Annotated in this window: 58 protein-coding genes (2 of these 58 cut by a window edge); 33 read left to right on the forward strand and 25 right to left on the reverse strand. The window is 64.6% G+C overall.

Annotated elements, in window-relative coordinates; translation table 11 throughout:
- The 12 genes from ACM9HJ_RS16360 to ACM9HJ_RS16415 all read right to left on the reverse strand — a co-directional run.
- A protein-coding gene (locus ACM9HJ_RS16360) for a twin-arginine translocase TatA/TatE family subunit (protein ID WP_416572817.1) crosses the window boundary here: on the reverse strand, window positions 1-199 show its 5' portion. The gene continues 5 nt to the left of window position 1, outside the view; 199 of the gene's 204 nt are visible here — the first part of the coding sequence; its start codon is at window positions 197-199; its stop codon lies off the left edge, out of view.
- Window positions 200-297: 98 nt separating this feature from the next.
- Window positions 298-594: an energy transducer TonB gene (locus ACM9HJ_RS16365; protein ID WP_416572818.1), complete on the reverse strand. Its 297-nt coding sequence runs from the start codon at window positions 592-594 to the stop codon at window positions 298-300.
- Window positions 595-717: 123 nt separating this feature from the next.
- Complete coding sequence (locus tag ACM9HJ_RS16370; protein ID WP_416572819.1) at window positions 718-1986, reverse strand: hypothetical protein; 1269 nt, start codon at window positions 1984-1986, stop codon at window positions 718-720.
- A gap of 175 nt (window positions 1987-2161) precedes the next feature.
- Window positions 2162-2593, reverse strand: a complete 432-nt coding sequence (locus ACM9HJ_RS16375) for an ExbD/TolR family protein (RefSeq protein ID WP_416572820.1) — start codon at window positions 2591-2593, stop codon at window positions 2162-2164.
- 41 nt (window positions 2594-2634) lie between these two features.
- Window positions 2635-3072 carry an ExbD/TolR family protein gene (locus ACM9HJ_RS16380; RefSeq protein ID WP_416572821.1) on the reverse strand — a complete coding sequence of 146 codons (438 nt, stop codon included), beginning with the start codon at window positions 3070-3072 and terminating at the stop codon, window positions 2635-2637.
- A 2-nt stretch (window positions 3073-3074) separates the two neighbouring features.
- Entirely contained in the window at window positions 3075-3965 is an 891-nt protein-coding gene (locus tag ACM9HJ_RS16385; protein WP_416572822.1) for a MotA/TolQ/ExbB proton channel family protein, read from the reverse strand.
- Window positions 3966-4019: 54 nt separating this feature from the next.
- Window positions 4020-4703: an energy transducer TonB gene (locus ACM9HJ_RS16390; protein WP_416572823.1), complete on the reverse strand. Its 684-nt coding sequence runs from the start codon at window positions 4701-4703 to the stop codon at window positions 4020-4022.
- A 298-nt stretch (window positions 4704-5001) separates the two neighbouring features.
- On the reverse strand, window positions 5002-5364 hold the full coding sequence (locus tag ACM9HJ_RS16395) for a hypothetical protein (RefSeq protein WP_416572824.1): 363 nt from the start codon (window positions 5362-5364) through the stop codon (window positions 5002-5004).
- A gap of 147 nt (window positions 5365-5511) precedes the next feature.
- Window positions 5512-5955 (reverse strand): TIGR01244 family sulfur transferase, encoded by a 444-nt coding sequence (locus tag ACM9HJ_RS16400; RefSeq protein ID WP_416572825.1) that lies wholly within the window; start codon window positions 5953-5955, stop codon window positions 5512-5514.
- 218 nt (window positions 5956-6173) lie between these two features.
- Window positions 6174-6686, reverse strand: a complete 513-nt coding sequence (locus ACM9HJ_RS16405; protein ID WP_416572826.1) for a MarR family winged helix-turn-helix transcriptional regulator — start codon at window positions 6684-6686, stop codon at window positions 6174-6176.
- Window positions 6687-6927: 241 nt separating this feature from the next.
- Entirely contained in the window at window positions 6928-7677 is a 750-nt protein-coding gene (locus ACM9HJ_RS16410; protein ID WP_416572827.1) for an NTP transferase domain-containing protein, read from the reverse strand.
- Window positions 7678-7833: 156 nt separating this feature from the next.
- Window positions 7834-8496, reverse strand: coding sequence for a Fe2+-dependent dioxygenase (locus ACM9HJ_RS16415; RefSeq protein ID WP_416572828.1), 663 nt, complete (start codon window positions 8494-8496; stop codon window positions 7834-7836).
- A gap of 122 nt (window positions 8497-8618) precedes the next feature.
- On the opposite strand from ACM9HJ_RS16415, the gene ACM9HJ_RS16420 reads away from it, so the two are divergent.
- Complete coding sequence (locus ACM9HJ_RS16420) at window positions 8619-9431, forward strand: hypothetical protein (protein WP_416572829.1); 813 nt, start codon at window positions 8619-8621, stop codon at window positions 9429-9431.
- Window positions 9432-9472: 41 nt separating this feature from the next.
- Here ACM9HJ_RS16420 and ACM9HJ_RS16425 read toward each other — a convergent pair whose 3' ends face one another.
- Window positions 9473-10234 (reverse strand): SDR family NAD(P)-dependent oxidoreductase, encoded by a 762-nt coding sequence (locus tag ACM9HJ_RS16425; protein ID WP_416572830.1) that lies wholly within the window; start codon window positions 10232-10234, stop codon window positions 9473-9475.
- Window positions 10235-10304: 70 nt separating this feature from the next.
- Here ACM9HJ_RS16425 and ACM9HJ_RS16430 point away from each other — a divergent pair, with 70 nt between their 5' ends.
- The 3 genes from ACM9HJ_RS16430 (at window position 10305) to ACM9HJ_RS16440 (ending at window position 13899) form a co-directional block, all read left to right on the forward strand.
- Complete coding sequence (locus ACM9HJ_RS16430; protein ID WP_416572831.1) at window positions 10305-11249, forward strand: YicC/YloC family endoribonuclease; 945 nt, start codon at window positions 10305-10307, stop codon at window positions 11247-11249.
- A gap of 56 nt (window positions 11250-11305) precedes the next feature.
- A complete protein-coding gene (gmk, locus tag ACM9HJ_RS16435) occupies window positions 11306-11944 on the forward strand; it encodes a guanylate kinase (protein ID WP_416572832.1) in 639 nt (212 codons plus the stop codon).
- A 140-nt stretch (window positions 11945-12084) separates the two neighbouring features.
- On the forward strand, window positions 12085-13899 hold the full coding sequence (locus tag ACM9HJ_RS16440) for an ABC-F family ATP-binding cassette domain-containing protein (RefSeq protein WP_416572833.1): 1815 nt from the start codon (window positions 12085-12087) through the stop codon (window positions 13897-13899).
- Window positions 13900-13962: 63 nt separating this feature from the next.
- Here the strand turns inward: ACM9HJ_RS16440 and ACM9HJ_RS16445 are convergent, their stop codons facing one another.
- Entirely contained in the window at window positions 13963-14826 is an 864-nt protein-coding gene (locus tag ACM9HJ_RS16445; RefSeq protein WP_416572834.1) for an HpcH/HpaI aldolase/citrate lyase family protein, read from the reverse strand.
- Window positions 14827-14901: 75 nt separating this feature from the next.
- A complete protein-coding gene (locus tag ACM9HJ_RS16450; protein WP_416572835.1) occupies window positions 14902-15543 on the reverse strand; it encodes a beta/gamma crystallin-related protein in 642 nt (213 codons plus the stop codon).
- A 216-nt stretch (window positions 15544-15759) separates the two neighbouring features.
- On the opposite strand from ACM9HJ_RS16450, the gene ACM9HJ_RS16455 reads away from it, so the two are divergent.
- Window positions 15760-17346, forward strand: coding sequence for a peptide ABC transporter substrate-binding protein (locus tag ACM9HJ_RS16455; protein WP_416572836.1), 1587 nt, complete (start codon window positions 15760-15762; stop codon window positions 17344-17346).
- Window positions 17347-17999: 653 nt separating this feature from the next.
- Here ACM9HJ_RS16455 and ppdK read toward each other — a convergent pair.
- The 3 genes from ppdK to ACM9HJ_RS16470 all read right to left on the reverse strand — a co-directional run bounded on the left by ppdK (window position 18000) and on the right by ACM9HJ_RS16470 (window position 24250).
- Window positions 18000-20681 carry a pyruvate, phosphate dikinase gene (ppdK, locus tag ACM9HJ_RS16460; protein WP_416572837.1) on the reverse strand — a complete coding sequence of 894 codons (2682 nt, stop codon included), beginning with the start codon at window positions 20679-20681 and terminating at the stop codon, window positions 18000-18002.
- 388 nt (window positions 20682-21069) lie between these two features.
- On the reverse strand, window positions 21070-23301 hold the full coding sequence (gene glyS, locus ACM9HJ_RS16465; protein WP_416572838.1) for a glycine--tRNA ligase subunit beta: 2232 nt from the start codon (window positions 23299-23301) through the stop codon (window positions 21070-21072).
- Between the two features lie 52 nt (window positions 23302-23353).
- A complete protein-coding gene (locus tag ACM9HJ_RS16470; RefSeq protein WP_416572839.1) occupies window positions 23354-24250 on the reverse strand; it encodes a glycine--tRNA ligase subunit alpha in 897 nt (298 codons plus the stop codon).
- A 187-nt stretch (window positions 24251-24437) separates the two neighbouring features.
- On the opposite strand from ACM9HJ_RS16470, the gene ACM9HJ_RS16475 reads away from it, so the two are divergent.
- From ACM9HJ_RS16475 to ACM9HJ_RS16485, 3 genes are all read left to right on the forward strand, one after another.
- A complete protein-coding gene (locus ACM9HJ_RS16475) occupies window positions 24438-25220 on the forward strand; it encodes a 16S rRNA (uracil(1498)-N(3))-methyltransferase (protein ID WP_416572840.1) in 783 nt (260 codons plus the stop codon).
- A 55-nt stretch (window positions 25221-25275) separates the two neighbouring features.
- Window positions 25276-26643 (forward strand): glutamate--cysteine ligase, encoded by a 1368-nt coding sequence (locus tag ACM9HJ_RS16480; protein ID WP_416572841.1) that lies wholly within the window; start codon window positions 25276-25278, stop codon window positions 26641-26643.
- A 148-nt stretch (window positions 26644-26791) separates the two neighbouring features.
- Window positions 26792-28324, forward strand: coding sequence for a sensor histidine kinase (locus tag ACM9HJ_RS16485; RefSeq protein ID WP_416572842.1), 1533 nt, complete (start codon window positions 26792-26794; stop codon window positions 28322-28324).
- A gap of 202 nt (window positions 28325-28526) precedes the next feature.
- Here the strand turns inward: ACM9HJ_RS16485 and rpoH are convergent, their stop codons facing one another.
- Together rpoH and ACM9HJ_RS16495 are read right to left on the reverse strand one after the other, a co-directional pair.
- Window positions 28527-29411, reverse strand: a complete 885-nt coding sequence (gene rpoH, locus ACM9HJ_RS16490) for an RNA polymerase sigma factor RpoH (RefSeq protein ID WP_416572843.1) — start codon at window positions 29409-29411, stop codon at window positions 28527-28529.
- A 141-nt stretch (window positions 29412-29552) separates the two neighbouring features.
- Window positions 29553-30659 (reverse strand): RluA family pseudouridine synthase, encoded by a 1107-nt coding sequence (locus ACM9HJ_RS16495; protein WP_416572844.1) that lies wholly within the window; start codon window positions 30657-30659, stop codon window positions 29553-29555.
- Between ACM9HJ_RS16495 and ACM9HJ_RS16500 the strand changes: the two genes are divergently transcribed.
- The 4 genes from ACM9HJ_RS16500 (at window position 30650) to ACM9HJ_RS16515 (ending at window position 32826) form a co-directional block, all read left to right on the forward strand.
- Window positions 30650-31030, forward strand: a complete 381-nt coding sequence (locus ACM9HJ_RS16500; RefSeq protein WP_416572845.1) for a hypothetical protein — start codon at window positions 30650-30652, stop codon at window positions 31028-31030. The two genes, ACM9HJ_RS16495 and ACM9HJ_RS16500, sit on opposite strands and share 10 nt — an antisense overlap.
- A gap of 44 nt (window positions 31031-31074) precedes the next feature.
- Entirely contained in the window at window positions 31075-32103 is a 1029-nt protein-coding gene (locus ACM9HJ_RS16505; protein ID WP_416572846.1) for a threonine aldolase family protein, read from the forward strand.
- Window positions 32104-32167: 64 nt separating this feature from the next.
- Complete coding sequence (locus ACM9HJ_RS16510) at window positions 32168-32407, forward strand: ribbon-helix-helix domain-containing protein (protein ID WP_416572847.1); 240 nt, start codon at window positions 32168-32170, stop codon at window positions 32405-32407.
- Window positions 32407-32826 (forward strand): putative toxin-antitoxin system toxin component, PIN family, encoded by a 420-nt coding sequence (locus ACM9HJ_RS16515; RefSeq protein ID WP_416572848.1) that lies wholly within the window; start codon window positions 32407-32409, stop codon window positions 32824-32826. The genes ACM9HJ_RS16510 and ACM9HJ_RS16515 overlap by 1 nt, the downstream gene beginning before the upstream one ends.
- Window positions 32827-32829: 3 nt before the next feature.
- Here the strand turns inward: ACM9HJ_RS16515 and thpR are convergent, their stop codons facing one another.
- Window positions 32830-33378 carry an RNA 2',3'-cyclic phosphodiesterase gene (gene thpR / locus ACM9HJ_RS16520; protein ID WP_416572849.1) on the reverse strand — a complete coding sequence of 183 codons (549 nt, stop codon included), beginning with the start codon at window positions 33376-33378 and terminating at the stop codon, window positions 32830-32832.
- A 7-nt stretch (window positions 33379-33385) separates the two neighbouring features.
- Window positions 33386-34426, reverse strand: coding sequence for an aldo/keto reductase (locus ACM9HJ_RS16525; protein ID WP_416572850.1), 1041 nt, complete (start codon window positions 34424-34426; stop codon window positions 33386-33388).
- Between the two features lie 130 nt (window positions 34427-34556).
- Here ACM9HJ_RS16525 and ACM9HJ_RS16530 point away from each other — a divergent pair, with 130 nt between their 5' ends.
- Window positions 34557-34976, forward strand: coding sequence for a putative quinol monooxygenase (locus ACM9HJ_RS16530; RefSeq protein ID WP_416572851.1), 420 nt, complete (start codon window positions 34557-34559; stop codon window positions 34974-34976).
- A 164-nt stretch (window positions 34977-35140) separates the two neighbouring features.
- On the opposite strand, the gene ACM9HJ_RS16535 is transcribed toward ACM9HJ_RS16530, so the two are convergent.
- The 3 genes from ACM9HJ_RS16535 to ACM9HJ_RS16545 form a co-directional block, all read right to left on the reverse strand.
- Complete coding sequence (locus tag ACM9HJ_RS16535; protein ID WP_416572852.1) at window positions 35141-36463, reverse strand: TRAP transporter large permease; 1323 nt, start codon at window positions 36461-36463, stop codon at window positions 35141-35143.
- Entirely contained in the window at window positions 36460-37035 is a 576-nt protein-coding gene (locus ACM9HJ_RS16540) for a TRAP transporter small permease subunit (protein WP_416572853.1), read from the reverse strand. Before ACM9HJ_RS16540 ends, ACM9HJ_RS16535 begins: the two co-directional genes overlap by 4 nt.
- 63 nt (window positions 37036-37098) lie before the next feature.
- Window positions 37099-38235 (reverse strand): TRAP transporter substrate-binding protein, encoded by a 1137-nt coding sequence (locus ACM9HJ_RS16545; RefSeq protein WP_416572854.1) that lies wholly within the window; start codon window positions 38233-38235, stop codon window positions 37099-37101.
- Window positions 38236-38527: 292 nt separating this feature from the next.
- Here ACM9HJ_RS16545 and ACM9HJ_RS16550 point away from each other — a divergent pair, with 292 nt between their 5' ends.
- The 20 genes from ACM9HJ_RS16550 to ACM9HJ_RS16645 all read left to right on the forward strand — a co-directional run.
- On the forward strand, window positions 38528-39739 hold the full coding sequence (locus ACM9HJ_RS16550; RefSeq protein WP_416572855.1) for an acyl-CoA desaturase: 1212 nt from the start codon (window positions 38528-38530) through the stop codon (window positions 39737-39739).
- A 304-nt stretch (window positions 39740-40043) separates the two neighbouring features.
- On the forward strand, window positions 40044-40352 hold the full coding sequence (locus ACM9HJ_RS16555; protein ID WP_416572856.1) for a hypothetical protein: 309 nt from the start codon (window positions 40044-40046) through the stop codon (window positions 40350-40352).
- 305 nt (window positions 40353-40657) lie between these two features.
- On the forward strand, window positions 40658-41284 hold the full coding sequence (locus ACM9HJ_RS16560) for a hypothetical protein (RefSeq protein ID WP_416572857.1): 627 nt from the start codon (window positions 40658-40660) through the stop codon (window positions 41282-41284).
- A 27-nt stretch (window positions 41285-41311) separates the two neighbouring features.
- A complete protein-coding gene (locus ACM9HJ_RS16565) occupies window positions 41312-42679 on the forward strand; it encodes a methyl-accepting chemotaxis protein (RefSeq protein ID WP_416572858.1) in 1368 nt (455 codons plus the stop codon).
- A 126-nt stretch (window positions 42680-42805) separates the two neighbouring features.
- Window positions 42806-43927, forward strand: coding sequence for a THUMP domain-containing class I SAM-dependent RNA methyltransferase (locus ACM9HJ_RS16570; protein ID WP_416572859.1), 1122 nt, complete (start codon window positions 42806-42808; stop codon window positions 43925-43927).
- Between the two features lie 697 nt (window positions 43928-44624).
- Window positions 44625-44987, forward strand: a complete 363-nt coding sequence (locus ACM9HJ_RS16575; protein ID WP_416572860.1) for a hypothetical protein — start codon at window positions 44625-44627, stop codon at window positions 44985-44987.
- 510 nt (window positions 44988-45497) lie between these two features.
- Window positions 45498-46709, forward strand: coding sequence for a tyrosine-type recombinase/integrase (locus tag ACM9HJ_RS16580; protein WP_416572861.1), 1212 nt, complete (start codon window positions 45498-45500; stop codon window positions 46707-46709).
- A gap of 35 nt (window positions 46710-46744) precedes the next feature.
- Window positions 46745-47368 carry a hypothetical protein gene (locus ACM9HJ_RS16585; protein ID WP_416572862.1) on the forward strand — a complete coding sequence of 208 codons (624 nt, stop codon included), beginning with the start codon at window positions 46745-46747 and terminating at the stop codon, window positions 47366-47368.
- A 76-nt stretch (window positions 47369-47444) separates the two neighbouring features.
- Complete coding sequence (locus ACM9HJ_RS16590) at window positions 47445-47669, forward strand: hypothetical protein (RefSeq protein WP_416572863.1); 225 nt, start codon at window positions 47445-47447, stop codon at window positions 47667-47669.
- On the forward strand, window positions 47669-47860 hold the full coding sequence (locus ACM9HJ_RS16595) for a hypothetical protein (RefSeq protein ID WP_416572864.1): 192 nt from the start codon (window positions 47669-47671) through the stop codon (window positions 47858-47860). Before ACM9HJ_RS16590 ends, ACM9HJ_RS16595 begins: the two co-directional genes overlap by 1 nt.
- Complete coding sequence (locus ACM9HJ_RS16600; RefSeq protein ID WP_416572865.1) at window positions 47857-48447, forward strand: hypothetical protein; 591 nt, start codon at window positions 47857-47859, stop codon at window positions 48445-48447. Before ACM9HJ_RS16595 ends, ACM9HJ_RS16600 begins: the two co-directional genes overlap by 4 nt.
- A complete protein-coding gene (locus ACM9HJ_RS16605; RefSeq protein ID WP_416572866.1) occupies window positions 48444-49589 on the forward strand; it encodes an AAA family ATPase in 1146 nt (381 codons plus the stop codon). Before ACM9HJ_RS16600 ends, ACM9HJ_RS16605 begins: the two co-directional genes overlap by 4 nt.
- 210 nt (window positions 49590-49799) lie before the next feature.
- Window positions 49800-50015 (forward strand): hypothetical protein, encoded by a 216-nt coding sequence (locus ACM9HJ_RS16610; protein WP_416572867.1) that lies wholly within the window; start codon window positions 49800-49802, stop codon window positions 50013-50015.
- Between the two features lie 216 nt (window positions 50016-50231).
- Window positions 50232-50597, forward strand: coding sequence for a hypothetical protein (locus ACM9HJ_RS16615; RefSeq protein ID WP_416572868.1), 366 nt, complete (start codon window positions 50232-50234; stop codon window positions 50595-50597).
- Window positions 50594-50905, forward strand: a complete 312-nt coding sequence (locus ACM9HJ_RS16620; RefSeq protein WP_416572869.1) for a hypothetical protein — start codon at window positions 50594-50596, stop codon at window positions 50903-50905. Before ACM9HJ_RS16615 ends, ACM9HJ_RS16620 begins: the two co-directional genes overlap by 4 nt.
- Window positions 50905-51693, forward strand: a complete 789-nt coding sequence (locus tag ACM9HJ_RS16625; protein ID WP_416572870.1) for a hypothetical protein — start codon at window positions 50905-50907, stop codon at window positions 51691-51693. The genes ACM9HJ_RS16620 and ACM9HJ_RS16625 overlap by 1 nt, the downstream gene beginning before the upstream one ends.
- Before the next feature lie 2 nt (window positions 51694-51695).
- Entirely contained in the window at window positions 51696-53834 is a 2139-nt protein-coding gene (locus tag ACM9HJ_RS16630; RefSeq protein ID WP_416572871.1) for a hypothetical protein, read from the forward strand.
- A complete protein-coding gene (locus tag ACM9HJ_RS16635; protein ID WP_416572872.1) occupies window positions 53831-54502 on the forward strand; it encodes a hypothetical protein in 672 nt (223 codons plus the stop codon). Before ACM9HJ_RS16630 ends, ACM9HJ_RS16635 begins: the two co-directional genes overlap by 4 nt.
- On the forward strand, window positions 54499-54891 hold the full coding sequence (locus ACM9HJ_RS16640) for a hypothetical protein (protein ID WP_416572873.1): 393 nt from the start codon (window positions 54499-54501) through the stop codon (window positions 54889-54891). Before ACM9HJ_RS16635 ends, ACM9HJ_RS16640 begins: the two co-directional genes overlap by 4 nt.
- Window positions 54888-54933: the 5' portion of a hypothetical protein gene (locus ACM9HJ_RS16645; protein WP_416572874.1), read on the forward strand. It continues 842 nt past the right edge of the window; 46 of the gene's 888 nt are visible here — the first part of the coding sequence; it begins with the start codon at window positions 54888-54890; its stop codon lies beyond the right edge, outside the window. The genes ACM9HJ_RS16640 and ACM9HJ_RS16645 overlap by 4 nt, the downstream gene beginning before the upstream one ends.

Below are 54933 nucleotides of genomic sequence, written 5' to 3' on the forward strand. Positions count from 1 at the left end.
GCGGGGCGTTTTCGCCCGGCTTGTTTTCCGTCAGCTTGGGATCGGCGGCAGCGGTCTCATCCTCTTCCTTCATGCCCTTCTTGAAGGCCTTCACGCCCTTGGCCATGTCACCCATGACATTGGGCAACTTACCGGCGCCGAAAACCAGCAGCACGACGACAAGAACAATGATCCAGTGCCAGAGGCTCATGGCGCCCATGGAAATTCTCCAGTTTCACGGCCCGCTTCAACGCGACGCCATAGAGATAGGGAATGTGTCGTCGGTTTGAAAGATATATCCGTGTGACGCTGTGTGGATCAGGCCTGCCCACGCATCTCGAAGCGCACTTCCAGACGCTGGCGCTCCCGCTCCTTGGCCATGGTTTCGGACGGGTGCGGCGGCTTCTCCCCCGCCTGATAGCGCAGGCCGGCCGCATAGCGCAGGGCCGACTGTTCGAACAGCCCGGGGGGAACCGCCTCCACGACCCGCACATCCTGTGGTGCGCCGTCATTGCCGATACGAAACTCGACAATAACACGCCCCTCGCGCCGCAGACGCAGGGCGCGTTCGGGATATTGCAGTCGGGGGCGGAAGAGAGGTTCCAAATCCGACATGGTATGTCCGACGGGACCCGGCGGGCGCGACCGGGAGACGGGGGAAACAGGCTGCTTCCCCGCGTACGGATGGCAGGATGGCAATACGGGACGGGCGGCCGGAGGGCCGCCCGTCCCCTTCTGTCACTTCTTCGCGGCCAGCAGGTTCAGGCGGGCCAGATCGGCCGGACCGTCCGTGGCCTTGATGGCCTTGGCGGTGGCTTCGGCCTTGGACTTCTGACCCAGCGCCAGGTAATAGGTCACCAGACGCAGGCGGGCATCGTCGGGGTTCTTCAGATTGCCCTTGGCGATGGCGGCCTCGGCCAGGGTGACGGCCTTGTCATACTGGCCATAACCGGCATAGGCCTCGGCGACGCGCAGGATCGGGCCGGCATTGGCCCCGCCCAGGGCCTCGGCCTCCGTCTGCGGCAGCGCCTTCTTGTCGTCGGCGACCTGCTTCAGGGCCATGTCCTTCAGGCGCTTGTGACGCTCGCCCTCGGCGCCGTTGCCCAGCAGGCCGGCGGCATAGCCCTTGTCGATGATGGCCTGGGCCTCGCCGGGATTGCCGGCCTGGAGCGACAGCTGCGCCATTTCCATCAGCTCGCCGCCGCTGTCCAGCATGCCCAGATTGTAGCGCAGACGATAAACGTCCAGCGTGAGGCGATCACGGTTGAAGCCCGGCTTGCGCTGCGCACGGTTCAGCAGGTCTTCCCAGTACTTCTTTTCCGGGTACAGGGTGACGATGCGCTCCAGCGTGGAGACATAGCCGGCTTCGTTGTTGTTGGACAGATGCAGGCTGCCTAGGATCTCCAGGTCGCGCTGGGTCGGCTTCTGGCCGGCGCGCTCGCCCGCGGCGATCTTGGCGCTGTATTCCTTGACGGCGTTGGCGTAGTCCTTGCTCTCGAAATAGGCTGCCAGCAGCATGGCGCGGGCCTGGGTCTCGTTGGCCCCCAGCGTGATGGCCTTCTGCGCCCAGCCGATCGTCTTGGGATAGTTCTTGTCGCTCAGATACATCTGCGCCAGCACCAGCGCGTACTGCGACTGCTGTGCGGGCTGCAGGGCGCCGGCCGCGATCAGGCCATCCATGCCCTTCTCCAGTTCCTCGGCATCGCCACCCTGCTGGGCGACCGCAACACGGAACTGAAGGATCATCTGGTTTTCAAACGGCGTGCGGTTGGCAACGGCTTCGGCTTCCTTGATCTTAGCCATCGCCTCCTTGAACTTCTTCTGCTTGACCAGGTCCTGGGCGGCGGTCAGCGGGGTGCCCACTTCGGGGCGGACAGTGTCGCCGGAGCCCTTCTTATCACCGGCCTTCTGCGCAAAGGCTTCAGACGGTGCCATGACGGCGGCGAAGGAGCCGAAGGCCAGGGCCGATCCCAGCAGGGCAACGGTAAAAAGACGGGTGCGGGTCATTGTCTCTATCTCGGTATCGGTCGAACGGGTCGCTTGTCTCTTCAGCGACGGGTCCCATCCGACGGGTTGTCTCACCGGCCAGCCATCTGGCCGCCTGTCGAATGCAATCAGGTCAAGTGGGCAGGTTTAAGGCGGACCTGTGAAGATCCGCCTCGCCCCTTGCCGCTGGTACCGATCAGTCCATGAACTGTTCGTTACCAACCATACCGATCTTGTTCAGGCCGAGCCGCTGAGCGGACGCCAGAACAGCCGCCACATACTTGTACTTAACCAACCGGTTCGGATGCAGATGCACCTCCGGCTGCGGGTCTTGCGCAGCCTTCTGGGTCATCCGCTGCTCCATCTCCTCGCGGCCGCTCAAAACGGCGCCGTTCCAGTACACCGTGCCATCGAAGTCGACTTCGATGGTGATGACCTCTGGCTCGACAACGTTTTCACGCGGCGGGGGCGGACCCGCCGGCATGTCCAGCTTCACCGCGTGGGTCTGCACCGGAATGGTGATGATAAGCATCACCAGCAACACCAGCATCACGTCGATAAGCGGCGTGGTGTTCATTTCCGGAACGACGCCACCATCCTCGGCGCCAGGTCCCACACTCATGCCCATGAGGGCCTCCTATCCTTCTGTCCCGTCGAGGGGACTGAACATCAACGGGTGATGTTCAGCGCCCCGGCAGGAGGCTCGGTGATAAAGCCGATCTTGAGGATGCCGGCCCGCTGGCAGGTCACGACGACCTTGCCAACGAACTCGTACCGCCCTTCCTTGTCACCACGGATGTGGATCTCAGGCTGCGGAACCAGCACCGCCACTTCCTTCATACGCTCGAACAGCGCGTTGTAATCCGGGAGCAGAGTGGCATTCCAATAGATGTTGCCGTCCGGATCGACACCGATCGTCACGTTTTCCGGCTTCGTCACAGTCACCACGTTCACTTCGTTGGGAAGCTGCACGGGGATGGTCTGGATAGCCACCGGAATGGTCAGCAGGAAGATGATCAGCAGAACGAGCATCACGTCCACCAGCGGTGTCGTATTGATTTCCGACACTACTGAATCTTCGTCTTTGGCGCCGACGCTCATTCCCATGATTAGGCGCTCCGAGCGGTCTTGGCCTTCTGGCCAGCGATCAGCAGGGCATGCAGATCGGAGGAGAAGTTGCGCAGACGGTCCATTACCAGCTTGTTGCGACGGGTCAGCCAGTTATAGGCCAGCACGGCGGGCACGGCGACGATCAGACCGATGGCGGTCATGATCAGTGCTTCACCGACGGGACCGGCGACCTTGTCGATCGAGGCCTGACCGGACAGACCGATATTCACCAGCGCGTTCAGAATGCCCCACACCGTACCGAACAGACCGATGAAGGGAGCGGTCGAACCCACCGAAGCCAGGAAGGCCAGGCCGCCCTGCAGACGGGCGTTCACGCCGTCGACCGAACGCTGCAGGGACATCGTCACCCACTCGTGCAGGTCGATATGGTCGGTCAGGGCGCCGTCATGATGCTCGGCGGCGCGCAGGCCGTCTTCCACGATGCCGCGGAAAGCCGAGGTTTCCTTCAGGCGGGTGGCGCCCTCGGCGACCGAGCCGGCCGTCCAGAAGTTCTTCTCGGCAGCCGTGGCCTGGGCCATCAGACGCGACTGCTCGATCAGCTTGACGATCAGGATGTACCAGGTGCCGGCCGACATGATGATCATGAGCACCAGGGTGCTCTTGGCCACGAAGTCACCGTGGGACACGATGGCCTGCAGGCCGTACGGGTTCACGGGCGCTTCGGCATGGGCGTCGGCGGCCGGGGCCTCGGCGGCGGTGGCCGCTTCCGGAGCCGGAGCGGTGGTCGCTTCCGGGGCCGGGGTCGTGGCGGCCGGGGCCGGCTCGGCCGGGGTCGTGGACTGGGCGAAGACCGGGGCCGACAGCGTGGCGGCAACGGCGGCGGCGGCGGCGAGGCGGCTGATGCCCGCCAGGGTGAACAGCTTGTTCATCGTAGCTCTGCTTTCAGACTTACGTGTTTCGATTAAGAGTCGATGCGATGATGATCAGCGCGCATCTTCAAGGCGGAAGGTGAGCGGGACCATACTCGGGATCCAGGCGCCCTGGGGCTTGCCATCGACGGTCGGCGGTTCGCACCTCCACCGGCCACGCTTGGCTTCCTTCATCCAAGCACCATCAAGGCGCTCAAAACCGCTCGACTTCTCGATCGTTCCATCGGTGATGCGGCCGTCGGCGTTGCAGAACAAGCGCATGACGGTCGTACCGGCTTCTTCAAGGCGGATCGACTGAGCCGGATATTCGGGCCGGTTTTTCCCGATGCTCTTGCCATCGATCTTGCCACCCGTCGGCGGGGCCGGCGGGGCTGCCGCCACCTGACGCGGCGGCGGCTGGACCGTCGGCGGCCGTTCGGACGTTGCCGTCGAGATGGCGGACTGCACCGGCGGAGGATTGGCGATCACAACCTCGGGCGGCGGAATGTACGGCGGCGGCGGCGTTTCGAACTTGGGCGGCGGCGGCGGCGGCGGCGTATCCTCGGGCGGCGGGGTGATTTCCTCGACGATTTCCGCCTGGATCGGATCAGCGATCACTTGGACCACTGTCCGAGCCAAGCCGGACATCAACGCGTAAATCACCCCGACATGCAGGAGAACAACTACCGCGACGCCAACCAACCGTCCTGAACTCTGCGGCTCTTGCCGCCGATAAGACGATTGCGACAGGTTGGACATCGGTCGGTCACTCGATCCACAGGGGGATGGGGTTTCCGCCATAGCACACATTAAAGGGCGTGACACCCGCCGGTCTTGGTTAAAGCCGGCTTTTTTTGGTGACAGCCACTCGCCGCGTGCCATGGGCCGGGCCCCGGCGGCACCCCTTTTCCAAACTGGAACAGGAGCATGCCGGGGACATCGGCGTTCGGAGGCGAAGACTTGGGCCTGACCCCTCTCGGGGCGACGGCCGAAGCCATTGTGGGATTGGGCAAAAGCGGATTAGACAGGCGAACCTGGCCGTGCCCAACCGCCAGGTTTATCCGGCGAAAGCCGGCGGGCCGGTCGGGCAACGCCCGGCCTCCCGATGGCGCCCTTCCGGCGTCAAGCCGATGCGAAGGGCGCGGGCCACGTCGCTGCCACGCAGGGGCAGCGCGTAGAACAGGGCGATGGCGACAACGAGCAGGGTGGGCAGGCTGACAGGATCGTCGCCGCCGGCTTCCCGGTCGCGTTTGCCATGGCCGACGGGGCGCGACATGGTGGCCGCCATCTCGACACCGCGATCGGGTGTCTGGCTGGCGGGCAGCGCTTGCCCGGTCAGGAAATTCAGGGTCGGCAGCAGGGGAAGGTTGACGGAAGCAGAACGGTCGCCCCGGAGCAGCAAGCCGCCCTGGACCGTCATGACCAAGAACAAAAGTGCGAGGAGCCCACAGGCCCTTCCGCGCATCATTCGTGCGTCGCCTCCACCAATCGGCCCCAGGGCCGAAACCGGAAGCGACACTCTCACAGCGATGCGGTCAACACAATGCCCTAAAGCGGGATTCCCCCACTATTCTGACCGCGATTGTGTGTAACGGGCGATAAGAGGGGCGTGCGCGGACAGATCGTAACCGGCGGAAGCTGCCGTGCGCAATATTGCGTCGCCGTCCAGCGTCCCGGCTTTCGCTTCTGCGAGCGCCCACAGAATCGTGCAGCGCGTGCCGGATCGGCAATGTGCCAGGACGGGCCCTGGAACGGTGGCCAGGGCGCGACCGAAATCAACCGACAGGGCGTCCAGCGTCGGCCCCGTCGCCGGCATATAGATATAGGTGAGGCCCAGGTCGCGGGCGATACGCGCCGCCTCGGCGGAGGGGAGCTGTCCTGGCTCCTCCCCGTCGGGACGGTTGTTGATGATGGTCCGGAAACCAGCGATGTGCGCGTCGCGGATATCCTGTTCCGTCACCTGCGGCGAGACCGACAGACCATCGACCAGAGGATGTACATCCAAAGCCATGACGACCCCGCGCATTGGTAGTGAAAGCGAGCTACAAATGACCGACCGATAAGGGCGAATTTGTGGCGACGGCGCTAACCCCTTGGTGGAGACCGGGAAAGAGACGCCGCTTTCTTTCGCACTTGCGATGTATAAATAGGCAGTCCGTGTTGCGTCGCAATATGCACTGGCGCAACCCAGCCCGGCCCTTCACGTCGGACATGGCTCCTATCTGGGGATCAACCGGCGATGCGCAAGGGGGCGGCGGCACTGTCGGCGATGCCGCGGGCGCGACGGCGCACGGTGACCAGCAGATCCAGCATGCGCTGGCGCTGATCTTGCGTCAGGTCGCGCAGCAGCTGGTCGTTGATCCCCTGGCGGCGCGGCTGCAGGCGGCGCAGCACTTCCAGCCCTTCCGGCGTGACGCGCAGCAGCTTGCGGCGGCGGTCCTGCGGGTCGTCCTGCTGGCTGATCAGCCCCTTGCGAATCAGCTCCGTCACGGTGGCGGAGATATGCGGGCGCGACAGGCCGCGGGCGGCCGCGATCTCCGAGGAAAAGATGCCGTCATGATTGCGGGCACCGTCCTGGAAATTGGCGTCGCCGGCGACATTCATCAGCACGGTCCATTGCGGGGCGGTCAGGCCGGCATCGGCCAGCATGTCCTCGCACTGGTGGGCGATGATATTGGCCAGGTCCATCAGGTTCAGGGCGATGGCGTCTTCGGCGCGGAAGCGGCAGATGCTGTTCGGCATGGCGTTTGATCCGGTCAATGGTCAATGGATGCTGCATCCTGACCCCGACACGGGGAACACGCATTGACACGGATCAATTAAAGGTTCCGCGATCCAATCATACTGTTGCCATGAAGGATTGGGATTTTCTTGTTCCTCAATCGCCGGCGCCAACATCCGTTGGCTTGGCTTTCGCGGCACGTGCCGCGCGGCGGCAGTCGCCGCCGACAACAACAGGTAAGGCTTGCCTGCTGTTGCTATGTCAGCCGATCCCCTTCTCGATCCAGCCGGCCGTCAGCGCCCGGTTGCTGGACACATCGTCGGGGAAATCCATCTCGCCCCATTCCAGCCCCTGGATGGAGACGGTGCCGACGCTGCCATCGGCCTTGGCGATGGTGTCGATGACCGACAGGTACCAGCGGCGCAGGCCTTCCGGCGTGCGCAGCGTGCGCTCCACTTCCTCGGCGAAGCGGCGCCCGCCCTCGGCGGTGAAGCGCAGGAAGCCGATGCTCTCCCCGTTCACGATCTCCAGCGGCAGGGTCTTGCCGATCTGCTGAAGCTTGCCGTCGGCGTCGGTGCGCACCTTCATGTCGTCGGCGTCGTACCCGTCCTTGGCATCGATGGTCACGGTGATCGGCGCCGTCGCCCGGGTCAGCAGGCGCCTGGCGATCTCCGGCTCGAACAGGGTGTCGCCGTTCAGGATCAGGAAGGCGCCGTTCATCTCCGCCCGTGCCACCCAGCAGCTGGCCGTATTGTCGGCCAGCGCATAGAAGGGATTATAAAGAGTGCGCGTGGTGATGCCCGGCACGTTCATCCCGGCCAGCGCCTCTTCCACCCGGTCGGCACGGAAGCCGGTGACCACCACGGCCTCCGTCACGCCGGCGGCGGCCAGACCCCGGATCTGCCATTCCAGCAGGGAACGGCCCGACAGGTCGATCAGGCATTTCGGCCGGTCTTCCGTCAGGGGCATCAGACGCTTGCCCTGGCCGGCGCTCAGGATGATGGCTTTCACAGCTTGCAGGCTCCAGAGGGGGCGGCCGGTGTCACCCCGGCCTTTCCTTCAAATTGTCGCGGCCCTTGCCGCGATTGGAAAAATGCCGCGGACATTGCCGCGAAAGGGCGGCAATGACAAGCGGCTTCGTGCCCGTCCCTTATTCCCCTGCCCGCCTCAATCCTCCGCCCATTTGCGGACCAGGTTGGACAAGCATTTGGAAAGCAGGTCGAACTCGGCCACCTTGCCATCGCGGTTGAATATCCCCTGCCGCGCCGTATCCAGATCGAACAGCATTTCGCGTTCGGACGCGTCGCGGATGAAGGACCGGATCCACCCTACCGCCACCAGCCGCTGGCCGGAAGTGACCGGCGTCACCCGGTGCAGGGTGGTGGAGGGGTAGAACAGCCCCGCCCCCGCCGGCAGCTTGAACGCCACATCCCCGGCCGACGTCTCCATCACCAGCTCCCCGCCCTCATAGGTATCGGGTTCCGCCAGGAACAGGGTGAAGGACACATCGGTGCGCACGCCACCCATCAGGGCGTCATCGACATGGCTGCCGTAATTCTGCCCACCCGCCGCACGGGCGAACAGGATGGGGCCGAAGCGCCGCGGCCGTGTCGCCATGGCCACCACCGGGTGGCGGCGCACCGCCGCCTCCACCATGGCGCGCAGGTCGCCATGGGCCGGATCGTCGGCCCGCAGCTGCTCATTATCCTTCACCAGCCGCGCATGCCAGCCGGCGGTGGCCAATCCCGGCTGGAACCGGGCCCCGCCCAGCCGCTCCACCATCGACGCCACTTCGTCAGGGCTCAGCACATTGGCGACAGGCAGGATCATTTGCCGAAACTCCCGTGGATCGGATGAATGGTTCCAATTGCGAATGACTTGCAATTTGGCAGCCATCATGGCACGGTCGCCGCCCGCATCACCATATTTTCATGCATGGGAGCCCTGGGTCCATGATCAAGCTTCAAACCCGTCTCTGGGTCGGCGTCGGCCTGTCCGTCCTGGCCGGCAGCGCCGCGATGACGGAGACCGTGGCGTGGGACCAGCCGGGCGCCATTCCCCTGCAGATCGCCCAGGGTGGCGAGGGCGGTGAAGGGGGCGAAGGCGGAGAGGGTGGTGAAGGCGGGGTGTCGGCGGAGGATGCCGCCAAGGACCCGGTCGCCTATATCTCCGCCCTGGACGTGACGGCAGCACACTACCATGCCGGCCTCGCCGCCTATAAGGCAGGCAAGCACCAGGCGGCGGGCGAGATGTTCGCCCATCCCATTTCCGAGATCTATGTCGATCTGGAACCGGTCTTCACCGCCCACGGCGCCAAGCCCTTCCAGGACGAGATGGCCAAGGCGTCGGAACTGGCCCTGGCCAACGCCCCTGCCGCCGAGGTGGAGAAGGCGACCAAGGCCGTGCTGACCGCCCTGGACGCCACCGCAGCCAAGGCCCCGAAAAGCAGTGCCACACCCAAGGAGGTGCAGGCCAAGCTGCTGGCCGGCATGATCGACCGCGCCGCAAGGCAATACCGTTCCGCCAGCACCAATACGGCGTTCGAGCCCTATCTGGACGGCTACGGCTTCGCCATCACCGCCAAGGTCCGGTCCGAGGCTTTGGTCAAGGCCGGTGTCACCCTGCCGGCCGAGGTGAAGGCGGCCATCGACCTGTTGCTGAAGGCCTACCCCACCGCCCTGCGCCCCGCCACCCTGCCCGTGGCCCTGGACGCGCTGACCGTGCAGGCATCGAAGGCACAGTTGGCCCTGTCGCGGGTACGTTGATCCGCAGGTCAGGGCTCGCCTGCGCCCCGACCTACGATCCCTCACCCCTTCCGGGGCGCCCTGGCCAGCAGCGCATCGACCAGCCCCGGCGGCAGCACGCCCAGCAGCCAGGACACGGCATATGTGGGGAACGGAAACGCCACCCGTCCCCTGCCCGCCGCCAGTCCTTCCCGGACGATCCGGGCCGCCCTGTCGGCATCCATCAGGAACGGCATGGGGAATTTGTTGACCGCCGTCATGCGGCTGGTCACGAATCCGGGGCAGATGACGCTGACATTCACCCCATGGCGGGACAGGTCGCCGCGCAGCGCCTCCCCATAGACGCGCACCGCCGCCTTCGATCCGCAATAGGCTGCCGCACCCGCCATCCCCCGGAAACTGGCCAGCGACGACATCAGGGCGATCTGGCCCTTTTTCCGCGCCACCATGGCCGGGATCAGCGGGTGGATGGAATTCAGCACCCCGTCCAGATTGGTGGCGAAGATGGCGCGGGCCTGTTCCTCCGTCTCGATCCCGCCGCCGGTACCGGCGGAGATGCCGGCATTGGCGATGACCAGATCGATGGGCACCTCCCCATCCCGCGCCCCGATCCAGCCGGCCAGCGCCTCGCGGTCGGTGACGTCGATCAGGGTGGTCACCACATCGGCCCCCTTGGCGTGGCAGCGGCCCGCGACATCGGCCAGCCGGCCCGCATCCCGCCCCGTCAGCAGCAGCCGCACGCCCGTGGCGGCATAGGATATCGCCAGCGCCTCCCCGATACCGCTGGAGGCGCCCGTGATGAATATGCCGCGCGGGTCACGCATGATGAGGCCCTGTCCGGTGGAAACCTTGTTGCCGGGCCGGCGGAGCGATATAAACCGCCCTTTGGCCCCAATGATCGAGCCTGATGTGACGCAAAATCCATCCGCCCGCAAGACCGCCGCCCAGCCAAAGGGTGCCGTCATCTCCATGACCGGCTTCGCCCGCGCCGACGGGGCCAATGACCGCGCGCAATGGGTGGTGGAGGCGCGCAGCGTCAATGGCAAGGGGCGCGACCTGCGCTGCCGCCTGCCGGCCGGGCTGGACGGGGTCGAACCCGCCATCCGCACGGCTGTTGAGGCCCGCCTGACCCGCGGCAATGTCAATGTCGCCATCAACCTGACCCGCGCCGACAATACCGGCGCGCTCCGCATCAACCGCGAGCTGCTGGCCCAGGTGCTGGAACTGGCGCGGGAGATCGGCGGACCCGACGCACCGCCGCCCGCCATCGACACGCTGCTGTCCGTGCGCGGCGTCATCGACAGCGCCGAACCGCGTGAGACGGAAGAGGATCGCGTGGCCCTGGAACAGGCGGTGGCCGCCACCGTGGCCACCGCCATCGACCGGCTGGTGGCGTCCCGCACCAGCGAGGGGGCGCACCTGGCCGCCGTGCTGCTGGATCACCTGGCCCAGATCGAGCGCCTGACCCAGGGCGTGGCCGCCACCTCCGCCCTCCAGCCAGAGGCGCTGCGCAACAAGCTGCGCGCCCAGATCACGGCCCTGCTGGATGCCGTGCCGCCGGTGGCGGAGGAACGGCTGGCCCAGGAAGCCGCCTTGCTGATCACCAAGGCCGATGTGCGGGAGGAACTGGACCGTCTGCGCGCGCATATCTCCCAGGCGCGTTCCATGCTGCGCGAGGGCGGGGCGGTCGGGCGCCGGCTGGATTTCCTGTGCCAGGAGTTCAACCGCGAGGCCAACACCATCTGTTCCAAATCCGCCGACGTTGAACTGACCCGCATCGGCATGGACCTGAAGGCCGTGATCGAACAGTTCCGCGAACAGGTCCAGAATATCGAATGACCGGGGCGGATCGCCCCTCCCCTTCCCAACCCCTTCTTCCCTGGCAGTCACACCCCATGTCCATGATCCATCGCCGCGGCCTGATGCTGGTCCTCTCCTCCCCCTCGGGTGCCGGCAAATCCACCATCTCGCGCGAATTGCTGAGCCGCGATGCCGACCTGTCCATGTCGGTGTCGCTGACCACCCGCGCCATGCGCCCCGGCGAGATCGAAGGCACGCATTACTATTTCGTGGATCATACGGAGTTCGAGGCGCGGGTGCAGCGCAAGGAGCTGCTGGAACATGCCCATGTCTTCGGCAACCGCTACGGCACGCCGCGCGGGCCGGTGGAGGACGCGATGCGCGCCGGGCGCGACGTGCTGTTCGACATCGACTGGCAGGGCACGCAGCAGCTGTCCGACAGTGCGGGCACCGATCTGGTCCGCGTCTTCATCCTGCCACCCAGTGCGGCGGAGCTGGAACGCCGCCTGACCACCCGCGCCCAGGACAGCGCGGAGGTCATCGCCCATCGCATGTCCAAGGCCAATGACGAGATGAGCCATTGGTCGGAATATGACTATGTCATCGTGAACCATGATGTTCAGGAATCGGTGGCCGCCGTGGAGGTCATCCTGAAGGCCGAACGCCTGAAACGCCGCCGCCAGGTCGGCCTGGCCGATTTTGTGCGGTCCTTGCAGGTGGGCAAGGGGAACTGAGCTTCCCATATTCGTGCCGTAGGTCAGGTCGAGCCCCAGGCGAGCCCTGACAAGCGACGGTGCCCATGAATGTCAGGGCTCGGGGCTCCGCCCCTCGACCTGACCTACGGCAATTTCATCCCAACCGGACAAATTCTTCCATGGCTCCCAACAACCCCGCCCTCGTCGCCCTGGCCGGTGCTTCCGTGCATCTGGGCTCGACCACCCTGTTCGAGGGGATCGACGTCTCCGTGGCGCGGGGGGAGAAGATCGCCCTGGTCGGCCGCAACGGGTCGGGCAAGTCGACCTTGATGAAATGCCTGGCCGGCGAGATCGACATCGACAAGGGCGAGCGCTTTGTGCAGCCCGGCGCGCGTGTCGCCTATCTGGCACAGGAGCCGGATTTTTCAGGATTCCCCACCGTCGCCGATTTCGTCGCCGGCGGACAGGCGGACCCGATGCAGTATCGGGTGGACGCGGTGCTGGAGGCGCTCGACCTGCCCGGCGACCGCGCCTGCACCACGCTCTCGGGCGGTGAATCCCGCCGTGCGGCCCTGGCCCGCGCCCTGGTCGACGAACCTGATGTGCTGCTGCTGGACGAGCCGACCAACCATCTGGACATCCCCACCATCCTCTGGCTGGAAAAGGAGCTTCAGCAGTTCCGCGGCGCCCTGCTGCTGATCTCCCACGACCGCGCGTTCCTGCAGAACCTGTCCAAGCGCATCCTCTGGCTGGATCGCGGCGTCCTGCGCACCACCGATCGCCCCTTCAACGAATTCGAGGCCTGGCGCGACGAGGTGTTCAAAGAGGAGGAGGCGAATTTCCACAAGCTGGACCGCAAGATCACGGCGGAGCTGAAATGGATGTGGGAGGGTGGCATTTCCGGCCGCCGCACCCGTAACATGGGCCGCGTCCGCCGTTTGCAGGACATGCGCCAGGAACGCACCGACCGCATCAAGTCCCGCCAGGTGAATTTCGCCGTGGCCGAGGGCGATGCGTCGGGCAAGCTGGTGGCCGAAGCCGAGAATATCTCCAAGAGCTTCCAGGGCGATGCCGGTGAACGGATCATCTGCCAGGGTTTCTCCACCCGCATCCTGCGCGGTGACAAGGTCGGGCTGATCGGCCCCAACGGTGCCGGCAAATCCACCATCCTGAAGATGCTGATGGGCGAACTGCCCCCGGACAGCGGCACCATCCGCCTGGGCACCAATTTGCAGACCATCATCTTCGACCAGCGCCGGGCCCAGCTGAACCCCAACGACACGCTGCGCCAGGTGCTGCTGCCCGAGGGCGGGGACAGTATCTGGGTCGGTGGCAAGCCGCGCCATATTTCCAGCTATCTGAAGGATTTCCTGTTCGATCCGTCGATGATGGACCAGCCGGTGCGGGCCTTGTCGGGTGGTGAGCGCAACCGCCTGCTGCTGGCCAAGCTGTTCGCCCAGCCCAGCAACCTGATGGTGCTGGACGAGCCGACCAACGATCTGGACATCGACACGCTGGACCTGCTGGAGGAAGTGCTGGCCGATTATGACGGCACGCTTTTGCTGGTCAGCCACGACCGCGACTTCCTAGACCGGCTGGTGACCAGCACCATCGCGGTCGAAGGCGATGGCGACGTGTCGGAATATCCCGGCGGCTACAGCGATTACCTGATCCAGCGCAAGGAAGCCGAGCCCGAAGCCAAGACGGCAGCGAAAGCCGCCGCCCCGGTCGCGGCGGCCGCCGCGCCGAAGGCCAAGAAGAAGCTCTCCTTCAAGGAGAACCGGGAGCTGGAAGAGCTGCCGGGCAAGATGGAAGCGCTGGAAAAGAAGATCGCCCAGCTGAACGCCAAGATGGGCGACGCCGCCTTCTACACCAAGGACCCCAAGGGCTTCGCCAAGGCCACCGAGGACCTGTCCAAGGCGCAAGCCGACCTGTCGGCGGCGGAAGAACGCTGGCTGGAGCTGGAAGCGTTGCGGGAGGAGCTGGAGGGGTAAGCCCACTCCAACCTCTTTTTCCCGTCATCCCGGCGAACGCCGGGATGACGACAGGAGGTGATGTCACCCCACGCCCACCACCTCCGCCAGCGCCACCACCCGCCGCGCTGTCTCCACATGCAGCGCCTCGATCAGCTTGCCATCGACCAGGGTGATGCCCTTGCCCGCCGCCACCGCCTCGGCATGGGCGGCGATGATGCGCCGGGCGCGGGCGACCTCTTCCACCGACGGCGCAAAGGCCGCGTTGGCGGCATCCAACTGCTTGGGATGGATCAGGGTCTTGCCGTCGAAACCCAGCTCGCGGCCCTGCCGGCACGACGCCGCCAGCCCATCGGCATCGTCCAGATCGACATGCACCCCGTCCAAGGCCGTCAGCCCATAGGCACGGGCGGCCAGCATGCACAGGCCCAGGCTGGTCACCATGGGCAGCCGGTCGCGCGTGGCCATGGCGTTCAGATCCTTGGTCAGGTCGGACGTGCCCATCACCAGGCATTCCAGGCGCGGGCTGGCCCCGGCAATGTCGCCGGCCGCCAGCATGGCGCGCGGCGTTTCCATCATCACCCACAGGCGCAGGCTGTCCGGCGCGCCGGCGGCGCGCAGCACCCGGTCGGCCTGCCGCACCCCCTCCGCACTGTCCACCTTGCAGATCAGCACCCCGTCGGCCCCGGAAAGGGCGGCGGCCGTCAGGTCGGCATGGCCCCAAGGCGTGTCCAGGCCATTGACGCGGATCACCAGTTCCCGGCTGCCATAGCCACCCTCATGCACGGCCTGCATCACCTGGGCGCGGGCCTGTTCCTTGGCGTCGGGCGCGACCGCATCCTCCAGATCCAGGATCAGGACATCGGCCGCCAGGGTGCGGGCCTTGTCCAGCGCGCGGGCATTGGCGCCGGGCATGTAGAGCGCGGAACGGCGGGGGCGGAGCGTCATGATACGGGGTCCCATTCGTCAATCCGGCGCCACCCTACAAGAGAGAGGACGGCACCGGCAACGAAACGGGACGGATCACCGCCAGATATTGGTGCGGCCACCGGCGCAGCGATATTGCCAGGGCTCGTTCTCCCACCAGATCGTGCCTTCCACGCTGTCCCCGGCAAAGCGGCTGCGGCCGCGATAGCCGTAACGGTCGATGAAGGCGCGCTCCACCTGGCTCTGGCAACTATTCTGCGGCCGATCCGTCACGCGCTGGTCATAGCCGTAGGAACTGCCGCCGCCACCGCCATTCCAGACGATGCCGTCATCATAACGCTGCGGGGGCGGCGGCGGACCTGGGTTCCAGCCCCACTGATCCCTGTCGCGGTCGCGGCCACGATCCCGGTCATCCCGACCGATCTCGCGCAACGAGGTGATGCCACCGCGCAAATTCTTCACCTCCGCGACATCGGACACGCGGGCACCGGCGGTCAGGGTGCGGCAATGGTCGTACTTCTTGTCCTTGCAAATCTCCCAGGTGCCGGAATTCACCACCAGCGACCGGGCCCGGTCGTCCCAGGGCGGCAGTTTGTCCAGATGGTTGATATCGTCGCGAATGGTGATGCGATCGCCCCGGAAATGGGTTTCCGAAAAAAGCGTCACCGATCCCGCATGGGCGGCACCGGCACTGCCCATCACCAGCATCGCGGCCAGGGCGGCCTTCCAGCGCTTCATCACCATATCGGCGCCCGTTCTTCTCCGCGACGCCGCTCCTTGGAATGGGGTCGGATGATCCCGACCATGACCCTGATCATCACCCGGCTTTATGGCGGGCCAAGGGCGTCACCTTGGCGGGATTTCGATAAGGTGCCTGCTATAGAGGCTCGACAGCGGCGCCACAAGGGGCCAGTCTTCGCGGCTTCGGAAATGAGAAGGATCAAGTCCTTGATCATGCGTGGAATTACACGGCGCGGTGTCCTGGCGGCCGGTGCCGCCCTCCCCCTTCTGCCCCTTCCCACGACCATGGCCCAAGGCAAGCCCGTGCCGGATATCGGCCTGGGACCGGAGGTGGATACACTCGACCCGCACCGTTCCACCACCATCGTCGCCGGCCAATTGTTCATCGAATTGTGGGAAGGGCTGACCACCTTCGCCGCCGACGGCGCCATCGTGCCCGGCGTGGCGGAGCGTTGGGAAACCAGTGCGGACGGCCTGACCTGGACCTTCCATCTGCGCAGCGACGCCAAATGGTCGGACGGCAGCGCCGTGACGGCGGCCGATTTCGTCTTCGCCTGGCGCCGGGCCGTGACGCCCACCACCCTGCTGGGCCTGCCGGAATGGGTGGCTCCGATCAAGAACGCCCTGCCCATATTGCAGCAAGGCAAGGCGCCGGAAAGCCTGGGCGTGGAGGCATTGGATGACCGCACCCTAAAGGTCATCCTGGAACATCCCAAGCCCGACCTCACCGTCTATACCGCCTATTGGGTGCTCTCCCCCCTGCACCGCCCCTCCATCGCCCGGCATGGCGATGCCTTCGTGCAGCCCGGCAAGCTGGTCAGCAACGGTCCGTTCCAGCTTGCCGCCGCCGTACCGCAGAGCCATTACGCCCTGACCGCCAACCCGCATTTCCACGATGCCAAATCCGTCGCGGTCGCCGGCGCGAACTACCACGTCACCGAGGATTTGCAGACCGAACTGAAGCGCTTCCGCGCCGGTGAATTGCTGGCCACCAAGGAGGTGCCGCCGACGCAGCTGGATTGGGCCCGCGCCAATCTGGCCGATAGTCTGCGTCTGGCCTACCGCGCCAGCACCTTCTTCCTGATCCCCAACCTGACCAAGGCGCCGTGGAAGGACAATCCCGACCTGGCCGTGGCGCTCTCCATGGCCATCGACCGCAAGGTGATCGTGGAAAAGATCACCAAGGGCGGCGAGCTGCCGGCCTTCGCCATGACACCGGAAGGCTTGGCCGGCTATACCCCGCCCAAACCTGATTGGGCCGACCTGCCCGCCGCCGAACGCATCGCCAAGGCCAAGGCCCTGTTCGCCAATGCGGGATACGGGCCGGACAAGCCGCTATCGCTGGAACTGCTCTACAATACCAACGAGTTGAACAGGCAGGTGGCGGTGGCCGTGGCCGCCATGTGGCAGCAGACATTGGGCGTGAAGACCATCCTGTCAAACCAGGAATTCAAGATCGTGGTCAGCCGGATGAAGGAACACACCTATCCTGATATCGTGCGCATCACCTGGGCGGTCGGGTTGGTGACGGAGTACCTGAACCTGCTGCGCTCACGCGCGAACACGGTCGGTCCCGGCTATATCAACCCAACCTTCGACAAGGCCATGGACGAGGTCGATCAGGCTTTGACGCTGGAGACCTTCCAGGAAAAGCTGGCGGTGGCGGAAAAGATCGCCATGGCAGACATGCCGATGATCCCGGTGATGCGCCAATCCAGCCGGCGGCTGGTGTCGCCGAAGCTGAAAGGCTGGGTCGACAACCCGCTGGACCTGCATTCGGCACGGTATCTGTCGGTGTGATACGCTTCTTGGCTGGATGCTCGGAACCAGTATGCAAACTCGCCCGCTTACAGAAGACGAAATGCGACTGGCGCGATGGATGCTGGAAAACGGGACCGCTGAGGCCTGTGGCTACATTGAGCAATTGGCGGTTGCCGAAGCGACTGATTGGCGTTGCCAATGTGGTTGTGCGAGCTTCGACTTCAAAATTGGCGGTTTACCGCCTGCTCCCCCCGGCGTCCATATCCTTGGCGATTATCTGGTCGGCGATGAGTCCACTCTCGCAGGAGCATTCATCTTTGCGAGCGGAGGAATACTAAGCGGCGTTGAGCTGTATGGGCTTGCCGGGGACGCTCCGAAAAGCCTCCCCAGGCCGGAAGACCTGCGCACCTTTGATGGCGCCCCCGCATCGACACCGAGGCGGTGAAACGGTTGAAGGCTGCCACGATTCCAACTGCCCCCCGTAATCCCGGCGAACGCCGGGACCAAGGGGCCACAGGATCAAACCTCTACGCCACGTCGATCTACATAGCGGAAAGGTCGGGCACTTGGCCCCTGGGCCCCGGCTTCCCCCAGGGTGACGGTAGAGGCAGCGGCACCCACAAGGCTCAAAAAAAGAGGGGGAGGAACAACCGGCCTCTCCCCCTCCTCACTCACTCAGAACCAAACCAGCCTCACGCCTCGCTGGCCCGCTTTTCGCCCTCGATGGCGGCTTGTGCGGCTGCCAGGCGGGCGATCGGCACGCGGTAGGGGGAGCAGGAGACGTAATCCAGCCCGACCTTCTCGCAGAAATAGACCGATGACGGGTCGCCGCCATGCTCGCCGCAGATGCCCAGCTTGATGTCGGGCCGGGTCTTGCGGCCACGCTCGGCGGCGATCTGCACCAGTTCGCCCACGCCTTCGGTATCGAGCGTCACGAACGGGTCATGCTCCAGGATGCCGGCCCGCTGATAGTCGGGCAGGAAGGCGCCGGCATCGTCGCGGCTGATGCCGAACGTGGTCTGGGTCAGGTCGTTGGTGCCGAAGCTGAAGAACCCGGCGGTCTCGGCGATCTTGCCCGCCTGCAGGGCCGCACGCGGCAGCTCGATCATCGTGCCGACCAGATAATCCACCTTCTGGCCCGACGACGCGGCCACTTCGCCCGCCACGCGGTCGATCACCGCCTTCAGGATGTCCAGTTCCTTCTTGGTGCCGACCAGCGGGATCATGATCTCCGGCGTCACCGTCTCGCCCGTCTCCTTGAACACCTCGACGGCGGCCTCGAAGATCGAGCGGGCCTGCATCTCATAGATTTCCGGATACGAGATGCCCAGGCGGCAACCGCGATGACCCAGCATCGGGTTGGCCTCGTGCAGCTGCACCGAACGGTGCTGCACCTTGCCCAGGTCGGTCCCGGCGGCCTTGGCCACTTCCGCCATCTCCGCTTCCGAGTTCGGCAGGAATTCGTGCAGCGGCGGGTCCAGCAGGCGGATCGTGACGGGCAGGCCCTTCATGATCTTGAACAGCTCGGTGAAGTCCTTGCGCTGCATCGGCGCGATCTTGGCCAGGGCCACCCGGCGGCCGGCCTCGGTATCGGCCAGGATCATCTCGCGCACCGCGATGATGCGGTCGGCATCGAAGAACATGTGCTCCGTCCGGCACAGGCCGATGCCCTCCGCCCCGAACTTGCGCGCCGTGCGGGCGTCCAGCGGGGTTTCGGCGTTGGTGCGCACCTTCATGCGGCGATGGGCATCGGCCCAGCCCATCAGCTCCGCGAAATCGCCCGACAGTTCCGGCTGGATGGTCGGCACCTCGCCCAGCATCACCTCACCCGTCGATCCATCGATGGTGATGATGTCGCCGGCCCGCACCTCGACATTGCGGACGGTGATGGTGCCGTGCTTGTAATCAATGCGCAGTTCACCGGCACCGGCCACGCAGGACCGGCCCATGCCGCGGGCCACCACCGCCGCGTGGCTGGTCATGCCGCCACGCGTGGTCAGGATGCCCTTGGCGGCGTGCATGCCGTGGATATCCTCCGGGCTGGTCTCCACCCGGCACAGGATGACATTCTCGCCCAGACCGGCCTGCTTCTCGGCCTCCTCGGCCGTGAACACCACCTTGCCGCTGGCGGCACCGGGGCTGGCCGGCAGGCCCTTGGCGATGATCTGCTTGGCGGCCTTGGGGTCCAGTGTGGGGTGCAGCAGCTGGTCCAGCGACTTCGGCTCGATGCGCAGAATGCCTTCCTTCTGCGTGATCAAACCTTCGCGCACCATGTCCACGGCGATCTTGAGTGCGGCCGGGGCCGTGCGCTTGCCCGACCGGGTCTGCAGCATATACAGCTTGGACTGCTGCACCGTGAACTCGATGTCCTGCATGTCGCGATAATGCCGCTCCAGCTTCAGGCGCACCGCGTTCAGCTGGTTGAACACTTCCGGCATGCTCTCTTCCATGGCCGGCAGGTCGGAACCATTGGCGATCTTGCCGGCGATGGTCAGGTGCTGCGGCGTGCGGATGCCGGCCACCACATCTTCGCCCTGGGCGTTGATCAGGTATTCGCCGTAGAACGCGTCCTCACCCGTGGACGGGTTGCGGGTGAAGGCCACGCCCGTGGCGCAATCCTCGCCCATATTGCCGAACACCATGGCCTGGATGTTCACCGCCGTGCCCCATTCGGCCGGGATGTCATGCAGCTTGCGATAGGTGATGGCGCGGGCATTCATCCAGGACCCGAACACGGCACCGATGGCGCCCCACAGCTGTTCCTGCGGGTCCTGCGGGAAGGGCTTGCCCAGCTCTTCCTGCACGACGTCCTTATACCCCTTGATCACCGCCTGCCAGTCTTCGGCCGTCAGCTCGGTATCCAGGTTCAGGCCATGGTCGCGCTTGTGATCCTCCAGCACTTCCTCGAAATGATGGTGATCGACATCCAGCACGACATTGCCGAACATCTGGATGAAGCGGCGATAGCTGTCATAGGCGAAGCGGGCATCGCCCGACCGGCGGGCCAGACCCGCCACCGTCACGTCGTTCAGGCCCAGGTTCAGCACCGTGTCCATCATGCCCGGCATCGACGCGCGGGCACCGGAACGCACGGAAACCAGCAGCGGGTTCTCCGCATCGCCGAACTTCATGCCCACGATCCGCTCGATCTCGGCCAGTGCCGCACCCACCTCGGTGCGCAGCGTGTCCGGATACTGGCGGCCATTGGCATAAAAGTAGGTGCAGACCTCCGTCGTGACCGTAAAGCCAGGGGGCACCGGCAGGCCGAGATTGCTCATCTCCGCCAGATTGGCGCCCTTGCCGCCCAGGAGGTTCTTCATCTCCGCGCGGCCTTCGGCCTTGCCTTCACCGAAGCTGTAGACCCACTTCGTCATGATCTTGGTCCCGTTTATTGAGGGGGTTGGTCTGGTGGTGGTGCGATGCAGCATGAACAACACGCGGCATGGGCGTGTTGCTCCAGTGACGGGCCGTGTTTTCGGCCCGATGGGGGGATTTCTGTAAACGGCGAGCGCCGTAGGTCAGGTCGAGGCGCCAGCCGAGCCCTGACAGAACAGGCCATGCGCTATCGCTGTCAGGGCTCGCCTGCGGCTCGACCTGACCTACGGGTGCTGTGCGAATGAAAACGGTGCGGCGCTTGGGGGCAGCACCCGCCGCCACTACCAAACTACCGCACCGCAGCAAGGATAGCGTAATTCCACTACCTCCCCCGCCGCACCGCGCCCGCCGAACGGGGCGGGGGGTGCAACAGGGGTGGTTCATGGATCAGCCTTCGATCTTCGAGAAATCGGCGATCAGGTTCAGCGTCCCGCGGATCTGGCTCAACAGGCGCAGGCGGTTGGCGCGGACCGGCGCGTCGGGCGCATTCACCGTGACCTTGTCGAAGAAGGCATCGACCGGTGCCCGCAACGCCGCGAAGGCCGCCATAGCGCCGGTGAAATCCTCCGCCTCAATCAGCGGTGCCGCCTGCTTGTGCGCCGCGACCAGCGCATCGGCCAGGGCCTTTTCCTCATCCTGGCTCAGCAGGCCGGCATCGACCGCACCATCATGCGGGCCGTCCTTCTTCTCCTCGATGCGCAGGATATTGCTGGCGCGCTTGGAGGCGGCCAGCAGGTTCGTGCCGTCATCGGTGGCAAGGAAGCCCGACAGCGCATCGACGCGGGCCAGCAGGCGAACGAAATCATCCTCCCCACCCAGCGCCAGGATGGCGTCGATCAGGTCGTGACGGACGCCCTTCTCCTTCAGGGAGACCTTCAGACGGTCGTTGAAGAAGGAGAGGAGGTCGGCAGTTACTTGGTTCAATGCTGAAAACTGATACGTATGTCCTGGCGGCGGATTAGTCAAAGTGACCGCGAAATCATGCAGTCTTTCCAACTTCGCAAAATCCAAAGCTGAGTAGCTGCTGTTTACCCCAGAAGGCACTGGCTCGTGTGAGACAACCAATCCATCTAAAGATAGAACATAAGCTGCTGAGAGATATGCTTCTTTTAGGAGCTTTGAAAGCTTCACCCGCAGCCCGTTCTCCACAATCAACCGGATCACACCCAGCGCAGCGCGGCGCAAGGCGAACGGGTCGCGGGAACCGGTCGGCTTCTCGTCGATGCCAAAGAACGCCACCAACGTGTCGATCTTCTCGGCCAGGGCCACGGCCACCGACACCTTGTCGGTCGGCACCCGGTCCCCGGGACCCAGCGGCTTGTAATGGTCGGCGATCGCCTCCGCCACGGCGGCCGGCTGGCCCTCGTGATAGGCGACATAGCGGCCCATGATGCCCTGAACCTCGGGGAACTCGCCCACCACGCCCGTGGTCAGGTCGGACTTGGACAACCAGGCGGCGATCTCCGCCTGCTCCGTCTCCGACGCGCTGTAGCCCAGCGCCTGGGCAATGGCCTTGGACAGGGAAGCCATCCGTTCCACGCGCGCATGCAGCGTGCCCAACTTGGCATGGAAGGTGATGTCCTTCAGGCCCGGCAGACGGGCCTCCAGCTTCACCTTCAGATCCTGGTCCCAGAAGAACTTGGCATCCGACAGGCGGGCGCGTAGCACGCGCTCGTTACCGGCGATGACCGCCTTGCCGCCATCGGTGGTCGTGCGGTTGGCCACAACCACGAAGCGCGGCGCCAGCTTGCCCGCCGCCGTTTCCAACGCGAAATAGCGCTGATGCGTGCGCATCGAGGTGGTCAGCACCTCCGCCGGCACGTCCATGAACTTGCCGTCGATGGCCCCGGTGAGCACGACCGGCCATTCGACCAGCCCCGCCACCTCTTCCAGCAGACCCGGATCATCCTTCAGAACGAAACCCTCATCCGTGGCCGCCCGTTCCGCACCCGTCAGGATCAGGCGCTTGCGGAACTCCCGGTCCAGGACGACATGGGCCTTCAGCAGCTTTTCCTTGTAATCGGCAAAGCCGGTGACGGCGATCGGGCCGGGCGACAGGAAGCGATGGCCCTGCGTCTCGCCACCATAGGGAACGAAGCCGGCACCCAGATCCAGCGAACCCTGCACCACCACCCCGTCGAACAGGGCGATGATCGATTGCAGCGGGCGGACCCAGCGGAAATCATTGCTGCCCCAGCGCATGGACTTGGGCCAGGGCAGTTCCTTGATCGCGGCGTCGATGATGCCGGGCAGGGCGTCGACGGTGGCGCCACCCTTCTTCTCGATCACCGCGAAATAGAACACGCCCTTGCCGGTGTCGCGCTGTTCGGCCTGATCGATACTGGACAGGCCGGCGGATTTCAGGAACCCGGCCAGTGCCTGCTCGGGCGAACCGACGCGCGGGCCCTTCTTCTCCTCGCGCACATCGGCCTGGGCCGTGGGCAGACCGTCAACCACCAGGGCCAGACGGCGGGGGGTGGAATGGGCTTCGGCCCGGTCGAAACCGATACCCGCGGCCGACAGCTTGTCCGTCACCAGACGCTTGAAATCATCCGCCGCACGGACCTGCATCCGCGCCGGGATTTCTTCCATGAACAGTTCGATCAGCAGTTCGGCCATGTCAGTTCACAAGCGTCCGGAGTTTATTGTTCTGATAACGGAATAATCGGGCTCAAGCGGCCTTGCCCTTACGGTAGCCATCTTCCAGCCACGCCTCGCAACAAGCCTTGGCAAGCGTGCGGACCCGCAGGATATAGCTCTGCCGTTCCACCACCGAAATGACCCCGCGCGCATCCAGCAGGTTGAACAGGTGGCTGGCCTTGATGCACTGGTCATAGGCCGGCAGGGCCAGGTTGTGCGACAGCAGGGCCGCGCATTCCTTTTCCGCGTTCTGGAAATGCTGGAGCAGCATCGCCGTATCCGCGAATTCGAAATTATGGGCGGAATATTCCTGCTCGGCGCGGTGGAACACCTCGCCATATTTCACGGCCGGGCGATCGCCCACCGGATCGTTGAAACGCAGGTCATAGACGTTTTCCACGCCCTGGATATACATGGCCAGACGTTCCAGGCCATAGGTCAGTTCCGACGCGATGGGGCTGCATTCGATGCCGCCGACCTGCTGGAAATAGGTGAACTGCGTCACCTCCATCCCGTCGCACCAGACCTCCCAGCCCAGGCCCCAGGCGCCCAGCGTCGGGCTTTCCCAGTCATCCTCGACAAAGCGGATATCGTGCAGGGCGGGATCGATGCCCAGCGCCACCAGCGACTGCAAATACAGGTCCTGGATGTTCGCCGGCGACGGCTTCATGATCACCTGGAACTGGTAATAATGCTGCAGCCGGTTGGGGTTCTCGCCATAGCGCCCATCCTTGGGACGGCGGGACGGCTGCACATAGGCGGCGTTCCAGGCATCGGGGCCCAGCGCGCGCAAGGTGGTGGCCGGGTGGAACGTGCCCGCACCCACTTCCATGTCGTAAGGCTGCAGGACCAGACAGCCCTGGGCCGCCCAGAAATTCTGCAGGGTCAGGATAACGCCCTGGAAGGAGAGGGGTTCTTTCGCCGCCATGGTCCTTTGACTTCACACGCAAGTTACAGTGCGATGCACCTTAGTGGGCGCCAAAGGCCAAATCAAGGCAGCCGCCTGACTACGTTCCGTGCGGCGGACGCAGGGCTGGCGATGCGTTTATTGCGCGGGGCTTGGAGTTTCCATCGTAAAAGCCTATTCCTGTCGTTGAGATTACCCCGGAATGAACATGGCAGCCGACGCCCTTCCCCGCACCCGCCTCTATATCGACCAGCCGCTGGGTGAAGGCGGCGTGGCGGCGCTGGATGGCGACCGGGCGCATTATCTGCGCGCCGTGCTGCGCCAGGGGCCGGGCGATGGGGTGCTGGCCTTCAACGGCCGCGATGGCGAATATCTGGCCCGCATCGAGACCCTGTCCAAATCCAACGGCACTCTGCGCCTGGAACAGCAGACCCGTGCCCCCGCCGCCGATGCACCGCCCGCCCCCTGGCTGCTGTTCGCGCCGCTGAAGGGCGGGCGCACCGAATATGTGGTGGAAAAGGCGGTGGAACTGGGCGTGGGCCGTCTGGTCCCCGTCTATACCCGCCGGGGCGATGTGACCCGCGTCAACCTGGACCGGCTGCGCGCCAATGCCCTGGAAGCCGCCGAACAGTGCGAACGGCTGGACGCGCCGGACATTGCCGACGGGATCGATCTGCAAAAGCTTCTCTCCAGCTGGGAACCCGGCCGCACCCTGTTCGTTGCCGCGGAGAGCGGGGACGCGCAGCCGCTGGTGACCGCCGTCACAGCGGCGGCGGGGAAGCCCGTCGCATTCCTTGTGGGTCCGGAGGGGGGATTTGATCGACAAGAACTTGACGCCCTGCGCCGCCTGCCCTTTGTGGTAAGCGTGGGTCTGGGCCCGCGCGTGCTGCGCGCCGACACGGCCGCCTTTTCCGCCCTTGCCGTCTGGCAGGCGGCCGGGGGCGACTGGCGGTGCGGCGGCGGCGATGCGCGCCCGCCAAATCGTGTCTGAACTTCTTCCGCCCCGCCGTTTCCACAACGTCCTTATCGTCTAAGGAACATCTAGAATGTCCGCACCTCCGACGTCGCGCGGCGAACCGATCACCGACCGCCGGCAGCTGGTCGAGTATCTGGAAAAGGGCAACAAGCCGGCCGCCGACTGGCGCATCGGCACAGAGCACGAGAAATTCGTCTTCCGCGGCCCCGACCACGCCCCCGTCCCCTATGAAGGCCCCGGCGGGATCGGCGAGATCCTGGGCGAGTTCCAGAAGCGATTCGGCTGGGAGCCGGTCTATGAGGGCGACAATGTCATCGCCCTGACCCAGGGCATGGCCAATATCAGCCTGGAACCGGGTGGGCAGTTCGAACTGTCCGGCGCGCCCTTGATGAGCATCCATCAGACCTGCGGGGAGGTCGGCACCCATCTGTCCCAGGTCCGCGCCATCGGCCAGGATCTGGGCTTCGGCATGCTGGGCATGGGCTTCAACCCGAAATGGAAGCGCTCGGACATCCCCTGGATGCCCAAGGGCCGCTACAAGATCATGGGCGACTACATGCCCAAGGTCGGCACCCTGGGCCTGGACATGATGACCCGTACCTGTACGGTGCAGGTCAACCTGGATTTCGCGTCCGAAGCCGACATGGTGAAGAAGTTCCGGGTATCGCTGGCCCTGCAGCCCATCGCCACCGCCCTGTTCGCGGCCAGTCCCTTCACCGAAGGCAAGCCCAACGGGTTCCAGAGCTTCCGTTCCCATATCTGGACCGACACGGACAAGGACCGCACCGGCGACCTGCCCTTCGTGTTCGAGGATGGGTTCGGGTTCGAGCGGTACGTGGATTACGCCCTCGATGTGCCGATGTATTTCGTCTATCGCGACGGCAAGTATCTGGACGCCTCGGGCCTGTCCTTCCGCGACTATCTGGATGGCAAGCTGTCGATCCTGCCCGGCGAATTGCCGCTGATGACCGACTGGTCGGACCATATGACGACCATGTTCCCGGAAGTGCGGCTGAAGAAGTATCTGGAAATGCGCGGGGCCGATGCCGGTCCCTGGGGCCGCCTCTGCGCCCTGCCCGCCCTGTGGGTCGGCCTGCTTTATGACGGCACGGCGCTGGATGCCGCCTGGGATCTGGTCAAGGGCTGGACGCAGGAAGACCGCGCCACCCTGCGCCGCGACGTGCCGCGCCTGGGCCTGGCCACGCCCTTCCAGGATGGCACGGTGCAGGATGTGGCCCGCCGCGTCGTCGATATCGCGCGGGAAGGCCTGCGCACCCGCGCCCGCACCGCCGGCATGGGCGATGATGAGACACACTTCATCGAACCGCTGGTCGCCATCGCGGAGTCGGGCCGGTCGCTGTCGACCGAGATGCTGGACAAGTACAACAGTGCATGGGCGGGCTCCGTCGATCCCGCCTATGGGGAATACGCCTATTGAGCGAAGCCAGAGCCGGTGCGGGTAAGAAGCTTGCCACCGCCGGCCACCGGTTGCAGTTCTATTGCCGTCCACGACCTTCTTGCCTAGAATGCGGCATGCGCAAAATGCGCGTCGCGTCGCGGCCAAGGGGGAAGGACGCTCCGCTCTGATGCTGAGATTCGGGGAATTCGCCGATAGGGCGATGGAACAGGATTTCCGCCAGCATATGCTGGACGCGGAAGCGCGTGGGTTGCGCCGCAACCTGCTGGCGCTTGGCCTGTTCTATCTGATGCCCATGGCGCTGGATTTCGTCTATTTCCCGCCCGATGTCATCTTCAGCTTTCTGATGCCGCTGCGTGCCGGCGCCTATGTCCTGATCATCGCCGCCATGATGGTGCCTGTGCGGACATCGCTGGTGCCCCTGCGTCAGGGGCTGGTGCTGGCGCTGCTCACTTATATCTGGGGCACCACCTCGCTCTCTGCCTTGCAGGTGGTGGGGGTGCAGGTCGGGCTGACGATCAGCTTCTTCATCATGATCATCGTCCTGATGAATTATCTGTTCGTGCCGACGCGCATGGTGCTGATGCTGCCCTGGGGTCTGACAGCCAGTGCCGTCTATCTGTTCCTGGTCATGCCGCACACCGATGCGACGCAGAGCCAGATCCAGACGGCCAGCGTCATGCATGTCCTGGCCAATGTCTTCGGTGCCTTTACCGCCTATCAGCTGGCCAACCTGCGCCGTGCCGAATTCAGCCGCCTGCGCCAGCTGGCAGCCGAACATGCACGGCTGGAGGATGCCAATGACGAGCTGTGGCGGCGCGAGGCGATCATCGCCACCCAGCGCGACGAACTGGCCCGCAAGGTGCGGGAGCTTCAGGACGCGCAGAGCCAGCTGGTGGAAACCCGCGACAGCCTGACCCAGGCGGAAAAGCTGGCCAGCCTGGGCGGGCTGGTGGCCGGGGTGGCGCATGAACTGAACACCCCCATCGGCATCGCACTGACCGCCATCACCCATCTGGAGGATGGGGTGGTGGCCCTGGACAAGGCGGTGGCCAGCGGCAAGTTGACCCGCACCCAGCTGGCCGATTATCAGGAAACGCTGCGCGACAGCGCCCGGCTGGTCCACACCAATGTCAGCCGCGCCACCGAACTGGTGCAGAGCTTCAAGCGCGTGGCGGTGGATCAGGCCAGTGCCGAACGCCGCGACTTCCTGCTGGGTTCCTATATCGATGAGGTGCTGCAAAGTCTGGCACCACGCCTGCGCGGCGAACCGCACCGCATCCGTGTCGATTGCCCGTCCGGCATCCATATGGACAGCTATCCCGGCGCCCTGTTCCAGGTGCTGACCAATCTGGTGATCAACGCCCTGATCCATGCGTTCAGGCCGGGACAGGCGGGCACGATCACCATCCAGGCCCGCGAACTGCCCGCCGATCAGGTGGAACTGCGCTTCAGCGATGATGGCAGGGGCGTCGGCCCCGACCATCTGGGCCGGCTGTTCGAACCGTTCTTCACCACCAACCGTGCGCGTGGCGGCTCCGGCCTGGGGCTGCATATCGTCTATAATCTGGTGACGCAGTCCCTGCGCGGCACCATCACCGTGACCTCGGTGGAAGGTGAAGGCACCTGCTTCACCCTGACCCTGCCCCGCCATCTCGACCGCGAGGGGGAGGAGATGGCGCTGGAACGGGTGGCGGGGTAGAGGAAGTTCTGGGCACCTTCGGCGCCACCTCTTCTACCGTCACCCCGGCGGAAGCCGGGGCCCAGCGTAAGGCGCGGTCAGCGCCGATATGACTCATGTCGCGGCAGACGCCGCTCTACGCCTGGGTCCCGGCTTTCGCCGGGATGACGGTGGAGATTGTCAGAAACCTCACAGCCCAAGCGTTTCGCGGGTGCCCCCCTGATCAAGCCAACTGCTGCTGCACCGCCGCCGACTTGATGGCCTTTTGCAGCTTCTCGAACGCCCGCACCTCGATCTGGCGCACGCGCTCGCGGCTGATGCCGTAATGCTGCGACAGGTCCTCCAGCGTCGTCGGCTCCTCGCGCAGGCGGCGTTCGACCAGGATATGGCGCTCGCGCTCGTTCAGCCCCTTCATGGCATTGGCCAGCAGGGCCTTGCGCTTGCCCAGCTCCTGCTCCTCGCCCAGACGGATTTCCTGGCTCTCGCGCTCATCGACCAGCCAATCCTGCCACTCCCCTTCCCCGTCGATGCGCAGCGGCGCATTGAGCGAATGGTCGGCCGCGGCCAGGCGCTGGTTCATGGAGACGACATCGGCCTCCGGCACGTCCAGCGTGGTGGCGATCTTGGTCACCACTTCCGGCGACAGGTCGCCATCATCGATGGCCTGCATCTGGCCCTTCAGCTTGCGCAGATTGAAGAACAGCTTCTTCTGCGCCGCCGTGGTGCCCATCTTCACCAGCGACCAGCTGTGCAGGATATATTCCTGGATGGCGGCCCTGATCCACCACATGGCATAGGTGGCCAGGCGGAAGCCGCGATCGGGCTCGAACCGCTTGACGGCCTGCATCATGCCGACATTGCCTTCGGAAATCAGTTCGGACACGGGCAGGCCATAGCCGCGATAGCCCATGGCGATCTTCGCCACGAGGCGCAGATGGCTGGTCACCAGCCTGTGGGCGGCCTGCTTGTCCTCATGCTCGCGCCAGCTCTTGGCCAGCATATACTCCTCACCCGGCTCCAGCATGGGGAACTTGCGGATTTCCTGGAGATAGCGGCTGAGGCTGCTTTCGGAGCTGACGGCGGGAATGGCGGGTACGGAAGCGGTCATGTTAACCCCCTTGCATAAGGCTGGTCTGCGTCATCGGCCCAAATGGCACCGGCAACGTTGATGGAGTCCGGGACCAACCGGTCCTGAACGGACACGCCTGGCGTCCGTCCATAGTCGGCCCGGATGTCATGCGCGGATGCATTATAGCACCTCCAGCGCATGGATTAAGCCCTTGAAATCATCCGGTAACACAGTTTCGAAACGAACCTTCGTCCCGGTGGCCGGATGGATGAATTCGATGGCGGCCGCGTGCAGCGCCTGACGCGGAAACCCCTCCAGCGCCTGTTTGGCAGCATCCGACAGCCCACGCGTCTTGCCGGGGCGCACCCGGCCATAGACCGGGTCGCCGACCAGCGGATGGCCCGCATGGGTCATGTGCACCCGGATCTGGTGGGTACGGCCGGTCAGCAGCTTGCATTCGATCAGCGCCGCCGCCGGCCCCAGCGGGCGCAGGGTCGTATAGCGGGTAATCGCCACCTTGCCGCCCCGGTCCAGCACGGCCATGCGCTTGCGATCGCTGGGGTGACGGCCGATATTGGCGTTGATCTCCCCGGCACGCGGGTTGGGAACGGCCCAGACCACGGCCTGATAGGTGCGCGACAGCGACCGGTCGGCGAACTGCGCCGACAGCGCCTGATGCGCCCGGTCATTCTTGGCCACCACCATCAGGCCGGACGTGTCCTTGTCCAGCCGGTGGACGATGCCCGGCCGGCGCACGCCGCCGATGCCCGACAGGCTGTCGCCGCAATGGTGCAGCAGGGCATTGACAAGGGTCCCGTCATGATTGCCGGCGGCGGGATGCACCACCATGCCCGCCGGCTTGTCGATGACCAGCAGGTCAGCATCCTCATGGATGATGGTCAGCGCAATGTCCTGCGCCACCGGCAGGGCCGGGGCGCTGGCCGGAACATGCACATCATAGGTCTGGCCGGCTTTGACCCGGCGGGACGCGTCGTCTATGGTCACGCCACCTGCGGTGACATGCCCCTGGTCGATCAGGGCGCGCAGGCGGGACCGCGACAGGCCGGCAGCGGCCAGCAGTTCCGCCAGCGCCTTGTCCAGCCGGTCGCCGTCATGGGTGCCAATGATGGCCTTGTGGTCGGCGGGTTCAAGACCGGTGGCAGCCTCGGCGGCGGGCAGGAATTCCTCGTCGCACAGATCGTCATCCAGGTCGAATTCCAGGCCGGCGGGCGGGGTTTCCGTCCGGCCGGTGGCCTTCAACTGGGGATTTGCCGAACGTGCAGGCACTGAAGAACATCCTTATCATCGGGGCCGTGATCATCGCGGCCGGGTTCGCGTTCCTGGGCTATGAAGTCTATAAACGCTCCACGGACCCCAATCATCCGCGCACGTTTGCGGCCCGCTTCCGGTCAGAGGCGCCGACGACGCCACCCGCCGCACCCACTCCGCCCGTTCCCCCTGCCCCGCCGGCGGCCGTGAAGGCGCCGATGCCGCAGGAGACGGTGAGCTTGCCGCCGGGGGCGGTGCTGCTGCCCGGCATCACGACCGTGGGGGGCCGCATCGCCGTGCAGGTGAAGCTGGCCGATGGACGCACCCAGGTGCTGCTCATCGACCCGTCCACGGGCGAACATGCGGTCCTTGTGACCTCCGCGCCGTGATCCGGGTCACATTGAAGCGCATTCCCAGGCCAAAGGGACGTTAAATGAATTTCATGTCCGATAATGTGACGGGTGCGGCGCCGGAAATCCTGGCCGCCCTGATCGCCGCCAATGACGGTACCGCCCCCTCCTATGGTGCCGATGACTGGACCCGGCGCCTGACCGACCGGCTGTCGACCCTGTTCGAACGCGATGTGGCCGTGTTCCCCGTGGCCACGGGCACCGCCGCCAACGCCCTGGCCCTGGCGGCACTGACCCCGCCCTGGGGCAGCATCTATTGCCATGCCGAAGCCCATATCCAGATGGATGAATGCGGCGCGCCGGAGAATTTCACCGGCGGGGCCAAGCTGGTCCCCCTGGCCGGCGACCATGGCAAGATCGCCCCCGACACACTGTCATCCGCCCTGGACAAGGTGCACAAGGGCTTCGTCCATGCGGTACAGCCGGCTTCCCTGTCCCTGACCCAGGCGACGGAAGCCGGCACCATCTACACGCCCGACGAGGTGTCCGCCCTGACCGCCATCGCCCGGCATCATGGCATGCGCACCCATATGGATGGGGCGCGCTTCGCCAATGCCGTGGCCTCGCTGGGCTGCGCGCCGGCCGATATCACCTGGAGGGCCGGCGTGGATGTGCTGTCCTTCGGCGCCACCAAGAACGGCGCCTTGGGCGCGGAAGCGGTGGTGTTCTTCGACCGCGAACTGTCGGAGAATTTCGGTTACCGCCGCAAACGCGCCGCCCACCTGTTCTCCAAGATGCGCTTCCTGTCGGCACAGCTCGACGCCTATCTGGATGACGGCCTGTGGCTGCGCCTGGCCGGCCATGCCAACCGCATGGCGACCCGCCTGGCCGAAGGGCTGACGGACCTGCCCGGTGCCGCCCTGGCCCATCCCGTCGACGCCAACGAGCTGTTCGTGGCCCTGCCCGAACCGGTGATCGCCGGACTGGAAGCCGCCGGCTTCGGCTTCTACCGCTGGGACGGCAACATCGTCCGCCTCGTCACCGCCTGGAACAGCGAAGAAGCTTCCGTGGACGCACTGCTGGAAACGGCGCGGGGGTTGGCCGGAGTTTGATGCGTCCTCGCACATTCCCCATGATCGGTGTATAAACACCTATGTGCCGATCATGGGGAATGTCATGAGCAATGTACGCTGGAACATCGCCGTGTCGCCGGATACGGATCAGGCCGTCCGCCTGTTTCTGGCCACCCAGGGGGGCGGTCGCAAAGGTGACCTGTCACGCTTCATCGAAGAGGCGGTTCGCGCCCATATTCTGGAGCTTTCGGCAGAGCAGGCCAAAGCAACCAACGCCAACCTGACGGAAGACGAGCTGGCGGATTACGTGGCTGAAGCGGTCGATTGGGCTCGGTCGCGCTGATGCGCGTCGTTCTGGATACCAACGTATTGCTCAGCGCCTTGCTGTCTACCGGCGGCGCACCCGATATGATTTACCGTGCTTGGCGTGCCGCCAGATTCAGTCTGGTCACATCGGATATCCAGTTGGATGAGGTAAGACGGGCCAGCCGATACCCCAAACTGAAAGCTATCCTTCAGCCGCACAGGGTCGGCGCCATGATCAACAACATGCAGCGTGCCCTGGTTCTGGATACCCTGCCGCCCCTGCCCGATGACATCAATGTGCAAGACCCCCACGATGCCTATCTGGTCACCATGGTCTTGGCCGCTGGGGCAGACTATCTGGTAACGGGTGACCGCCGGGCCGGTCTGCTGCGGCACGGACATGTCGGGCGCACTCGTATCCTCACCCCAAAAGCATTCTGTGAAGTGGCATTGTGAGTATCACGGCACCCACCCGCCCAACGGATATTCCTGCAAAACGTGGTACGTCGCCCCCGACTTGCCCAGCACGCTTTCATACAGGCAATAGCGGTCCACCATGAACGGCCCGGCCTGGAACATGCCATTCGCACCCATGTAATTGGCCAGCTTCTCCGCCGGCGTCTCCTTCAGATAGGCCAGCGTCACATGCGGGCTGAACTTGCGTTCCTCCACGGGCAGGCCGGCGCGGACCAGACCGGATTCGATCTTGGCCTGCAGGTGGCGCAGCGGCTCGCTCTCCGCCAGTCCGGCCCACAGCGCATGCTGCTTGTGACCCTTCCCGAACGACCCCAGCCCCGACAGCGTCAATGGAAAGGCCGGCCCCGTGACCAGGTCCAGCGCCTCGTCCACATCATGGGCCGTGCCCTCGTCCAACTCGCCCAGGAAGCGCAGGGTCAGGTGGTAATTCTCCGGCGGCACCCAGCGCGCACCGGGCAGGCCCGATGCCAGCCCGGACAGCCGCTCCGTCACCATCTCCGGCATGGGTATCCCGATGAACAGGCGCAGCATGGCAACGTCACAGGCAGGGGTTGGGATTGGCGGCGTGCACGGCGTCCAGATCGGCCAGTACCGCATCCGACAGGGTCAGCGCCCCCGCCTCGATGGCGATGCGCAGATGATCCATGGTGGTGGCGCCGATGATCGTGCTGGTCACGAAGGGACGGGAGACAACGAAGGCGATGGCCATCGCCGCCGGGTCCAGCCCATGCGCCGCCGCGACCGCCAGATAATCGCGCGTCGCCGCATCCCCGCGCGGCAGGTCGTAACGCGACTTGCGATGATCGAAGGCACGCCGCGCATTGGCCGGCATCGCGCCATCCAGATACTTGCCCGTCAGGGTGCCGGCCGCCAGCGGCGAATAGGCCAGCATCGACACATCCTCGCGCAGCGCCACTTCCGACAGGCCCATCTCGAAACTGCGGTTCAGCAGGCTGTAGGGGTTCTGGATGCTGGCGATGCGCGGCAGGCCCAGATGATCGGCCGCCGCCACATAGCGCATGGTGCCCCAGGGCGTCTCGTTCGACACGCCGACATGGCGGACCTTGCCGGCCTTGATCAGGTCGGCGAAGGCGGCCAGCGTCTCCTCGATCGCCACCTCGCCCGGCTGGGCCGACGGGTTGGCGACGGCGCGGCCGAAACGGTCGGCCTGCCGGTCGGGCCAATGCAGCTGGTACAGGTCGATATGGTCGGTGCGCAGGCGCCTCAGGCTCGCATCAACGGCCGCGGCAATATTCTTGGCGTCGGCCCGCGCCTTGCCGCCGCGCAGATAATCCATGCCGCTGCCATCACCCACCACCTTGCTGGCCAGCAGCACCTCGTTGCGCCGGCCGGTGCGGGCGAACCAGTCGCCGATGATCTCCTCCGTCCGGCCATAGGTGGCCGGCGTCGGCGGGGCGGAATACATCTCCGCCGTGTCCCAGAAGAACAACCCATGGTCCAGCGCCATGTCCATCTGGGCGAACGCCTCTTCGGGGCTGTTCTGCCGGCCCCACGTCATGGTGCCCAGGCAGAGGGATGGTACGGAAAGGTCGGTGCGGCCAAGCCGGCGAAGGGTCATGATGCGATCCCGGTTACGGAACATTGGGCGCAAACATGGGCGCTGCCGCCCGTCCCGCCAAGCATGAAATGCGGCCCTGGCGCGAACAAAACAAGTACACTATGATTTGCCGGCACGGAAGGGGATGCCCATGGATCCGTTGGAAACGACGCCTGAATTGACCCGCCGACAGGTGATGGCGACGGGATCGGCACTGTTCCTGGCGGGCAGCGCCGCGACAAAAGCCGCTGGGAGCGAGGGGAAAACCATGTACGGACTGATCGGCCGCATGATCGCGGCACCGGGCAAGCGCGACGCGCTGGCCGCCATCCTGCTGGAGGGCACCGGGTCCATGCCGGGCTGCCTGTCCTACATCATCGCCGCCGACCCGACCAACCCGGACGCCCTGTGGATCACCGAGGCCTGGGACAATAAGGACAGCCATGCCGGCAGCCTGAAACTGCCCGCCGTACAGGCCGCCATCGCCAAGGCCCGCCCCCTGATCGCCGGTTTCGACAGCCGGTCGGAAACGCTGCCGCTGGGCGGGCATGGGCTGATGAAGGCGGGGTAATGGAGGAGGAACATCATGATTGAAGCTCCCGACCCACCCGATACTGTCGCCTACCATCCTTCCGAACTGCCGGATCACCTGAAGGCAGCATTGGAGAGCGCCCGGATGGACCCGGCAGACGAGGTCCTGAACGCTCTCCTTGACCCACCCCCACAAATCAATCCTCACCCATAAATCACCGACGGCAGCCACAGCGCCAGTTCCGGGAACTGGTACAGCACGAACAGCGACAGCAGCACGATGCACATGAAGGGCACCATGCCCCGGAAGATATGGCTGAGTTCGATGCCCTTGGGCGCCACCCCCTTCAGATAGAAGGCCGACATGGCCATGGGCGGGGACAGGAAGCTGGTCTGGATGTTCAGCGCCACCAGCACCCCGAAGAACACCGGGTCGATGCCGTAATTATCCAGCAGCGGCAGGAAGATCGGCACGAAGATCACGATGATCTCCGTCCATTCCAGCGGCCAGCCCAGCAGGAAGATGATGATCTGGGTCAGCAGCAGGAACTGCCACGGCTCCAGGTCCATGGCGTTGAACCAGCCCTCCACCACATGGTGCCCACCCAGCAGCGCGAAGACCGACGCGAAGATATAGGACCCCACGAACAGCCAGCAGACCATGGCCGACGCCCGGCCGGTCAGGAACACCGCCTCCTTCAGCTTGTCCCAGGTGAAGGCGCGATAGGCAACCGCCAGCACCAGCGAGCCGATGGCCCCGATTGCCGCCGCCTCCGATGGCGTCGCCACCCCGGCCAGGATGGCGCCCAGCACCGACAGAACCAGAACGGTCAGCGGCAGGAAGGAGGTCAGCAGCATCCACGCCACCTGTCCGGCACTCACCCCCTCCAGCCGCTCCTTGGGCAGGCGCGGCGCCAGCTCAGGCTTCACGATGCTGACGCCGATCACATAGACGATATACATGCCGGCCAGCATCAGGCCGGGCAGCAGGGCACCAGCATAAAGCCGCACCACCGACTCGCCCGCCATGGCGCCGTAAAGGATCAGCATGATCGAGGGCGGGATCAGGATCCCCAGGCACCCGCCCGCCGCGATCAGGCCCGATGCCAGCCGCTTGTCATAATGCGCCTTCAGCATGGCCGGCAGGGCCAGCACCCCCATCAGGGTGACGACCGCCCCCACGATCCCCGTCGCCGTGGCGAACAGGGCGCAGGTGAACAAGGTGGCCACGCCCAGCGACCCCGGAATGCGGCGCAGCGCCAGCTGGATCGACAGGAACAGCCGGTCCAGGATGTTCGACCGCTCGATCATGTAGCCCATGAACAGGAACAGTGGCACGGAGATCAGCACGTCATTGGCCATCACCCCATAGGCCCGCTGCACCAGCAGCGGGAAGATCGTGTCCCCCACGGCGTAAAAGCCGAACATCACCGACAGCGCGATCAGGGTGAAGGCGATGGGGAAGCCCAGCAGGATGGCGAAGATGAAGCTGACCAGCATCAGCATGCCGACGGCGGGATCGCTCATTTGCCGGCCTCCTGTTCGGCATGCTCACGCAGCATTACCTGCTCCAGCTCCTCCACATCATGCAGACGGGCCGGCCATTCCCCGGTTCGCAGCGCCATGACGCAGCGCCCGATTTCCGCCAGCCCCTGCAACAGCAGCAGCACGCCGGCGATGGGCAGCAGGGCCTTGAACGGATAGATGGGCGGGCCGTCGGGCGTGAAGGAACTATGCTCGTTCATCACCCAGGACAGCCGGGCGAAATCATAGCCGGAATAGATCAGGGTCAATGCCGCCGGCAGGAAGAAGATCAGGTACAGCACCAGATCGACACCGGCCTGCACCTTCACCGGCCACAGCCGGTAGAGGAAATCGCCGCGCACATGCCCGTTGCGTGCCAAGAGATAGGCCCCGCACATGATGAACAGCGTGCCATAGAGGATGTAGGACGTGTCATAGGCCCAGCTGGTCGGGGACCGCAGCACATAGCGCATGAACACTTCGAACCCGATCACGAAGGTCAGGCCCAGGATGCACCAGGAAAAGGCCTTGCCGACCCAGGTGCTGATCCTATCGATGAAAAGCAGTAGGGACATGGGCACTCCTTGGGTGATGGAGCGTCACGGAAAGGTCAGGGGGCCGTGCAAGGCCCCCGCCCGTCACCCGAAGAAATGCTTATAGGCAAGGTCGGTGCGCACCTCATACTCGGCCTCGAAACCCAGCACCCGCCTGGCCCAATCCTTCTGGCTGTCCAGCACCTTCTTGAAGAAGGGATCGGCCGATTTGGCGGCGATGACCTTGTCCCAGGCCGCCAGCTGCGCCAGCAAAACGCTGTCCGGCGTCTTCACCACCTTGACCCCGGCCGCCTTCAGCGCTTCCAGATCCTTGGAATAACGGTCCATGGCCTTCCAGGACATGTCGGCCGACGCACTTTCCGATGCGACGCGCAGCACCGTCTGCAATTCCTTGGGCAGGCTGTCGAACTTCTTCTTGTTGAAGATGATCTCGAACATCTCCGCCGACTGGTGGTAGCTGCCGACCATGTAGGTCTTGGTGACATCCTGGAACCCCAGGGCCTTGTCGGATGACGGATTATTGAACTCCGCACCGTCCAGCAGGCCGCGATCCAGTGCCGGCACGATGTCCCCCGCCCCCATGATGGTGACGGCCACGCCCATTTCCTTGTTCAGGTCGGCACCCAGCCCCACCGTGCGGTATTTCAGGCCGCGCATATCGTCGGGGCTCGATATCTCCTTCTTGAACCAGCCCAGCGGCTGGCTGGGCATCGGCCCGGTCAGGAAGCCGACCAGATCCAGCTTCAGCACATCGCGCACCAGCTCGTCATAAAGCGCCTGGCCGCCGCCATATTTGACCCAGCCCAGCATATGGTTGGCCTTCCAGCCCAGCGCCGGCGGCGTCCCGAACAGAGAGAAGGCGGGGTTCTTGCCATACCAATAGGCCGTGACCCCGTGCCCGCCATCCAGGGCGCCGGCAATCACCGCGTCCTGCAATTGCAACGCGCCCACCACCGCCCCCGACGGCAGCAGCTCCAGCTTCAGCCGCCCGCCCGCCAACTCGTTGACCGTTTTGGCATAATCGCCGGCGAATTCATGGAAGATGTCGCGCGCCGGCCAGGTGGATTGGAACCGCAGGGTGGTGGTCTGGGCCCGCGATACGTTGGGCATGGCGATGCTGCCGGCCGCCACCCCGGCGGTGGCCCCACCCAGCCCGGCGATGAAACGTCGGCGGCTGGCCTTGTCGGTCTTGTTGGTGGGGGGCGTGGTCTCCTGGGTCATGCGTTGGATCCTCCCGGCCATGGTCATTTTCGTTACGCCCGAACCGGGCAATGACAATGAGCGGAATGGTAAACAGAAAACTAAGATCGTTCAAATTTCCGTGCATTGCGAAACAGAATCTCGCATTGCACAAATAGTTCACGGGCGGATACAGGCCCGTTTCATTGACAAGATGACCGGATGAACCACATCAAAAGGGGATCGGACGCCTTGCCCGCGCGAATTTGCCCACCCTCCCCGATGGGGTTTCATGATAGGGTGGGCTATTGCTTTCGTATGGAGTCCACGGCCAGTGACCTCGCCCACCGAAACCGGACGCGATCCTTCCGCGCGCCCCGCCGCTGACGCTCACGCCATTCCGGCGGATGAGAAGATCCAGTATGGCACCATGATCCCCTTCATCCTGGTCCATATCGCCTGCCTGGGCGCCATCTGGACGGGGGTGGCGTGGCAGGATGTGGTGCTGGCGCTGGTGCTGTATGGCGCGCGCATGTTCGGCATCACGGGTGGCTATCACCGCTATTTCTCCCACCGCTCCTACAAGACCGGGCGGATCATGCAGTTCCTGCTGGCCTTCCTGGCCACCTCCTCGGCACAGCGCGGGGCGCTGTGGTGGGCGGCCACGCACCGCCATCACCACAAATATTCCGATACCGAACATGACGTGCACTCGCCGCGCCACAAGGGCTTCTTCTATGCCCATCTGGGCTGGATCTTCACGGAAAAGCATAATGGCGCCGATTACAAGGGCATCGGCGACCTGACCAAGTTCCCGGAACTGGTCTGGCTGGACAAATATTACTATGTGCCGCCGGTGCTGCTGGGCTTCGCCACCTGGGCTTTGTTCGGCTGGTCCGGCCTGGTCGTCGGCTTCATCTGGAGCACGGTGGCTCTGTACCACGCCACCTTCTGCATCAATTCGCTGGCCCATGTGCTGGGCCGCCCGCGCTATCTGACGGGCGATGACAGCCGCAACAACTGGGCGCTCGCCATTGCCACCATGGGCGAGGGCTGGCACAACAACCATCACCACTACCAGTCCTCGGCCCGCCAGGGCTTCCGCTGGTGGGAGATCGACACATCCTACTACATCATCAAGGCCATGCAGGCCGTGGGCCTGGTCTGGGACGTGCACGAGCCGCCGGCATCGGTGGTCCGCAATGAACAGCGCCTGGGCACCAAGGTGATCGAGGCGGCGGCCGCGCAGTTGGCCGCCAGCTTCCAGGTGGAAAAGCTGACCGCCCAGGTGCGCGAGGCGCTGGCCCAGACCCCCACACTGGCGGAGATCGAGGAACGCGTGCGTCAGGCGCGCGAAAACGCCAAGGTCCGGGTGGAGGCGCTGGTCGCCAATATCCACTTGCCGCACCTGCCGACGACCGAGGAACTGCGCCAGCGGGCCAGCAACATGTTCGTCCGCACGCCCAGCATGGACGACATCGTCGAACGCGCCCGCCAGATCCTGGTGGCCAATGTCTGCAACCGTCTGGCCGCTGTTCCGGCCTGATCGGTGCCCCCGGCCGATATCAATGTTTATCCTCTCCTCTCCCTTGGTCATCCCGGCGAACGCCGGGATGACGGAAAGGGGTGTTCCTGGTCTTGAGTCAGCGCCTATGGTCTGCCACCGGGATGACGAGGTAAACGTTTCCGCCGCAGCGCCGGCGCTTGAGGCACAAGCAAAAGCTTTCCCTGTCTGTTCAGCCCCGCATATCCGACCCGTTGAATTGCCACGGGCTTTCCCCTTCCCCTTGGCTGGACGGAACGCTAAGTTACGGCCCAGGGGCGCCTTTCGACGATATGGATTTGAGAACATGACCCGTTTCACTGCTAGTCTGTTGCTGTCCGCGGCATTGGTCGCCGCCCCCGCAACCGCCTTCGCACAGCAGACGCCCGCCGCGACGACCCCGGCCCCGGCTCCCACCGCCGATGCCCCGCGCGTCACCGGTGCCGCCGCTGGCGCCAACAAGGCTTCCTTCTTCGGCTCGGGCAACCTGATCCCGCTGGCCGGTGTCGCCGCCGTTGCGGCCGCCGGTGTGATCGCCGCCACCGTGGGTGGTGGCGATGATGAGAGCGGCCCGCCGGCCAGCACGGCCACCAGCACGGCCACCGCGACCCGCTGATCGGTCGGGTCCGTCCCGGATTTGGGAACCCCGCCATCCCCGGATGGCGGGGCTTTCTTTTGTGCGCGACCTCACAGCCCAAGACAGCCGCCCGACCCTTCAGGTAAAATATAAAATTTTATAATAATGCGATGGAAATGGCGTTTTTCAGCCAGTCAAAAACTTAACCTTACGTTTCAGTAAGGCATGATCATTCATTAACGGTAAATAATTCTATGATAATTCCACCCGCCTCGATGACGGGGGATGTGATGCGTATTAAATCTTTATTCATTCTTTGCCTTTCTGCCGCCGGTGCTATTGCCGTGGCGATGGGGCTGTACCTGGTTGCCGCCCAGGTGACCCGCCTGGGAAACGCCTCGGACGCAAAGGTGAAACTGGAAGCGCTGGCGACCATCGCGCGCGCCATGGAGGCGTTCACCCTTGAACGCGGCCCCCTGAACGTGGCGATGCAGTCCGAATTGCCGACCCCGGATGCCGTGACCACGGAGCTGGCGACGCTGAGCCCCCGGGCAGATGCCGGCTTGAAGGATATCGAGACCAGACTGTCCGGCCTGGACAACGGCCAGGAACTGAATGAAGTCTATGCGCAGGTGAAGCAGAACATCATCACCCTGCGCAACCAGGCGCGGGCCCAGATGGCCAAGCCCAAGGCCGAGCGCGACGCCGCCTTCGTCAAGGACTACGCCGCCAATGCCGCCAAGATGATCGGCGGCCTCACCCCGCTGCTGGACCGGCTGGAAACCGAGACTGCCACTCTCAGCCCCAATGCCGGTGATTACATCTCCACCGCGCGCCTGGCCATGGACCTGCGCTCGGCGGCCGGCAACAAGGGCCTGGCCATCACCAATGTCGTGGGCAACAGCGCGACGGCGGCGCCGGTCACGCTGGAACGTCTGGCCGACCTGTCCGCCCGTATCGAGGAATTGTGACGCCGTCTGCAGGTGCAGGCCACGCAGGTGAAAAATCCCGATGCCCTGTCCGCGTCGCTGGCCAAGGTGACCGACCTGTACTTCACCCAGGCCCAGGCGCTGTACAAGCAGGTGGATGCCGCGGCCCGCGCCGATGGCAGGCAGACGCTGGACATGATCGCCTTCCGCAAGCAGCAGACCACCTATCTGCAAAGCATCATGACCATCCGCGACGCCGCCCTGGAAGAAGCCGGCGTGCTGCTGTCCAATGATATCGCGTCGGCCCGCGCCAACCTGATCATCGCCGTCCTGCTGACGCTGGCCATCGCCGGCGGCGTGGCGGGGCTGGGCATCTTCTTCACCCGCCGGGTGGTGCTGCCCCTGAACGGCCTGACCGCCATCATCGGCCGCATGGCCGCCAACGACCTGGCCGTGGACATACCCGGCGCCGGCCGCACGGACGAGGTGGGTGACATCGCCCGCGGCCTGGCCGTGTTCCGTGAAGGCGCCCTGGATCGCCAGCGCCTGGAGGAGGCGGCGGAGACGGAGCGGCAGACCCGTGAGAAGCGGGTCGCCCGTGTCGACGCGCTGATCGCCCAGTTCGAGCGGCAGGTGGCCGAGGTTCTGACCGGCGTCGGCCATGCCGCAACCGACCTGGACAATACCGCCCAGGCCATGTCCGGCATCGCGTCCAGCACCAGCGAGCAGCTGGCGACCTCGGCCGCGGCATCGGACCAGACCTCCGCCAATGTCCAGACCGTGGCGGCCGCGGCGGAGGAGCTGGCCTCCTCCAGCCACGAGATCGGCCGTCAGGTCAGCGAGAGTGCCGCCATCGCCCGCTCGGCCGTCGGCGAGGTGTCGCGCGCCGACACCACCGTCCGTGGCCTGGCCGACGCGGCTCAGCGCATCGGCGATGTGGTGGACCTGATCCAGCAGATCGCCGGCCAGACCAACCTGCTGGCGCTCAACGCCACGATCGAGGCGGCCCGCGCCGGGGAGGCCGGCAAGGGCTTCGCCGTCGTCGCCTCGGAGGTGAAGAGCCTGGCCAACCAGACGGCGACCGCCACCCAGGACATCGCCGCCCAGGTGCAGGCCATCCAGACGGCCACCAACGCCGTCGTCCAGGCCATGTCCGGTGTCGGCCAGACCATCGAGCGCGTCAGCGAGATCGCCACGACCATCGCGGCCGCGGTGGAGGAACAGGGTGTCGCCACCGCCGAGATCGCCCGCAATGTGCAGCAGGCGGCGGAGGGGTCGCAGTCCGTGTCCGAAGGCCTGGCCCATGTCAGCAGCGGCGCGCAGAAGACCGGCGAGGCCGCGGGTAGCGTGCTGGGCGCATCCGGCGAACTGTCGCGCAGCGCCACGACCCTGAGCGGCAGGATCGAGGGTTTCCTGTCCGGCATCCGCGCGGCATGATAAGTCCTTGGCGTGAGTAGCCCCAAGGCCCCGCCGCACCCGCGACGGGGCCTTTCCTTTGGCAAGCACCCCGCCCGTCGAAAAAGGGGCTCGCCGCCCACGGGACAGGCGGGATATGAAGGCGCCATGGAAAAGCCCGACGATCTTGAAATCTATGTGGTGACCACCCCCGGCCTGGAACCCGCGCTGTGTGCGGAGATGCAGGAGAAGGGTTTCGCCGATCCCAAACCCGCCAAGGGTGGGGTGACCACGCGCGGCCCTTGGTCCGAGGTCTGGCGCGCCAATCTGGAACTGCGCGGCGGCGCCCGCGTCCTGGCCCGCATCGGCTCCTTCCGCGCCATGCATCTGGCGCAGTTGGACAAGCGCGCCCGCAAATTCCCTTGGGGCGATTTCCTGCGCACGGATGTGCCGGTGCAGGTGGAAGCCAGCTGCAACAAATCCCGCATCTATCATGCCGGTGCCGCCGCCCAGCGCATCTCCAAGGCCATCGCCGAGGAGCTGGGGGCACCCGTCACCAAGGATGCCGCCCTGGTGGTCAAGGCGCGCATCGATGACGATCTCTGCACCTTCTCCATCGACACGTCGGGCGAGGCGCTGCACAAGCGCGGCTACAAGGAGGCGGTGAACAAGGCGCCGATGCGCGAGAACCTGGCCGCCATGTTCCTGCGCCAGTGCGGCTACACCGGTACCGAACCCGTGGTCGACCCGATGTGCGGCTCCGGCACCTTCGTGATCGAAGCCGCCGAGATCGCCGCCGGCCTGAAGCCCGGCCGCGCCCGCCCCTTCGCCTTCGAAAGCCTGGCCAATTTCGACGCCGCCGCCTGGAACGCCATGCGCGGCACCGCCACCCCCACCGACACGGCCCTGCGCTTCTACGGCAGCGACCGCGACGCCGGTGCGGTGAAGATGAGCCAGGCCAATGCCGACCGCGCCGGCGTCGGCGCCATCACGACCTTCCGCGCCCACGCCATCAGCGACCTGGAACCGCCCGAGGGCCCGCCCGGCCTGGTGATCGTCAACCCCCCCTATGGCGGCCGCATCGGCGACACCCGCCAGCTCTACGGCCTCTACGGCGCCTTCGGCAAAACCATGCTGAACCGCTTCAAGGGCTGGCGCGTGGGCGTGATCACCAACGAGGCGGCGCTGGCCAAGGTCACGGAACTGCCTTTCCTGCCGACCCTGCCGCCCATTTCGCATGGCGGGTTGCCGGTGACCTTGTACCGGACCGGGGTGCTGGGCGGGGTGTGAGGTTCCGGCCCCCGCCTTGACTTTCCCACCCTGGCGCCGGACAATCGGCCCATGGAAATACATCTGACACGCGAACAGGAAGCACGGCTCACCGCCCTGGCGGCGCAGCAGGGGCGCAGCCTGGACGATGTCGTGCAGGAAGCGGCGATGCCTGGACCGACCGGCAGGCGACCCTCACCGACCTGCGGGCCTCCCTGGACGCCGCCGAGGCTGATATCGCGGCCGGACGTGGGGAAGAGATCACGGCGCAGACGGAACGCGCCTTCCTGGATGCGGTGAAACAGCAAGGCCGCGCTCGCAGCAAGTGGCAGCCGTCGCGCGCGGTATGAGCTATCGGGTAGCCTCGGCTGCCCAAAGCTTATTAGGGATAAGGTCCCATTCCTGTTCTCAATAGCATGAATTAGATAAAGAACGCCCTGTTGTTCATCTGCTTTTTTTAAGGCTTTTCATTTTCTTTTGAGCAAGGAGGAGGATCGATCATGAATGACAGGATAGTAAATGTTACATCACATAATCAGACCGGTGGGATAACTGCACACACGGTTACTGGACCTCAGAATACGGCAAATGATACACCGGTTGAAAAGACTAACAGTGAGACTTTCTGGAAGCGGTTTACAGCGGTTGCTGCCCTAGTCGGTGGCTTGGGTGCAATTGTTGGAGCATTTGTGAAATTTACTGGCTGAAGGAGAACATCATGAGCAAATATGAAGGTGGCACAGGCCCTATCATCAACGTCACAAGCCACAATCAGCAGGGCGGAATAACCGCATATCAAGTATTACAAATGAATCAAGAGCCCCCAATTCCAATTTTCACACAGGAAAATTTGAAAGAAATAATTCACCTATATGGCCAAGATGCCAAATTTGTTGTTGATAGATTTGACTCTACTGTCCGCACATTTCAATTTTGTGGGCAGATGGTGGAAGTCATGCGGGCAGGAGGCTTGAATGTGGATTTTAGCCCTATGCGTCAAGCCATGGGGTTACCACCTTTTAATGGAATTCAGATCGGCCCAAATGACGGAAAGATATTCATTCAAGTCATGAATATATAGAAAATTTATGCACGTTAAATTGATTTTTATCTTATTTTCCCGCACACCAGAATGAAGCATTTTTTTTACAGCATAATATAAATCATGTAATGCTTCACTTGCCCACAATGCAGCAACCCCATCCTTGATGAAGCAGAGTTTCGACCTAGTGAACGGGTCAAAAGCTCGCCCATTGACTTGACAAAGGGACTCAGCACACGGACTTGCGCAGACTAAGTGAGCATCTTTCTGGTATTTAGCGGATCATAAGCCAATGGCACATTGACCAAAGAGCTTGCCAAAATTCTAAAGAAATTAGTCATTTGGCGCAGCATGGCGTCCCCAAGGGGATTCGAACCCCTGTTACCGCCGTGAGAGGGCGGTTAAAAATGTCCACTCGCATCCATGAAAATTTTGATTGTCCTTTGATTTTCATGTAGATGAGCGTTACGATAATCCACTCGCGTCCACCAGTGTCCCGCCCCATAAACTGGACACTAACTGGACACTGACAGAATTCAGGGGGTGAAGATGGCTCGCAGCATCCGGGCACCCAAGCTGGAAAATCGCACCGGGCGGTTGAAGCTGCCGATATCCAAGAAGCCGGTGTTTGTCCGGATCGGCGACGGCCTTTCTTTGGGGTACAGGCGCAACGCAACCGCCGGCACATGGGTCATGCGGATTGCCGACGGCGCTGGGGGATACAAGACGAAGGCCATGGGCAGCGCTGACGATTTCGCAGATGCCGACGGCGTCAATGTGCTGACCTTCTGGGAGGCTCAGGATCGTGCGAGGGCCTTGGCCGCGCCGTCAGCGGGCTTCACGGAAGCGCCCGTGTTGTTGACAGTGAAAGCGGCCGTTGACACCTATCTGGAGCGCCTGGAGACCAAGAACCCGGCGACCGCACGAGACACACGCCAGCGGCTGGCGAAACATGTTCTGCCCAAGCTGGGCGGTGTGCTGGTCAAGGAATTGACCAAGACGCAAATTGAGCGTTGGCAGGCGGGCATGGTACGGAAGGGCCCGGACACGGAAACGGTGCGTCGGTCGAAGGATACGGCAAACCGCGTCCTGTCGATGTTGCGGGCCGCCCTGAACCTGGCTGCCGCCGACGCGGCGCACGGGCTGTCCGATGCCGCATGGCGGCATGTGAAGGCCTTCCCCCGTGTCGGGGCACCGCGTGAAGTCCATTGGACGGGTGAACAGGTTGCGGAGCTGATCGACGCGGCCAGCCCTGAATTTGCCGATCTGATCCGGGCCGGATTCTTGACTGGTGCCCGATATGGGGAACTGGCGGGTGCCGATGTGCGGGACTTCGATGCCGCCGGCGGTGTTCTGACCATCCGACAGGGTAAGACGGGTGCCCGCGCCATTATCTTGCATCGGGAGGCCGTGCAATTCTTCGAGGGAGCGACCGTCGGCCGGGACGGTGATGAACCCCTGATCCCGCGCGCAGGCGGCGCGCGGTGGGGAAAGTCGCACCAGCATAGGCCCATGAAAGCGGCGTTGCTGGCCGCTGCCTTGGATCCTGACGGCACCTTTTATGCCCTCAGGCACTCGTACATTTCGCGGGCCATTGAGGGAGGTGTGCCGCTGACGGTGATTGCCGAGAACTGCGGTACTTCGATCCGCATGATTGAAAAGACCTACGGCAAGGTGCTGGCCGCCAAGCGCCGCGAGTTCCTTGAACGGGGCGCACCGTCGCTGGCCGGCCGAGTTGTGAAGCTCGTGGCGAGGGCATGAGGGATTCCGAAGGGTTCGCTGGACGGAGAGCAATCATGGCCAAGCAAAAGAAGATTGTTGGCTCGGGAATCACCGCGAAAGAAATGACAGTCCATTCTGGCCAGGATCTAGCCCCGGCACTGAAACGTATCCTCGGCGCGATCAGCGCAGACATAACGGCACGGGGCCAATATGGCATGGTGTCCTGGAAGGTCGTTGAACAGGCGAGATCGGTTTCGGCAGGACACGATAGGGATCGTGTGATTGAACAGTCGCCTCAAGACTATGCTTTTCAAATCATGAAGCTGGATGAAGTTATAAAGCACAGTATTGAAAGGGAAGATGCAGACGAGGCCGCTCGATTTGCGTTCCAGATGGGGTGCCTTTTTACAGAAGCGTTGATAAAACAGGATTGGGAGATCCACGCCCTTCGCGGCAAGAAGAATGCTGACAGTCTTGCGCTGCCTGCCCAACAAGAAAATCAAGAGCGACACCATCAACGGCAGCAGAAGGATGCTCAAATTCAGCAAATTGCGGCTGATAAGCGCAGCCGGAATCCGCACCTGACAAATTCAGCCATCGCGGACCAGATCGCAAGCGCCACTGAGCTGTATGGCACCGAGAGGACGATTCGGAAGGCGTTGATCGGTACGGGTCCGCGGGCGAGGGGCAAAAAATAGTTGGCCGGGCGCACTTAGCACGGCCAAAGCGCATGTGAACAATTCAAGACCGTCCACAGTACACAGGATGGTCCAAATGCCACGGCTTAATCCAACGGCACCCAAGCGCACCAAGAACCCGACGGCCCATAAATCCGGGTGGTCTGTCGCTGAGTGGGCGGCCGACACTTCGCTCTCCCGCTCGACTGTTTTCAATCTGCTGAAGGAGGGTTGTGTCCGCTCGGTGAAGTTCGGCGGCCGCACCATCATTTTGACGCCGCCGGCGGACTTCCTGGCCGCGCTCGCGGCCGAGGCTGCGTGATGGATGCGCTCCACCTCACCGCCCTGGCCGGCGGTAAGGTGGATAAAAATGATGCGCAGGAAGGCGATCATTTTATCCACATAAACGAGGCTGCGCAACGCGCAATCGCGCGCCTCTTGGTTAATCGGTTTGGTCTGTCGCGGGGGTACTCCACCGCCGCCCCCTTCCTTCAGGGAGGGACTGCCGAATGATCTTCCCCGAAATAGAACGAGACTTCCTTCGATGTTGCCGGCGGGTTGGCCCTCGCCACATGGGGGCCCTTGCTGCGCTGGGCGTCGAGCATCCGAAGGCTGACACTGATGACAAGCATCGCCTCCCGCTCTGGGGGGCCCATGCCATCGAGGTCGACCCCAACACCGGGCTGTTCGAGTTCAGCGCGCTGCCGGCAGGAAGTCGACGAGCTGCTGTAATCGTGCCCATCGGAATTGGCGATCGCTCTGACGTCTGGTGGATCCATATAGACGATCTGGTCGGCTTCTACCTGGATCGGCCTGACGAGTGGTGGCTGCACCGTGGAGTGGCCTACGTGCTGGGGGCCGATCACATCGAGGATGCCGGGCTCTACGGCGCCCCGGTCCAACTGCTGGCCACACCGCTGGAGTGGTTGCAGGCCGGCGGGATAGGTGCCGTCGTCCTGGATTGGCGTCTATGCCCTGCCCATGAATTTGGCGGAGTGCCGAGCATCGAAGCCGCGACCCGGGACTTGGCCGAACATCTGGCGGTACGACATGCCCAGACTGCCCAGCACCTCCCCATCACATGGCGGGGTGCGGCATGACAGCGAGCTGGAACAGGGCGCCCGGGCCCGCCAACCCAGGGGGCTATGTCGAGAAGCTGGACACCATCTGCGCCGCATCGTGGGCCGGGAAGCCGGTGCCCGAGCGGCAATGGCTGATCCCTGATCTGATCCCCTTGCGTGACGTCACTTCGGTGAACGGTAGGGGCGGTGAAGGCAAGACCTTGATTGTCCTCCAGTTGTTGGCAAGCGCAGCGTTGGGTATGCCCTGGCTCGGCCGCCAGTGCCGCCGGGTGAATACGTTGGGTGTGTTTTGCGAGGACGAAAGCGATGAACTTCAACGTCGGCTTCACGATATCGCTACGGCTTATGGCGTCGACCTCGGCGATATGGAACACCTCGACCTGGCGTCTCGCGTCGGCGAAGACAACGCTCTGTTGACTTTCGGCAAGTACGGTGAAAGCGCGGATCCGACGCCATTCTACAGCTCAATCCTTCGGCGAGCCCGCCAGCTCGGCGCTGAACTGATCGTCTTGGACAGCCTCTACGATTTTTTTCCAGGCAACGAAAATGCTCGAACCGAGGTACATCGGTTTGGTGGGATGTTGCGGGCATTGGCTAAGGCGACGGGTGCGGCCGTAGTTGTCTGCGGCCACCCCTCAAGGGCCGGAGAGCAGGAAGGATCCGGCCTGTCTGGATCAACCGCTTGGCATGCAGTGGTCCGATCCCGTCTGTACCTCACCCGTCCGGCAGCGGAAGAAGGCGCTCCACAGAACTCAGACGCCCGCATCTTGGCTTCGAAGAAGGCCAACTATGCCGCCCTGGCTGGCGATATCCGGCTGACCTACCGAGACGGCGTGTTCGTTGCGGATATTCCCAGCGGTGGTGATTTTGTCGACAAGCTCGACCACGATGCACGGGCCAGGGCCGCAGAAGACGCCTTCCTGGCCTGCCTGCGTGCGGCCGCTGGGCAAGGCCGCGCTGTATCCGACGCGGCCAACTCGCCCCGATACGCCCCGCGCATTTTCATAACCATGAAAGAGGCCGGCGGGCTGCGGCAGGCGGACTTTGTCGCCGCTATGCGAACCCTTTTCGACGCTCGCAGGATCCGGATCGGAGAGGTGCCCGGCCCAGACCGTCACCGTCAGAAATCGATTGTTGAGGTGCCCAATGGTGCACCCTGAAACCGGACGAAAGGTCCGCGGGAAGTGCGGAAAGTCACCTCGCAACCCATTGATTTCATTGCGGCGGGCGGTCTGCGGGAAATGCGGAAAGTCACCCCGCAACCCATTGATTTTGTTTGCGGGCAGTCTGCGGCGGGTGTCCCCTATATACTACGTATATATCCAGCACCCCTCTTGGGGGTGGGGGCTGGAACAAAACAGGGGGCCGGCATGCCGGCCCTGACCCACGCCGAACGCCAACGCGCCTATCGACGTCGGCAGCGGCGCGGCCTTGCCGTCTTCGCGGTGGCGCTCCCGGAAAACGACCTTATCGCGGCGCTGATCAATGCCGGTTTGCTGGACGAACGCCGAGCGCTCGATGCGGCAGCGGTGCGGGCGGCCTATACCCTGGCCGTCACTCGCCTGATCATCGACCCTCACCGGTGACGATTTCCGTTATCCGTCACTCCCCGCGCGCTCCCCCCATCTGCTTATCTGACCCTGCCGCCCCGTTGGGCTGTGGGCGGCCGTCAGCCGGCGGTGCGTGGAACACCGGCAGCAGGAGCGGGATAGCTCCCCCGATGACCTGTACAGGACGGCGCGGCCCGTGTGGAACCCCCGACCCGGCGCGGGCCGCGCCCTCAACTCAGATGATGAAGGCCGATGTCCACCACCACCGCCCCCGTTCCCATCTGCCTTGACGACATCATGCCGGTCATGGTGGCGGATGTGCCGATCTCCTACCCGGATGGCACCCCGACCGGATGGCACGTCACCGTCGCCGGCCCCTGCCACCCGGCCACCGTTGCCGCCGATGCTGACACCAGCCTCAATGAACTGGACCGGCTGGCCCTGCGCATTCTTGGGTGGCCGGCTGTCGACATGGACGGGGTGCCGTTTCCCTTCACGCCCGAGGCCGTCGCGGAGCTGCTGACGGCCGAACGCCTGGAGCCGGCCTTTCGCCAGATCCTGGAATATCTCGACAGCCCAGACGCGTTCGCGCCATCCCCGACCAAGGCAGCGACATGACCATTCCCATCAACACGCTTCCCGATGTCCTGCCACCCCCGCCGCCGGCCCGCCGCAGGGTTGCGCGGGCGCGCTATGCCGACAGGGTGCGGACCCTTCTCAATAAGCACAGCGGCGCCGCCCGCGACCGTGTGCTTGACAGCTTGGCAGCGCTCGAAACCACGATTGCCCCCATGGCCGCACTGGCCCGACAGGCGGCCCCGCACCTCCCCGCGCTCCCGCCGCCCTTTGCCGACGCGCCGACCCTGCTTGATGCGGTGCACGCGATGCGGGCGGTTGTCCAGTCCATCCCCCGCGAGGGTGCGTGATGGACGCGAGCCGTCACACCCCCGGCCTTGCCCGGCCGTCGCGGCGCGTGTGGAACCCCGCCACCGGGCGTTTCGATGCAGTGCCCAGCGCCACCGCCGGCCGATCCGTGCGGCCCGCCAAGGCCGCGAAGCTCGCCCGTCTGCCGTCATCCCCGATGCCGGCCGCTTCCGCCCGGCAGGCCCTGGCCAGCTTCGAGAAAACCATATCGCTGGCGCTGGGCAGTCTTCAGCCGCCCGAGGTGCAAAAGGTTCACGCCGTGGTGGCCCGCGACGTGCTGGCCCGGCACCTGGCCACCGTGAAGGACAATCCGCCGGCCGTCACCACCATTGTCGACGGCCGCCGCGACGCGTTGGAAGATGCCGTTAAGCCGTATGGCCTGATCCGATACGAATTCAGCTATCCCAGCATGATCCGAGAGGCGGCGGCGTTCGCCCTGAAAGAGGTCCGGCGCCTTTCGCCCAGGCAGTCCGGGAAATACCGGGATGCCTGGTTTGTCATGGCCGACGGCGCCCCAGTGTCCGGCCCCGACGCGATCCCGCCCACCGCGAAGCGCGTCGTGGTCACCAACGACGAACCCTATTCCCGCCGGCTGGAGGTGGGCAAGGACGCGGCTGGGCTGCCCTTCGTGGTGAAGGTGCCTCCCCTGTTCACCGAACGCGCGGCTGTCGCCACACGGCGCCGACACGGCCAGCGCGTGACCGTCTCCTACTCCTTCGTGCGACTTCAGGGCGGAAAGGCCCGGCGGGGTGAATTGACCTACCCGGCCATCATCATCGAAAGGCGCTGACCATGGCGGAACCCGTTCTCGCAATCAACGTCGACACCAGCGCCTTGCGTGGCGAGGCGGCAGCGGCCACTGCCGACATGAACGCGATGGTGGAGACGGCCGGGCGTGTCGTGGGTGCGACCGAACGTGTGGAGCGCAAGACGAAGGACACGGCGGCGGCATTCGAACGGCTTGAGCGCCAACTCGACCCGACAGCCGCAAAGCTGGCAAACCTCAATCGCCGGTATGAACAGAATGTCAACCTGGTGACTGCAGCCGGCGCGGCTGTCGGCGTGAGCGCTGATCGGCAGGCCGCCGCCCTGACCAAGCTGACAGCGCAGCACGAAGCGCAGACCGCCCGCCTCACCCGTGCCACGACCGGGGCGGCGGCGGCCATGGTGCAGGCCAACGACAACGCAGCAGGATCGAACAAGCGCCTTGGGGGCGCCCTTCAGCAGGTCGGCTATCAGGTCGGTGACGTGGCAACCCAGGTTCTAGCCGGCGGGGACGCGATGAAGGCCATTGCGATGCAGGCTGGCCAGCTTCTCGGGTTCTTCGGACCCGCCGGTGCGCTGGCCGGCATGGCGGTGACCGTGGGCGCCGCCGTCTTCGGTATGGTGGACCTTGGCGACGCCACCGACGATACGCGGGAGGCATCCAAGCTGTTCGCCGATGTGTCGGACCGCCTCAATGGCGTGATTGATGATCGCAAGACGTCGGTGGAGGAACTCACCAAGGCCTATAATAAGCAGACCAAGGCGCAGCAGGATCTTCAGCGTCTCGATCTCCAGATGGCACAGACGGACATCTTCAAGGCTCGCAAGCAGCAGTTGGACGATGCCACCAAGCAGATGGAGCAATATTTCAAGGCCACCTCGAACTCATTTCTTGGGATCAACCTTGATCCGTTCCAGGGTCAAACGGTCCAGTCGCAGGCGCAACGCATGTTGAACGCCGGCCAGCTAACCGAAGCGGTGGCGTTGCTGTCGAAGGGGGACGCGGAGGCGCAGAAGCTGGCCGGAAGTCTGACGGCCACCGTAAGGGAGTGGACCAAGCAGGGCGAGACGCTGGCCATCGTCACCGCGCAATTGGCGCTCTACAACGGCACCGCGACCAAGGCGCAAAAGGAGCTGCTGGGCATCCGGGAGGAAACGGACCTTGCCACGGAGGCGCAGGACCGGTTTGCGGCAGCGCTGGACAAGCTGAAGAAAGCTGCGGCCGAAGGTGACGCCATGTTGCGGAGCCGGGCGCAGTTCAGCGACGTGATGGAGGATAGCGAAAGGTTCATGCGGGATCAGGCGGACGGGATCAGCGCGGCCGAGCGGGCGTATCAGCCCTATGCCGCAGCGATCGAACGACTGAACGACCTGAAGGGCAAGGAAGGTCGAACGACGCTGGAACTGATCGGGATTGAGCAGCGCCTGGGTGAATTGCGCGCGGCCGGTCGACAGGCCATGGATGAAGCCACCGCGGCTGAAGAGAAGCGCCGCACAGCGATCATTGAGGAAATCGACGCCCTTCGGGTGCGCAATGATCTGCTGGCGGCGCAGGTCGCGGGCACCGACACCAAGTCCATACGTCGGCAGGTGGTGGAACTGGACATCAAGTCCGATGTCGAAAGGTTCGCCGCTTCGCTGAAATCCGCCAATGGGGAATTGTCGGCTGCCGCCACCCTGGAAGTTGAGCGCTACGAACGCGAACGCCGCCGGCGGGCCGGCCTGGAAGACGAAATCGAGTTGCTCGACCGGGCCAAGGCCGCAGGTCGCAGCGCGGCCGACCTGTTCACATCGATGGCCGAAGGCGATTGGACCGGCACGGCCGAAGGTGTGGCCGACCTGATAGCGGATTTCAAAGACTTCAAGGACATCACGGGGAGCGTATCCCAGGGCTTCGCGGAACTGGGCAATAGCCTGCTGGACAGCGCAGCAGCCGGCCAGGCGCTCGGGAACCTCGTTGGCGAGTTGTTCGGCGAACGCAGCGAACACCAACAGCGTAACGCCCAGATCGGCAGCACCGTGGCCACGACCATCGGCGACTTCTTCGGGGTGCCTAAGGGGCTGTCGTCATTCGTCGGGAACGTCGTCGGCAACCGCTGGGGGCCGGGACGCCGCACCCGGCGCCCGACCCTGGTCATTGTCTTTTCGGAAAGGAAGGCAGCATGAGCGTCGTCAACGTCCTGCTCACCAAGCGGGAGGGCATGTTGTGCACAGACACCTTCGGATACGACGTCGCCGGTCGTGTCTTGGGCGAGGTGTCGAAATGCATCATCGTCCCTCACCATAGGCTCGCCATTGCCACGCGCGGGTCTGCCGCCCTGGCCTGGAATGCCGCAATCCTGGTCAGCGTCACCAGCATGCCCGCAGGTATCGACAGCCTGATTCCGCAGGCCGAACGCTTCATGCAACGGATCCTCGACGCCAGCCTTTATCAAATGGGCCGGGCCGGGTGCATGGATGGCGAGGTCACTATCGTCGGATGGTCGGACGCTGCCGGCGCACCCGTGGGCCACTACCTGGAATGGATCGAAAGCCGGGGCACCCTGTTTGCCGAACCGATCCAGCCGGGCCGATACGACATGCAGCCGCGCCTGCTGCCTGAATTCGCGCCCGATACCCGCCACGCCAACGACCCGCCGGCCATGTTCCGGGGCATCGCCAATGCGCAACGCAAGATGGCTGCCGCCCGCTATCCGGGAAACCCCGTCGGGGGGCGGCTGATCCTGACCACGGTCAACCGGCACGGGATGGAGCAACGCCAGATCCATGCATGGCCCGATGACGTGGCGAAGTTGCGCGCCGTCGCCCCCGTCACGGAGGCGGAACCGGCATGAAGACCGCGAGTGAGATGATTACCGCGTCGCTGGCGGCGCTCGCCGATTTCGACACCGAGCGGCAAGCGGCTGTCGCCGAGGCGGACATCCGGCAGCACCTCTTGCGGAGCGGCGCGCTTGATGCCTTGGAGCCCAGCGCTGCCCGCGACATGGGCGCCCGCGCCATCGTCGGTGAGGCACTGGCCCTGGCCATTGCCGGCCACGCCATGGCCCTTGCGCGCCATGCCCTGAATAGCGCTGCCGCCGCCCATCATATGCATGACCGGCTGGCGGCCCTGGTCATCGCCTGCGCCCGACACCGACCGGCCCTGCCGGGGCTGCTGGGCAGCGTCGCCGCCGGGGCAATCCAGGCCCATCCGGCCGACATGACGAAAGGGAACAATCCATGAACCTGAAACAGATCCTTGCCGCCATCACGGGCAGCGCCCGGA

The organism is Niveispirillum sp. KHB5.9 (assembly GCF_048066115.1).
Classification (GTDB): domain Bacteria; phylum Pseudomonadota; class Alphaproteobacteria; order Azospirillales; family Azospirillaceae; genus Niveispirillum.

What these genes read in the sequence shown, in the direction of transcription:
- ACM9HJ_RS16400 (WP_416572825.1), bottom strand. Translation starts at nt 5,955, where the DNA reads ATGGCTTTGGATGTACATCCTCTGGTCGATGGTCTGTCGGTCTCGCCG.
- ACM9HJ_RS16545 (WP_416572854.1), bottom strand. Translation starts at nt 38,235, where the DNA reads ATGACCCAGGAGACCACGCCCCCCACCAACAAGACCGACAAGGCCAGC.
- ACM9HJ_RS16580 (WP_416572861.1), top strand. Translation starts at nt 45,498, where the DNA reads ATGGCTCGCAGCATCCGGGCACCCAAGCTGGAAAATCGCACCGGGCGG.
- ACM9HJ_RS16535 (WP_416572852.1), bottom strand. Translation starts at nt 36,463, where the DNA reads ATGAGCGATCCCGCCGTCGGCATGCTGATGCTGGTCAGCTTCATCTTC.
- ACM9HJ_RS16455 (WP_416572836.1), top strand. Translation starts at nt 15,760, where the DNA reads ATGCGTGGAATTACACGGCGCGGTGTCCTGGCGGCCGGTGCCGCCCTC.
- ACM9HJ_RS16380 (WP_416572821.1), bottom strand. Translation starts at nt 3,072, where the DNA reads ATGGGAATGAGCGTCGGCGCCAAAGACGAAGATTCAGTAGTGTCGGAA.
- ACM9HJ_RS16425 (WP_416572830.1), bottom strand. Translation starts at nt 10,234, where the DNA reads ATGCGTGACCCGCGCGGCATATTCATCACGGGCGCCTCCAGCGGTATC.
- glyS (WP_416572838.1), bottom strand. Translation starts at nt 23,301, where the DNA reads ATGGCCGAACTGCTGATCGAACTGTTCATGGAAGAAATCCCGGCGCGG.
- ACM9HJ_RS16390 (WP_416572823.1), bottom strand. Translation starts at nt 4,703, where the DNA reads ATGTCCAACCTGTCGCAATCGTCTTATCGGCGGCAAGAGCCGCAGAGT.
- ppdK (WP_416572837.1), bottom strand. Translation starts at nt 20,681, where the DNA reads ATGACGAAGTGGGTCTACAGCTTCGGTGAAGGCAAGGCCGAAGGCCGC.
- ACM9HJ_RS16590 (WP_416572863.1), top strand. Translation starts at nt 47,445, where the DNA reads ATGCCACGGCTTAATCCAACGGCACCCAAGCGCACCAAGAACCCGACG.
- ACM9HJ_RS16375 (WP_416572820.1), bottom strand. Translation starts at nt 2,593, where the DNA reads ATGGGCATGAGTGTGGGACCTGGCGCCGAGGATGGTGGCGTCGTTCCG.
- ACM9HJ_RS16475 (WP_416572840.1), top strand. Translation starts at nt 24,438, where the DNA reads ATGGCAGCCGACGCCCTTCCCCGCACCCGCCTCTATATCGACCAGCCG.
- ACM9HJ_RS16450 (WP_416572835.1), bottom strand. Translation starts at nt 15,543, where the DNA reads ATGAAGCGCTGGAAGGCCGCCCTGGCCGCGATGCTGGTGATGGGCAGT.
- ACM9HJ_RS16445 (WP_416572834.1), bottom strand. Translation starts at nt 14,826, where the DNA reads ATGACGCTCCGCCCCCGCCGTTCCGCGCTCTACATGCCCGGCGCCAAT.
- ACM9HJ_RS16540 (WP_416572853.1), bottom strand. Translation starts at nt 37,035, where the DNA reads ATGTCCCTACTGCTTTTCATCGATAGGATCAGCACCTGGGTCGGCAAG.
- ACM9HJ_RS16605 (WP_416572866.1), top strand. Translation starts at nt 48,444, where the DNA reads ATGACAGCGAGCTGGAACAGGGCGCCCGGGCCCGCCAACCCAGGGGGC.
- ACM9HJ_RS16625 (WP_416572870.1), top strand. Translation starts at nt 50,905, where the DNA reads ATGGACGCGAGCCGTCACACCCCCGGCCTTGCCCGGCCGTCGCGGCGC.
- ACM9HJ_RS16525 (WP_416572850.1), bottom strand. Translation starts at nt 34,426, where the DNA reads ATGACCCTTCGCCGGCTTGGCCGCACCGACCTTTCCGTACCATCCCTC.
- ACM9HJ_RS16420 (WP_416572829.1), top strand. Translation starts at nt 8,619, where the DNA reads ATGATCAAGCTTCAAACCCGTCTCTGGGTCGGCGTCGGCCTGTCCGTC.
- ACM9HJ_RS16365 (WP_416572818.1), bottom strand. Translation starts at nt 594, where the DNA reads ATGTCGGATTTGGAACCTCTCTTCCGCCCCCGACTGCAATATCCCGAA.
- rpoH (WP_416572843.1), bottom strand. Translation starts at nt 29,411, where the DNA reads ATGACCGCTTCCGTACCCGCCATTCCCGCCGTCAGCTCCGAAAGCAGC.
- ACM9HJ_RS16610 (WP_416572867.1), top strand. Translation starts at nt 49,800, where the DNA reads ATGCCGGCCCTGACCCACGCCGAACGCCAACGCGCCTATCGACGTCGG.
- ACM9HJ_RS16575 (WP_416572860.1), top strand. Translation starts at nt 44,625, where the DNA reads ATGAGCAAATATGAAGGTGGCACAGGCCCTATCATCAACGTCACAAGC.
- ACM9HJ_RS16505 (WP_416572846.1), top strand. Translation starts at nt 31,075, where the DNA reads ATGAATTTCATGTCCGATAATGTGACGGGTGCGGCGCCGGAAATCCTG.
- ACM9HJ_RS16485 (WP_416572842.1), top strand. Translation starts at nt 26,792, where the DNA reads ATGCTGAGATTCGGGGAATTCGCCGATAGGGCGATGGAACAGGATTTC.
- ACM9HJ_RS16430 (WP_416572831.1), top strand. Translation starts at nt 10,305, where the DNA reads ATGATCGAGCCTGATGTGACGCAAAATCCATCCGCCCGCAAGACCGCC.
- ACM9HJ_RS16530 (WP_416572851.1), top strand. Translation starts at nt 34,557, where the DNA reads ATGGATCCGTTGGAAACGACGCCTGAATTGACCCGCCGACAGGTGATG.
- ACM9HJ_RS16635 (WP_416572872.1), top strand. Translation starts at nt 53,831, where the DNA reads ATGAGCGTCGTCAACGTCCTGCTCACCAAGCGGGAGGGCATGTTGTGC.
- ACM9HJ_RS16370 (WP_416572819.1), bottom strand. Translation starts at nt 1,986, where the DNA reads ATGACCCGCACCCGTCTTTTTACCGTTGCCCTGCTGGGATCGGCCCTG.
- gmk (WP_416572832.1), top strand. Translation starts at nt 11,306, where the DNA reads ATGTCCATGATCCATCGCCGCGGCCTGATGCTGGTCCTCTCCTCCCCC.
- ACM9HJ_RS16570 (WP_416572859.1), top strand. Translation starts at nt 42,806, where the DNA reads ATGGAAAAGCCCGACGATCTTGAAATCTATGTGGTGACCACCCCCGGC.
- ACM9HJ_RS16385 (WP_416572822.1), bottom strand. Translation starts at nt 3,965, where the DNA reads ATGAACAAGCTGTTCACCCTGGCGGGCATCAGCCGCCTCGCCGCCGCC.
- ACM9HJ_RS16585 (WP_416572862.1), top strand. Translation starts at nt 46,745, where the DNA reads ATGGCCAAGCAAAAGAAGATTGTTGGCTCGGGAATCACCGCGAAAGAA.
- ACM9HJ_RS16620 (WP_416572869.1), top strand. Translation starts at nt 50,594, where the DNA reads ATGACCATTCCCATCAACACGCTTCCCGATGTCCTGCCACCCCCGCCG.
- ACM9HJ_RS16600 (WP_416572865.1), top strand. Translation starts at nt 47,857, where the DNA reads ATGATCTTCCCCGAAATAGAACGAGACTTCCTTCGATGTTGCCGGCGG.
- ACM9HJ_RS16470 (WP_416572839.1), bottom strand. Translation starts at nt 24,250, where the DNA reads ATGGCGGCGAAAGAACCCCTCTCCTTCCAGGGCGTTATCCTGACCCTG.
- thpR (WP_416572849.1), bottom strand. Translation starts at nt 33,378, where the DNA reads ATGCTGCGCCTGTTCATCGGGATACCCATGCCGGAGATGGTGACGGAG.
- ACM9HJ_RS16515 (WP_416572848.1), top strand. Translation starts at nt 32,407, where the DNA reads ATGCGCGTCGTTCTGGATACCAACGTATTGCTCAGCGCCTTGCTGTCT.
- ACM9HJ_RS16640 (WP_416572873.1), top strand. Translation starts at nt 54,499, where the DNA reads ATGAAGACCGCGAGTGAGATGATTACCGCGTCGCTGGCGGCGCTCGCC.
- ACM9HJ_RS16510 (WP_416572847.1), top strand. Translation starts at nt 32,168, where the DNA reads ATGAGCAATGTACGCTGGAACATCGCCGTGTCGCCGGATACGGATCAG.
- ACM9HJ_RS16595 (WP_416572864.1), top strand. Translation starts at nt 47,669, where the DNA reads ATGGATGCGCTCCACCTCACCGCCCTGGCCGGCGGTAAGGTGGATAAA.
- ACM9HJ_RS16405 (WP_416572826.1), bottom strand. Translation starts at nt 6,686, where the DNA reads ATGCCGAACAGCATCTGCCGCTTCCGCGCCGAAGACGCCATCGCCCTG.
- ACM9HJ_RS16480 (WP_416572841.1), top strand. Translation starts at nt 25,276, where the DNA reads ATGTCCGCACCTCCGACGTCGCGCGGCGAACCGATCACCGACCGCCGG.
- ACM9HJ_RS16630 (WP_416572871.1), top strand. Translation starts at nt 51,696, where the DNA reads ATGGCGGAACCCGTTCTCGCAATCAACGTCGACACCAGCGCCTTGCGT.
- ACM9HJ_RS16395 (WP_416572824.1), bottom strand. Translation starts at nt 5,364, where the DNA reads ATGACGGTCCAGGGCGGCTTGCTGCTCCGGGGCGACCGTTCTGCTTCC.
- ACM9HJ_RS16440 (WP_416572833.1), top strand. Translation starts at nt 12,085, where the DNA reads ATGGCTCCCAACAACCCCGCCCTCGTCGCCCTGGCCGGTGCTTCCGTG.
- ACM9HJ_RS16555 (WP_416572856.1), top strand. Translation starts at nt 40,044, where the DNA reads ATGACCCGTTTCACTGCTAGTCTGTTGCTGTCCGCGGCATTGGTCGCC.
- ACM9HJ_RS16615 (WP_416572868.1), top strand. Translation starts at nt 50,232, where the DNA reads ATGTCCACCACCACCGCCCCCGTTCCCATCTGCCTTGACGACATCATG.
- ACM9HJ_RS16415 (WP_416572828.1), bottom strand. Translation starts at nt 8,496, where the DNA reads ATGATCCTGCCTGTCGCCAATGTGCTGAGCCCTGACGAAGTGGCGTCG.